The 57,671-nt window shown below is 73.9% G+C and carries 45 protein-coding genes and 1 pseudogene (1 of these 46 running past the window's edge); 16 read left to right on the forward strand and 30 right to left on the reverse strand.

Annotated elements, in window-relative coordinates:
* From ACWDD7_RS00860 to ACWDD7_RS00870, 3 genes are all read right to left on the reverse strand, one after another.
* A partial coding sequence (locus tag ACWDD7_RS00860) for a hypothetical protein (protein ID WP_450455501.1) occupies positions 1-278 on the reverse strand: 278 nt, incomplete at its 3' end.
* Positions 279-501: 223 nt separating this feature from the next.
* Positions 502-885: a hypothetical protein gene (locus ACWDD7_RS00865; RefSeq protein ID WP_351879840.1), complete on the reverse strand. Its 384-nt coding sequence runs from the start codon at positions 883-885 to the stop codon at positions 502-504.
* A gap of 78 nt (positions 886-963) precedes the next feature.
* On the reverse strand, positions 964-1,830 hold the full coding sequence (locus ACWDD7_RS00870; RefSeq protein WP_450455502.1) for a TNT domain-containing protein: 867 nt from the start codon (positions 1,828-1,830) through the stop codon (positions 964-966).
* A gap of 380 nt (positions 1,831-2,210) precedes the next feature.
* Here ACWDD7_RS00870 and ACWDD7_RS00875 point away from each other — a divergent pair, with 380 nt between their 5' ends.
* The gene (locus ACWDD7_RS00875) at positions 2,211-3,458 is read left to right on the forward strand and encodes a hypothetical protein (protein ID WP_450455503.1); all 1,248 of its coding nucleotides are present in this window, start codon (positions 2,211-2,213) and stop codon (positions 3,456-3,458) included.
* Between the two features lie 137 nt (positions 3,459-3,595).
* Here the strand turns inward: ACWDD7_RS00875 and ACWDD7_RS00880 are convergent, their stop codons facing one another.
* The 7 genes from ACWDD7_RS00880 to ACWDD7_RS00910 all read right to left on the reverse strand — a co-directional run bounded on the left by ACWDD7_RS00880 (position 3,596) and on the right by ACWDD7_RS00910 (position 13,248).
* Entirely contained in the window at positions 3,596-4,132 is a 537-nt protein-coding gene (locus ACWDD7_RS00880) for a hypothetical protein (protein WP_450455504.1), read from the reverse strand.
* A 96-nt stretch (positions 4,133-4,228) separates the two neighbouring features.
* Positions 4,229-6,781: a YncE family protein gene (locus ACWDD7_RS00885; RefSeq protein ID WP_450455505.1), complete on the reverse strand. Its 2,553-nt coding sequence runs from the start codon at positions 6,779-6,781 to the stop codon at positions 4,229-4,231.
* 129 nt (positions 6,782-6,910) lie between these two features.
* Entirely contained in the window at positions 6,911-8,203 is a 1,293-nt protein-coding gene (locus ACWDD7_RS00890) for a hypothetical protein (RefSeq protein ID WP_450455507.1), read from the reverse strand.
* 81 nt (positions 8,204-8,284) lie between these two features.
* The gene (locus tag ACWDD7_RS00895; protein WP_351879822.1) at positions 8,285-8,782 is read right to left on the reverse strand and encodes a SigE family RNA polymerase sigma factor; all 498 of its coding nucleotides are present in this window, start codon (positions 8,780-8,782) and stop codon (positions 8,285-8,287) included.
* A 150-nt stretch (positions 8,783-8,932) separates the two neighbouring features.
* Entirely contained in the window at positions 8,933-10,264 is a 1,332-nt protein-coding gene (locus ACWDD7_RS00900) for a vWA domain-containing protein (RefSeq protein WP_450455834.1), read from the reverse strand.
* Positions 10,265-10,305: 41 nt separating this feature from the next.
* Positions 10,306-11,637, reverse strand: coding sequence for an AAA family ATPase (locus ACWDD7_RS00905; RefSeq protein WP_351880047.1), 1,332 nt, complete (start codon positions 11,635-11,637; stop codon positions 10,306-10,308).
* A gap of 132 nt (positions 11,638-11,769) precedes the next feature.
* Entirely contained in the window at positions 11,770-13,248 is a 1,479-nt protein-coding gene (locus tag ACWDD7_RS00910) for a hypothetical protein (RefSeq protein ID WP_450455509.1), read from the reverse strand.
* 207 nt (positions 13,249-13,455) lie between these two features.
* On the opposite strand from ACWDD7_RS00910, the gene ACWDD7_RS00915 reads away from it, so the two are divergent.
* On the forward strand, positions 13,456-14,037 hold the full coding sequence (locus tag ACWDD7_RS00915) for a flavodoxin family protein (RefSeq protein WP_392215090.1): 582 nt from the start codon (positions 13,456-13,458) through the stop codon (positions 14,035-14,037).
* A 20-nt stretch (positions 14,038-14,057) separates the two neighbouring features.
* Here ACWDD7_RS00915 and ACWDD7_RS00920 read toward each other — a convergent pair whose 3' ends face one another.
* Positions 14,058-15,185, reverse strand: coding sequence for an alkene reductase (locus ACWDD7_RS00920; protein WP_450455510.1), 1,128 nt, complete (start codon positions 15,183-15,185; stop codon positions 14,058-14,060).
* Positions 15,186-15,249: 64 nt separating this feature from the next.
* Here ACWDD7_RS00920 and ACWDD7_RS00925 point away from each other — a divergent pair.
* Positions 15,250-15,603 (forward strand): annotated as a pseudogene (locus tag ACWDD7_RS00925) (MerR family transcriptional regulator); the annotation flags it as partial.
* A gap of 309 nt (positions 15,604-15,912) precedes the next feature.
* On the opposite strand, the gene ACWDD7_RS00930 reads toward ACWDD7_RS00925, so the two are convergent.
* Entirely contained in the window at positions 15,913-16,701 is a 789-nt protein-coding gene (locus tag ACWDD7_RS00930; RefSeq protein WP_450455511.1) for an Fpg/Nei family DNA glycosylase, read from the reverse strand.
* A gap of 603 nt (positions 16,702-17,304) precedes the next feature.
* On the opposite strand from ACWDD7_RS00930, the gene ACWDD7_RS00935 reads away from it, so the two are divergent.
* The 5 genes from ACWDD7_RS00935 to ACWDD7_RS00955 all read left to right on the forward strand — a co-directional run bounded on the left by ACWDD7_RS00935 (position 17,305) and on the right by ACWDD7_RS00955 (position 24,656).
* Complete coding sequence (locus tag ACWDD7_RS00935; protein WP_351880032.1) at positions 17,305-17,643, forward strand: MerR family transcriptional regulator; 339 nt, start codon at positions 17,305-17,307, stop codon at positions 17,641-17,643.
* Between the two features lie 230 nt (positions 17,644-17,873).
* Positions 17,874-18,077, forward strand: a complete 204-nt coding sequence (locus ACWDD7_RS00940) for a cold-shock protein (protein ID WP_005318814.1) — start codon at positions 17,874-17,876, stop codon at positions 18,075-18,077.
* A 241-nt stretch (positions 18,078-18,318) separates the two neighbouring features.
* On the forward strand, positions 18,319-19,926 hold the full coding sequence (locus ACWDD7_RS00945) for a DEAD/DEAH box helicase (protein WP_450455513.1): 1,608 nt from the start codon (positions 18,319-18,321) through the stop codon (positions 19,924-19,926).
* Positions 19,927-20,137: 211 nt separating this feature from the next.
* Positions 20,138-20,602, forward strand: coding sequence for a hypothetical protein (locus tag ACWDD7_RS00950; protein ID WP_450455515.1), 465 nt, complete (start codon positions 20,138-20,140; stop codon positions 20,600-20,602).
* 85 nt (positions 20,603-20,687) lie between these two features.
* Positions 20,688-24,656: a CHAT domain-containing protein gene (locus ACWDD7_RS00955; protein WP_450455516.1), complete on the forward strand. Its 3,969-nt coding sequence runs from the start codon at positions 20,688-20,690 to the stop codon at positions 24,654-24,656.
* 6 nt (positions 24,657-24,662) lie between these two features.
* Here the strand turns inward: ACWDD7_RS00955 and ACWDD7_RS00960 are convergent, their stop codons facing one another.
* Positions 24,663-25,808, reverse strand: coding sequence for a hypothetical protein (locus ACWDD7_RS00960; RefSeq protein WP_450455517.1), 1,146 nt, complete (start codon positions 25,806-25,808; stop codon positions 24,663-24,665).
* 383 nt (positions 25,809-26,191) lie between these two features.
* On the opposite strand from ACWDD7_RS00960, the gene ACWDD7_RS00965 reads away from it, so the two are divergent.
* Positions 26,192-26,710: a hypothetical protein gene (locus ACWDD7_RS00965; protein ID WP_450455519.1), complete on the forward strand. Its 519-nt coding sequence runs from the start codon at positions 26,192-26,194 to the stop codon at positions 26,708-26,710.
* 20 nt (positions 26,711-26,730) lie between these two features.
* Here the strand turns inward: ACWDD7_RS00965 and ACWDD7_RS00970 are convergent, their stop codons facing one another.
* Entirely contained in the window at positions 26,731-27,168 is a 438-nt protein-coding gene (locus ACWDD7_RS00970) for a PPOX class F420-dependent oxidoreductase (protein WP_450455521.1), read from the reverse strand.
* A gap of 317 nt (positions 27,169-27,485) precedes the next feature.
* Between ACWDD7_RS00970 and ACWDD7_RS00975 the strand changes: the two genes are divergently transcribed.
* Entirely contained in the window at positions 27,486-30,536 is a 3,051-nt protein-coding gene (locus ACWDD7_RS00975) for a tetratricopeptide repeat protein (protein ID WP_450455522.1), read from the forward strand.
* A 277-nt stretch (positions 30,537-30,813) separates the two neighbouring features.
* On the opposite strand, the gene ACWDD7_RS00980 is transcribed toward ACWDD7_RS00975, so the two are convergent.
* The 7 genes from ACWDD7_RS00980 to ACWDD7_RS01010 all read right to left on the reverse strand — a co-directional run bounded on the left by ACWDD7_RS00980 (position 30,814) and on the right by ACWDD7_RS01010 (position 38,380).
* Complete coding sequence (locus ACWDD7_RS00980; protein WP_450455523.1) at positions 30,814-31,539, reverse strand: hypothetical protein; 726 nt, start codon at positions 31,537-31,539, stop codon at positions 30,814-30,816.
* Positions 31,540-31,835: 296 nt separating this feature from the next.
* Positions 31,836-33,035: an NAD(P)/FAD-dependent oxidoreductase gene (locus ACWDD7_RS00985; protein WP_450455525.1), complete on the reverse strand. Its 1,200-nt coding sequence runs from the start codon at positions 33,033-33,035 to the stop codon at positions 31,836-31,838.
* A gap of 96 nt (positions 33,036-33,131) precedes the next feature.
* Complete coding sequence (sigJ, locus tag ACWDD7_RS00990; RefSeq protein ID WP_450455527.1) at positions 33,132-34,088, reverse strand: RNA polymerase sigma factor SigJ; 957 nt, start codon at positions 34,086-34,088, stop codon at positions 33,132-33,134.
* Positions 34,089-34,184: 96 nt separating this feature from the next.
* The gene (locus ACWDD7_RS00995; protein ID WP_450455529.1) at positions 34,185-34,376 is read right to left on the reverse strand and encodes a hypothetical protein; all 192 of its coding nucleotides are present in this window, start codon (positions 34,374-34,376) and stop codon (positions 34,185-34,187) included.
* Positions 34,377-34,830: 454 nt separating this feature from the next.
* On the reverse strand, positions 34,831-36,093 hold the full coding sequence (locus ACWDD7_RS01000) for an MFS transporter (RefSeq protein ID WP_450455531.1): 1,263 nt from the start codon (positions 36,091-36,093) through the stop codon (positions 34,831-34,833).
* Positions 36,094-36,109: 16 nt separating this feature from the next.
* Positions 36,110-36,862, reverse strand: a complete 753-nt coding sequence (locus tag ACWDD7_RS01005) for a GntR family transcriptional regulator (protein ID WP_450455532.1) — start codon at positions 36,860-36,862, stop codon at positions 36,110-36,112.
* A 177-nt stretch (positions 36,863-37,039) separates the two neighbouring features.
* Positions 37,040-38,380, reverse strand: a complete 1,341-nt coding sequence (locus tag ACWDD7_RS01010) for a hypothetical protein (protein WP_450455534.1) — start codon at positions 38,378-38,380, stop codon at positions 37,040-37,042.
* A 237-nt stretch (positions 38,381-38,617) separates the two neighbouring features.
* On the opposite strand from ACWDD7_RS01010, the gene ACWDD7_RS01015 reads away from it, so the two are divergent.
* Together ACWDD7_RS01015 and ACWDD7_RS01020 are read left to right on the forward strand one after the other, a co-directional pair.
* Positions 38,618-39,247 carry a phosphatase PAP2 family protein gene (locus ACWDD7_RS01015; RefSeq protein WP_351878462.1) on the forward strand — a complete coding sequence of 210 codons (630 nt, stop codon included), beginning with the start codon at positions 38,618-38,620 and terminating at the stop codon, positions 39,245-39,247.
* Between the two features lie 31 nt (positions 39,248-39,278).
* Positions 39,279-39,431, forward strand: a complete 153-nt coding sequence (locus ACWDD7_RS01020) for a hypothetical protein (RefSeq protein WP_351878465.1) — start codon at positions 39,279-39,281, stop codon at positions 39,429-39,431.
* Here ACWDD7_RS01020 and ACWDD7_RS01025 read toward each other — a convergent pair.
* Complete coding sequence (locus ACWDD7_RS01025; protein WP_450455537.1) at positions 39,413-39,844, reverse strand: GNAT family N-acetyltransferase; 432 nt, start codon at positions 39,842-39,844, stop codon at positions 39,413-39,415. The genes ACWDD7_RS01020 and ACWDD7_RS01025 overlap by 19 nt on opposite strands.
* A 127-nt stretch (positions 39,845-39,971) precedes the next feature.
* Here ACWDD7_RS01025 and ACWDD7_RS01030 point away from each other — a divergent pair, with 127 nt between their 5' ends.
* On the forward strand, positions 39,972-41,168 hold the full coding sequence (locus ACWDD7_RS01030; RefSeq protein WP_450455539.1) for a permease: 1,197 nt from the start codon (positions 39,972-39,974) through the stop codon (positions 41,166-41,168).
* Positions 41,169-41,178: 10 nt separating this feature from the next.
* Here the strand turns inward: ACWDD7_RS01030 and ACWDD7_RS01035 are convergent, their stop codons facing one another.
* Positions 41,179-46,152 (reverse strand): DNA repair ATPase, encoded by a 4,974-nt coding sequence (locus ACWDD7_RS01035; RefSeq protein ID WP_450455540.1) that lies wholly within the window; start codon positions 46,150-46,152, stop codon positions 41,179-41,181.
* Between the two features lie 172 nt (positions 46,153-46,324).
* Positions 46,325-48,577 (reverse strand): flotillin family protein, encoded by a 2,253-nt coding sequence (locus ACWDD7_RS01040; RefSeq protein WP_450455542.1) that lies wholly within the window; start codon positions 48,575-48,577, stop codon positions 46,325-46,327.
* A gap of 237 nt (positions 48,578-48,814) precedes the next feature.
* Here ACWDD7_RS01040 and ACWDD7_RS01045 point away from each other — a divergent pair, with 237 nt between their 5' ends.
* A complete protein-coding gene (locus tag ACWDD7_RS01045) occupies positions 48,815-49,882 on the forward strand; it encodes a PucR family transcriptional regulator (RefSeq protein ID WP_450455544.1) in 1,068 nt (355 codons plus the stop codon).
* Between the two features lie 67 nt (positions 49,883-49,949).
* Here ACWDD7_RS01045 and ACWDD7_RS01050 read toward each other — a convergent pair whose 3' ends face one another.
* The 5 genes from ACWDD7_RS01050 to ACWDD7_RS01070 all read right to left on the reverse strand — a co-directional run bounded on the left by ACWDD7_RS01050 (position 49,950) and on the right by ACWDD7_RS01070 (position 55,319).
* Entirely contained in the window at positions 49,950-50,888 is a 939-nt protein-coding gene (locus ACWDD7_RS01050) for an MIP/aquaporin family protein (protein WP_450455546.1), read from the reverse strand.
* A 116-nt stretch (positions 50,889-51,004) separates the two neighbouring features.
* Positions 51,005-51,679, reverse strand: a complete 675-nt coding sequence (locus tag ACWDD7_RS01055) for an SDR family NAD(P)-dependent oxidoreductase (RefSeq protein WP_450455547.1) — start codon at positions 51,677-51,679, stop codon at positions 51,005-51,007.
* Between the two features lie 73 nt (positions 51,680-51,752).
* Positions 51,753-52,454, reverse strand: coding sequence for a DUF6445 family protein (locus ACWDD7_RS01060; protein WP_351870747.1), 702 nt, complete (start codon positions 52,452-52,454; stop codon positions 51,753-51,755).
* A gap of 143 nt (positions 52,455-52,597) precedes the next feature.
* Positions 52,598-54,244, reverse strand: a complete 1,647-nt coding sequence (locus ACWDD7_RS01065; RefSeq protein ID WP_351870744.1) for a glycoside hydrolase family 13 protein — start codon at positions 54,242-54,244, stop codon at positions 52,598-52,600.
* Positions 54,245-54,350: 106 nt separating this feature from the next.
* Positions 54,351-55,319: a nucleoside hydrolase gene (locus ACWDD7_RS01070; protein WP_450455549.1), complete on the reverse strand. Its 969-nt coding sequence runs from the start codon at positions 55,317-55,319 to the stop codon at positions 54,351-54,353.
* 94 nt (positions 55,320-55,413) lie between these two features.
* Here ACWDD7_RS01070 and ACWDD7_RS01075 point away from each other — a divergent pair, with 94 nt between their 5' ends.
* Both ACWDD7_RS01075 and ACWDD7_RS01080 read left to right on the forward strand, forming a co-directional pair.
* A complete protein-coding gene (locus tag ACWDD7_RS01075; protein WP_450455551.1) occupies positions 55,414-55,872 on the forward strand; it encodes a hypothetical protein in 459 nt (152 codons plus the stop codon).
* A 197-nt stretch (positions 55,873-56,069) separates the two neighbouring features.
* Complete coding sequence (locus ACWDD7_RS01080; protein WP_351870736.1) at positions 56,070-56,858, forward strand: hypothetical protein; 789 nt, start codon at positions 56,070-56,072, stop codon at positions 56,856-56,858.
* On the opposite strand, the gene ACWDD7_RS01085 is transcribed toward ACWDD7_RS01080, so the two are convergent.
* A protein-coding gene (locus ACWDD7_RS01085) for a tetratricopeptide repeat protein (RefSeq protein ID WP_450455553.1) crosses the window boundary here: on the reverse strand, positions 56,855-57,671 show its 3' portion. It continues 527 nt past the right edge of the window; the window shows 817 of its 1,344 coding nt (coding positions 528-1,344); the start codon falls outside the window, past its right edge; its stop codon occupies positions 56,855-56,857. The two genes, ACWDD7_RS01080 and ACWDD7_RS01085, sit on opposite strands and share 4 nt — an antisense overlap.

The following is a 57,671-nucleotide window of genomic DNA, read 5'->3' on the forward strand; positions in this document are numbered from 1 at the left end:
TCGATGATCGACTCCTCACCGCCCTCCTCGCGGCGGCGACGCATCAGCGCGGCCAGGAGAAGCGGGTGCTGGATGATCGACTCCTCACCGCCCTCCTCACGCCGGCGCGCGAGCGCGGCGAGGAGAAGCGGGTGCTCGATGATCGGTTCCTCACCGCGCTCCTCACGCCGGGACAGCAAGGCTGCCAGCAGAAGCGGGCCGAAGGCGGATTCCTCGCCGAACTCTTCCTGGCCTACACCGGCCTTTTCACGAGTGGGAGTCTCCGTCGCTGCCGTCATGGTTTCCTCTTTCCTTGACGCATGACTCGGCGGAGTGCTGCCGGCACGGGCCGGCCTCGCGCTCCGCCCTTCATCGCCATCGTCAAGGCGCGCGCCGCCGACCGCATTTCGATCATGCTCCGAATGGCCCCGGAATTCATGACACTCGCGCGATCCGGGTGCGAGGTCACGGGTGCGGAAAATGGGGGGATCAGCTAAAGTGCCGCGTCTCTTCGGCTGAGGTTCAGTCGGGCCGGCGTTGCGCGCGCACGGCCCGGCTGCGGGCCTCGGCGAGGGCGCGCTCGAACTCCTCGCGGGCGCGTCGCTGGATGCCGTCGCTGTCGTACAGCAGCGCGTCGGTCTCCTCGGGCGTGGCCGGGACGGGCGGCGGCCCCTCGGCGGTCAGGCGTTCGTGGAGCCACCGGCACGCCCGGTCCTCGGCAGAGAACCGCTCCAGCACCTCGCGGGTGCCGCGCTCGTGGATCCCCACGAGCCACTGGCCGCCGCGCTCTTCGAGGAAGTAGCGATCCGTGACGGGGCGCCGCCCGTGTGTGCAGCCGGGGATCTCGTAGTACGCCTCCGGGACCCCGGCCGCCCGAAGGGCCTGGCAGAGCTGGAAACGGTCCATGAAGCCAGTCTTCCACCGGGGACGGAGCGGGACCCGGTGCCAGGTGAGGCACCGGGCGCCGGGTCCCGCTCCGCGCCGTCACCGGGACGCGGTCCGCGCCCCGGCCGACGACTCCCGCTTCATCGACTTGATGTCCGTGTACGGGACCTTCACCCGCACGAGGGAACCGTTGGAGACGAGTGTGCCCACGTTGGCGAAGGGGAGGGTGGGACAGACGTCACTCGAAGACGTGGCGTACTGAACGGCCCCGCCCGGCTGCTCGAACGCCGGAGCCGCCGGTCCCGCGCACACGGTGACGTCCTTCGCCACCCTGTACAGGTGGTAGTCGTTCGGGTAGCGCGGGTCCTCGGTGTTGAGGTTGGACGGCGGGATCGCCCGCAGCCCGAACTTCGTGCCCGCGGGAGAGAGGAACCGGCCGGTCTCGTTGCCGAACCTGTCGACCAGTTGGCCCGCGTGAAGCGTCAGCGGTGCCGCGATCGGCTGGTGGTGGCTGTCGAGGGCGAAGCCGTCGGGGACCGGGTACTTCCAGTTGCCCTGACCCGCGTCCGCGGTGGGGTCCCACCAGGTGTTCAGGAACCGCACGGCGGTGAGGCCCCCGAGCCGGTCGTAGCCCTTGAGGATGTCGCCCACCAGGCCCCTGTCCGGCAACCGCCGGGGGCCGAGCCGCCAGTCACCGCAGAGGTAGAGCGGGCGGTAGGCCGCCGGGATGGGGTACGGCACCAGCCCCCTGCACACATACGGCGCCCAGGGGTCGCCGTATCCGTCCCCCGGTCGTCCGAGCGGCACCATCTGCCGGGGTGCGGACGGGCGCGACCGGTCATGCCCGAGGGCACCCGCCCGGCCACCGTCCTCGGCCGCGGCCGCGGCGACGGAGGCGCCCGTGACCAGGGAACCGACCATGCCGACCGCGGCCGCGAAGCCGGCACACCTTGCTGACGATCTCAACGAACCTCCCATGGGGCGTATGTCCGGCACCCAGCGCCGAACATGTCGCAAAACGTACGAAAATGGGCAGAACAAGAGATCACTCAAACCGGAGGCTCGGGCGAAGGCGAGCAGACGCGCCGGAGCTGCGGCCGAACGGGACCCACGCCGGAACGGCCCGCCAGGCGGTGCGGGAGCGGTCCAGGACTCGGCCGCCTGCTGTCTACGGGTGAATGTTCACGAGACGTGTCAACCAGACCTGGCCTTCTGTCAAAACTCCCTTCAAACGGATCAGGCCCGGTACTCGCGCACGTCTGCCCGCACGAGGTGGTTGTCCTGCCGCGCACTGATCGGGCAATGCCTCGCGGTCACGACGGCCGCGACGCGGAGAAGGAGCTTTCGTGATTCCCCCTTTGCTGGGCCGGATGGCTGTCGCCGCACTGGCCCTCGTCTTCTGTGCCGCCCCGGTCGGCGCGCACGCGCAGTCCGGGGCGGCACAGCCGTCGCCCGCGCCCCGGCCGATGGTGTCGGACCCGGCGGCCAGGTCCGACTTCCACCTGAGGTGGGAACCCGACCCGCGGGCCTCGGACATCGCCAACTTTCCGTACCCGCGACTCACGCCGGGCCAGCTCATCAGCAACCCCGCCAACACCGACCACCGGGCCGATCGGAGGTGCCCCCGGGCCAACAGCGCGAGCGGGGCGCTGCGCAACGCGGTCGCCGCGGCCGACTGGTACTGCCTGGACACCACGGACTCCAACACGACCAGCTGGTCCCTCCAGGGACTGAGCGGCAGTGAGGACGCGCATCCCGGCGGCACCGTCAACGGCCACCGGGTCTTCCTCACCTCGTGGTACGCGCACGGCCCCAACTCCAGCACGCCCACGCGTTCCCGGGTCAGCTTCCTCGTCGCCGGCACCCCCGGCCGCTACGTGAACGTGGAGCTGGTGCAGCTCGCCCCGGGCGCGGCCCAGTTCAGGGCTCTGCCGACACACGCCGGGGGCGTCGTCTGGCACGACAACTACCTCTATGTCGCGGACCCGCGCAGAGGTCTGCGGGTGTTCGACACGCGGAACATCCTGGACCTGGGCCGGACCACCGACCCGAGGGCTCGCGGATACCGGTTCGTGCTGCCGCAGGTCGGTATCTGGTCCACCGGGTCGAGCCAGTCCTGCAACAGGGGCAGTCGCGCCTGCTACGACTACGTCACGCTCGACCGGTCCGCGTCGAGCTGGCAGTTCATCACGGGTGAGTACTGCAGCGAGCGCCGGGGCGGGGTCCTGGTCTGGTGCGACTCGCGTCTCGCGCGCTGGCGGACAAGCGACATCACCTCCCGGACCCCCGGCCGGACCATCCACGCCCAGGAGGTCTTCCGGCAGCCGGTCACCAACGTGCAGGGCGGCGTCTCGTACACCGACCCGACCAGCAGCGCGCGCCGCTGCTACTACTTCGACAGCAGCAGGGGCGACAGCAGGCTCGGCTGGCTGGTGACGGACCGGCCGAGCCGGCAGCCCACGTACCAGCAGGGCGGCGTCGGACTCCAGGACCTGTACGTCCAGGCGTCGAACCACCAGCTGTGGACGGTCACCGAGTGGCCCGGGGTCGGCAAGCGCATCCTCTACGGCGTCAACCAGCCGAGCTGCCCCTGACCCCGACCCTGACCGGCCGTCCCCGCACCGGGCCCGTGACGCCACGACCGCTGCGGGGACGGGCCGCAGAACCCTCCGCCCCTGTCCTCAACGGCCGGTAGCCGCCGCGTAGTTGCCGGGGCCGGTTCCCGCCGCCGTCACGATCGCTGTGCGCCGGGGTCGTCGTGGTCGTCGTGGTCGTCGAGAAGGGGGCTGTGGCGTTCGGTGAGGGGGCCGACGCCGAGATCCTCGCGCATGAGCTTGCGCATCCTGGCGGCTGCCATGCCGCGTGCCTCCCAGCGGGCGCGGTCCTCCGGACTGCTGACAGCAGTGCCGTCGACGTATCCGGCGCAGATGCGCCGCAGGCAGTGGAACACGCTGTTGGAGGCCTTGACGACGGGTTCGGGCGCGATGAGCCACATCCGTTCCGACGCGACGGCTATGCCCGAATCCCGAAAGGCTTCGCGCAGCGCGCGCGCCCGCTCGCCGTCGGAGGCGTGCTCCTGGCCGGCCAGCGCCCGCAGGTTCTCACCGAGGACCTTCACGGTGGTGGTGTACTGCGTGTAGATGTCGAGCCGCAGCCGAAGGGCCTCTTTCGCGTCCTCGCGCTTCCACCGGTTGCGGTCGGCGATGAGCGTGGCGACGATGCCGATCGCGGCCCCGGCCAGGGTGGAAAGCAGTGGCAACCAATCCATGCGGGCCAGCTTGGGCCATCCCGTGACGGCGGCGCCAGGCCGGCCGGCCCGGACACCGCCCTCGCGTGTGTCCGGGCCGTTCGTCGCCGGGGTGGCTCAGGTCCGGACCGTGAGGTAGAGCCAGCCGCTCCACGTGGTCAGGTTGGTGTCGTCCTTCGCGCTGTGCACGTACTGCGAGCGCACCCGGAATTTCTGGTCGACCGGGTTGGTGAGGGTCAGCTGGGTCGTCGAGGTGCTCTTCGTGTCGAGGGAGAAGCAGCCCGAGGTGGTGAGCGTGTGCCAGGCGCCGCTGTAGTACTCCTGGGCCTGGAACTTCTCGCACTGGCCGGACTTGTCCGGCGTCACCACGGCGGTCACGCGCGGCTTCACGGTGTGGTGGTAGACGCGGTAGGTGGTGCCGCCGTACGTCGTGCTCGTGTAGTAGCCGCCGAGCGACTCCGCGATCCTCACCCGGTCGTACGCGGTGCGGGTGGCCGTGGCCGGGGCGTAGCGGTAGTCGCCCCCGAAGGACGCCGTGAACGTCGTGTTACGGGTGATCTTGTACGTGGCGGCCAGGTTGCCGGACGTGTCCACGGTGCCGGTCTTGACCAGCGTCTTCCCGCCGCCGTAGGGCTGGGCGTAGATCGAGACCGTACGGCCGTTGTACGTCGTGCCCAGGTGGGCGGTGACGGTGGCGGTCGCGCCGTACGCGTACGAGGACGCGTCGGTGGTGACGGACAGGGACGTCGCGGCACGGGACACCTGGACGATCGCGGACGCGGTGGCCGCCTGGTGGGAGGCGTCGCCCGGGTAGCCGACCGTGTAGGTGACGGCCCCGCCGACGGTCGGCTTGTCCGTGACGGTGATCGTGCCGTCGGTGCCCACGGGCACGGTCCACGTCACGGGCGTCGTCGTGTGGGCGGCGTCCGTGCGGGAGACGGTGACCTTCTCGCCGGTGCCGTACGGCGCGTCGCCCAGCGTGCCGCCGAACGTCAGCGTGGTGTCGCGGGCGGCGGTCGCGGGCGCCTTCAGCGTCAGGGCCGGCGCGTACGGGGAGACCTGGACGGTGGCGTCGGAGGACGTCGGCTGGTGTGTGGCGTCGCCCGCGTAGGACAGGTGGTAGGTGAACCGTCCCGCGCTGTCCGGGTCGTCGGTGACGGTGAACTCGGTGGTGGCGGGGTCGACCGTGACGGACGGCAGTTGCGTCGTCAGCTGGGTGTCCTCGTCCGTCCGGGACACCTGGACGGTGGTGCCCTGGGGGAGGCCGCCGAGGTTCGGCTGGGTCATCAGCGAACCGGTGAGGACCACGGACCGGGGCGACGCGGAGCCGATGTGGGGGAACGGGATGGTGGTCGTCAGCCTCGCCACGTGCACCGTCAGGGACGCCGTCGCGGCCCGGTGCGTCGCGTCGCCCGCGTACGCGACCTGGTAGGTGTACGCGCCCTCGTCCTGGCGGGTGTCGTTGACGGCGAAGGAGCCGTCCTCGCCGACGGTGGCGTCGGGCAGGGCCGTACCGTCGCGGGTGACCTTGAGCGACGCGCCGGCCGGTATCAGGCCCCTGGTGCTCAGCGATCCGGTGAGCGTGAACTGCTGGGTGGGGACCGCGTACTGCGGTGCGCCGAGGGACAGTTGGGTGTCGGTGAGCTTGGGGGCGCCGAGCACGTCGAGGGTGTAGGCCCCGGAGGCGTCCTGCGTGACGCCGTAGAGCGCCAGGCCGTCGCCCGCCCACCGCAGGCCGTCCGGGACCAGGGTCCCGGACGGGAAGGCGACGTGGTTCTCGGCGAGGTTGTTCCCGTCGGCGTACAGGTAGACGCCGGCCGCCGAGCCCGAGGGGTTGCCGGCGACGAGGGTCCCGTCGGTGTCGAGGGCGAGCGCGTTCGGGCCGCCGCCGGTGAAGTAGACGGAAGGACTGGCGAAGGCGAGGTCCGCGGTGCGGTAGACCTGCACGGCGGGCTGCTGGGAAGCGGCGAGTAGGACCTCCGTGCCGTCGCCGGTGACCTGGAAGCCGGTTGCCGTGCCGCCGTGGACGAGGGTGTCCGCCTTGGCGGACGCCGTCCCGGAGGAGACGTCGAAGGTGGCCACGTGGCTGAGGCTCTGCTGCGGCTCCTCGGCGGCGAGCACGCCACCGCCCGTCGCGAGCAGCGGTGCGACCGACCAGTGCGACATCGAGGGCTGGGGCGTCGCCGCCGGGTCGGCGGCGGACGGGTCCACCGAGCCGATGGCGCCCCCGCCGCCGGCCGTGTATCCGTACCAGACCCTGCCGCCCGCCACCGCGACGGAGGCCGGGGCGCTGCCGGTGCCGGTCGGGTAGCGGGTGGACTCGGTGAGCGTCGCCGTGTCGATGGCGGCGAGGGCGTCGCCGTCCGCGAGGGCCGCGTAGAGCGTGGTGCCGTCGGCGGACAGCGCCAGACCGGTGGCACCCGGCTCGTTCTCGATGGTGGTGACGGGGGTGCCGGACAGGTCGGTCACCACGATGCCGGTCGAACCGGCGCCCTGGCTGAAGAAGATGTGCTGGTGGGCGGCGTCGACCAGCATGTGCGCGTAGTGGGACAGCGGCAGCGCCGCCGTGCTGTCGGCCCAGGCGGCCGGGCCGGTGAGGCCGACGGTGACCGTGGTCAGTCCGGCGAGGACCGATATCGCCGCGGCGGCGGAGACCTGCTTGAGGCTCATGGAGCTCCTGTGGAAAAGGTGAGCAAGCGAGAGGGACGATAGCTCCTGCCGCTGACGGGGCCGCCTTCGCGCCAAGCCGCCCTGGGCCCGCCTCCCTTCACCACGGCGTCGTCGTGCCCGCCCGGCCCGTCACCTCGTACGCGCCGGTCGGTCGGCGACGAACCGCCCGTCGCGCGCGATGCTCTGGAGTGCGGCCATGTCCAGCGCCGGCCGGGGGCGGGTCACCGGGCCGCTCTCGGCGTAGGAGTTGACCTCCTGGGCCACCACCCGGCGGCCGTCCGGGTACAGGACGTCGACCAGCCACACCTGGGCCGCGCCGCCCTTCTCCGAAGGCCTCTGGACCTTCTTGACCCGCGTGCCGTCGGCCAGTGTCGTGGCCTCGCAGTGGCCGGGGACGCCGGCGCAGCCCATGTGTCCGGTCAGGGGGGCGGTCATGTCGTACTGCGCGTCGGCCTCGACCATGCTCCTGCCGTGGCCGTCGTCGTAGACCAACTGGACCATCCCGTCACCGGCGTTCACGTCGGAGACGGTCCCGGTCCGGGGCAGGTGGGACTTCAGCACCCTGGTCATCCGGGCGCCGGACACCCGCGGCTTCGCGGCGGAGGGAGACCCGTCGTGCGGGGCCGGCAGCGCGGTGGCCGCCTTGTTCCACGCCGGGCTGCGCACGATCGAGGTCAGCTGGTCGATGGACAGCAGCGGATCAGCCCCGCCGGACGAGCCCTTCTCGTCGCCACCGCCGAACTCCTCCACCGTCAGCTGGACCCCGTCGGCCTTCGTGAGGACCACGTACCAGCGCTTCTGCCCGGTGTCGCTGCTCGGGTACGTGAAGGACCTGGTCGTGTTGAGCACCTCGCCCCCGGGGAGCCTCTCGGTCGTGCACGTGTCGTAGGGACGCACCTCCACCGGGAGGCAACCGCCGTCGCCCTGCTGGTCGTCGGGGATGCCGGGGTCCAGCCGGGCGAGGGTGATGTCGATGCCGGAGGAACCCTTCGCGGTGGAGTAGGTGAGCTTGGCCATCGGCGCGACGAACGGCGGACCGGCCTCGGACGCCCTGCCCGAGGCCGCGGAGACGGTGCCGCCGGCGGGCAGCAGACTCTCCAGTGTGCGGACCATCTCCTCGCCGCTGACCGAGGAGGGCGCGTGCGAGGGCGACTGCTCGCCGGAGCGCGCCCCGGCGCCGGGCCGCACCTGGTCGCGGGTGCCGGCGCGGTGACCGCCGAAGGTGTCCGTGGCCATCAGGGTGCCGCCCACGGCGACCACCGCGGCGGCCGTGACGGCGATACGGGCGGTGGCGTACCACCGCATCCGCCGGCCCCGGGCGACGGACCGCTGCACCAGGTCGGCGGAGTGGGGCGGGAACTCGCCGGTGGCGCGGCGCATGGCGCGGGCCACCAGGGTTTCGAGGTCCTTGTCCAGGGACATGAGGGTTCCGTTCGTGTGGTTTTCGGGGCGTACGGGGGAGGTCGTGCGCGGTACCGGTCGTCGTCGGGACGCAATCGCTCGTCACGCGGCCAGATCGGCGTGCTCGGCGCCGAGCAGCGCGCGCAGCCGTTGCAGGGCGCGCATGCTGCGGGCGCGGACGGCTCCCGGCGACAGCCTGAGGATCCGGGAGGTCTCCTCGACCGAGCGGTCCTCCCAGTAGCGGAGCACCAGCACCGCCCGGTCCTTGGCCGCCAGCCGGGCCAGACCGTCGAGCAGCGCCATCCGCAGCTCCGCGTCCGGGGCCGTCCCCGCCGCCTCGGGCAGCCGGTCGCTGGGGCGCTCGGTGGAACTGCGGCGGCGGCGCTGGGAGATGTAGGTGCGGACGAGCACCGTGTTGGCGTACGCCACCGGGGAGCCCGCACGGCTGATCCGCCGCCAGGAGCGGTACATCTTGGCGAGCGTCTCCTGAACCAGGTCCTCGGCGAGGTGCCAGTCGCCCGTGAGCATGCAGGCGGTCCGGAACAGCGGCCCGCTGCGGGCGACGGCGAACTCCAGGTAGTCCGCGGGTGCTTCCCCCACCGTGTCGGTCCTTTCGTGGTCGGACGTCACCTCTTACACGCGGTGGGGCGGGGGCGCGTTACGCCTCGGGGGCGACCGGGCAGGACAGGGCGGCGAAGCAGTCGGGGGCGGGGGCCGGCACCTCCCGGACGGGCCGCCGGCCGCTCGCGCTCAGCCGATGGTGACGACGCGCGCCCAGGACGGCGGGGCGTCCGGGACGTAGTCGGGGTCCTCCTCGTCCACGGCGCGGGCGGGGCGGGGGAAGAGGCCGACGACGGTACGGCAGGGCGGCTGCGCGGAGGGCCACGGTGTCTGGCCGTCGGTCAGGGCGACGATCACGTCCGGGCGGGGCCGGGAGCGCAGGGCCCGCGCGAAGCCGGAGCGCAGATCCGTGCCCCCGCCGCCGACCAGGGCGATGTTCTCGGCGCGGCACAGCGGTACGGCGATCCCGGCCGCCGCGTCGCAGGAGATCACCGAGACCAGGTCGCGCCGCCCGCCCACCGCCCGGGAGATCGCCGCCACCTCCAGCAGCGCGCCGCCCAGCTCGGCGTCGCTCACCGAGCCGGAGGTGTCGATCACGACGCAGACCCGGGGCGGCGTGCGGCGCAGGCTCGGCAGCAGCACCTTCGGGACGCCGGCGGAACGCCGGGACGGGCGCCGGTAGCTGTGGTTCTCGCCCACGCCCGGCGCGCCCGCCGCCGAGCGGACCGCCGCCCCGAGCAACTGCCGCCAGGGCTGCGGCGGATGGAACGCCTCGTCCGCCCACCGGCGCCACCCCTCGGGCGCGTCGCCCGGCCGGCCCTTGATCCCCTCCGCGACCCGGAAGCGGACCGCGTCCCGCTCCTGTCTGCTCAGCCCGTGCGCCCCGTCGGGCCCCAGCTCCCACGGCCGGTGCCGCCCGTCGGCGCCGCTGCCGCAGTCCAGCCAGGCCAGGTCGCCGGTGAGCCCGGACATGGACGCCGTGCGCAGGTACTCCTCCATCAGCAGCCCGGTGGGCAGCCGCAGCAGTGACGGCAGGACCGCGCCGGTGGGCATGGGCAGGCCGGCGCCGTAGATGTCGTCGTTGATCTCGAAGTCGGCGGCGATGTTCCGCCGCAGCCGCTCCCGCCCTTCGGCCGCGGCGCCTCGCTCCCCCGCGCCGGGTTCCTCGTGTTCGCGCGCGTACCGCTCGCTGCGCCCGTGGTGGTCCCGGAGGAGATGGGAGACCTCGTGCACCCACACGCCCGCCAGTTCCTCCACCGGGGTGCGCGCCACGAAGCCGGGCGAGACGTAGCAGCGCCAGTGCGCGTCCACGGCCATCGTCGGGACGGACCCGTCCTCCACGACGTGCAGGGCGAACAGGGCGGCGGCCAGGTAGGGGCGGACCCGCACGGCGTGGAGCCGGGCGGCGAGCAACTTCTCCCGGTCCAGGCGGAGTCCCGGGCGCGCGGCCGGTGCGCCGGGGGCGGTCGGCGGCCTCGGGGCGGTGGTCCGCACCGGGCGCGGGGGCGGGGGCGGGGCCATCGGGCGGGGCAGGGGGCGGCCGGCGGGCCCCGACCCCGTCGTCATCGGCGCGCTCCCGTCGCGGGGACGGGGGTGGCCGGCCGGGTCGGCTGGGCCCGCTGCCCCGGCCGGGCCGGCTCGGACGTGCCTGCCGCCGTCGCCCGTCCCACCGAACGGTCCGCCCGCTGCGCGAGGCCGACCACTTCGGCCAGCCGTTCCACCGCCTCCGGCACCTCCCAGTCGTCGCGGCGCAGCGCGGCCAGCGCCGCCGCCGGGGCGACCAGCAGGTCGGGGGCGCCGGTCTCCAGTGCCCGGACCAGGACCGCCCAGCCCGCCTCCCACCGCTCGCGCCGGGGCCGCGCGCCGACGGCGGCCACCACCGCCTCCAGCGCGGCCTGCCGCAGGTCACCCCGCTCCGGCAGCTCGGCGCGGGCCGGGTCCGCCAGCAGCGACTCCGGGTCCGGCAGGTCCATCCGGTCGAGGTGGGCGAGGAGTTCGAACCCCGGTCCGTCCCCCACCGCGCCCCGCACCAGCAGCGCCAGCACGTCCTGGGAGACGCCGGCCGCCCTGCCGAAGGCCAGCAGCGTCAGCGCGGCCTCCCAGCTGCGCGGCGAGGGCCAGGCGCCGCCGCGCCGGGTCTCGGTGCTCGGCAGCCGGTGGATCAGCGTGGGCCTGGCCTCCAGGAACCCGCACACCGCGCGCCGCGCGAACGCCACCGCCTCCGGCAGCCGCTCGGGCACCAGCCGGGGCAGCTTTGCCCGGGGCCAGACCCCGCCGAGGCCGCGCACCACCACCTCCCGGTCGTGCACCCAGTACAGATGCACGAACCGGTTGGCCAGCGGCGGGCTCAGCTCCCACCCGTCCGCCGCCGACGCGCGCGGATTGGCCGCGGCCACGATCCGTACGCCGGGAGGCAGTTGGAGCGTGCCGACCCTCCGCTCCAGGACGACCCGCAGCAGCGCGGCCTGCACGGCCGGGGTGGCGGTGGAGAGTTCGTCCAGGAAGAGCAGCCCCCGCCCGGCCCGTACCAGCTCCACGGCCCACTGCGGCGGCGCCATCGGCACGCCCCGCACCGCGGGGTCGTCGCCCACGATGGGCAGCCCGGAGAAGTCGGACGGCTCGTGCACGCTCGCGATCACGGTGGTCAGCGGCAGGTCGAGGGAGGCGGCGAGCTGCGTCAGGGCCGCGGTCTTGCCGATGCCCGGCTCGCCCCACAGCAGCACGGGCAGGTCGGCCGCGACGGCCAGGGTGAGGGCTTCGAGCTGCTCGTCGGGGCGGGGTTCGGTGGTGGTCGTACGGAGGAGGGTCAACAGGTCGTCGGCCACGGTGAGTTGGGGTCCGGTGCCGGGTGCGGCGGCCGGGGTGGGGATTCGGGTGAGGGTGCTGGTGGTCATGGGCATCACCTTGAGGTGGGAGAGGGGACGGGGGCGGCCCGTCCCGGAGGTCGGGGTGGCGCGGGGTGCGCGGGCCGGGGGCTCGGCGGGAGCGACGGTCGGGGGCAGGCGCGGGTGAAGGGCAGGGGCGGGTCAGAACAGGCCGGTGCGGGGCCGGGTCCGGCTGTCCCGTTTGCCGCGCAGCGCGGCAGGGGCACGACGGTCCAGCCGGGGGCGGTGGCCCTCCGCGCGCCCCGCTGCCGAGGCGCTCCCCGCCGCACCGGCGGCAGGGTGCACGGCGACCAGCCCCGAGCGGAAGAGCCCGTGGTCGACGCGGCGGGCGGCCGCCGACTCCAGTTCCTCCCTGAGCGGCCCGTCGCGCAGCACCGCGTCGGGACCGAGCAGCCCCTCGACCACGGCCAGCGCTCCGGCGACATCACCGTGGCGGAGCCGCTCCCGGACGGCGGGCAGCGCCTCCGGGTCGCGGTGCACGGCGTCGATCGCCCGCAGGCACGGCAGCGCGGGGCCGCCGAGCGCCACGAGGAGTTCCTCGCGGCGCAGTTCGGCCGGGGGGTGGTCGACCGCCGTGAGCACGCCGTTCCGCAGCGCGATCCGGTGGATCTCGCCGCGGCACTCGACGCGGTGCGGGTCGCGGGGTCCGGGGGCAAAGCGGAGCACCGACGCGGGATCGGCCGCCGCCGATACCGGATCGGCCGCCGTCAGCGCCCCGGCGACGAGCGGATGCAGCCGCCCGGCCGTGACCAGCCCCGCCCGCAGCAGCTCCAGATCGGGCAGGAGCCGGGCCGCGGCCTCCGGGAGCACCGGGAGCGCGGCGACGTCCTGCGGCGGCGGGGTGTCCCGCAGCGGCCGGAGGGTCGGGGCATGGCTGTCGTCGGGAGCGGCGAGTTCGAGTACGACGCGGCTGCGCGCGCCGAGCCGTACCGTGAAGGCCCCGCGAGGGCGCCCCTCGGCGCGCAGGAGCAACTCCGCCTCGGCGGCCCAGTTGGCCACCGCCCACGGCGGGCCGAGGAGGTGGGCGGGCAGCTCGGACCGGTCCGGCGAACCGGGCGGCCGCTCGGTCGGTGTCCCGGCCGCCCCGCTCCGCCGGGCCAGTTCACCGCTGCGCGCGGCGTCCCAGAGATGCCGGTGCAGGTCGAGCCGGAAGCGCCGGTCGGGATGCGGGTGCGGGTGGTGTCCGGGAGTGCCGTCGCCCGGTCCCTCCCACAGGGCCAGGGACATCCGCTGCCCCGCGTCCGCCCGCGCCGGCGGTGTCCGCACCACCAGCCGCACGGGCACGGGGCCGTGACCGCCGTACCGCGCGAGGGTGAGGGTGAGGCCGGGCCGCAGGCGCCCGTCGGGGGCGATCCGGGGCATGTGCCAGCGGAGCAGGTCGGGGGCGAGCCGGCGCAGGTCCGCGCGGAGGCGGGTACCGAGTTCGGTGCCGTGGCGGTCGCGCACGGCGCGCAGATCGAGATCGACGTCGAACCGGGCGGCGGCGCAGGCCCCCGCCCAGTCGCCGACCGCACGGCGCGCGGTCGCGGTCTCGATCATGGACGGTGGCACGGCGTACTCACGCACGCGCTGCCACATCGACAGGTGGGGCGGAATGTCGTTCGCGACGGGTGGTGCCATCAGCACTCACCTTGCGCGAACGATTCCCCCAATCCGCAGAAGGAGAAGGTCTTCATCGCGAGCATCATAAGCACGGCGGTGCCGCGCTGTCAGTCGCGTTGTGCCGTGCGAAGACCGGGACGGCGAATCCGGGACCGGCCGGAAATACCGTGCCACCGGAGGCTGTTGCAGGCGGCGGACCCAGCCGCACCGACACGGGAGCCCCGCGTGGACCGTTCGTTCCTCTTCCTGCTCGCCAGCGCCCGACCGGGCGGCAACAGCGAGCGGTTGGCCCGTCTCGCGGCCGAGCAGTTGCCGGACGCGACCGAGCAGCGCTGGCTGGACCTGGCGGAGCTGCGACTGCCCGACTACGTCGACACGCGGCACGCCGAGGAGCCCTGGCCGGAGCAGGAGAACGAGGAGCCGCTGCGGCGGGCGACGCTCGCCGCCACCGACATCGTGATCGTCTCCCCGCTGTACTGGTACTCCCTCTCGTCGAGCGCCAAGCGCTACCTCGACTACTGGTCGAAGTGGCTGTCCGTCCCGGACCCGGGGTTCAGGGCGGCGATGGCGGGGCGCTCCCTGTGGGGTGTGACGGCGATGGCGCACCGCGAGGAGGCGGTGGCCCGGCCGCTGGTGCTCACCCTGCACCACACCGCCGCCTACATGGGGATGGACTTCGGCGGCGTGCTCCTCGGCAACGGCAGCCGGCCGGGGCAGGTGCTGGACGACGAGCGGGCGGTCGTACGGGCCAAGACCTTCTTCGCGCGGGAGGCCCGGCCGGCCGGGTTCTCGGACGCGGTGGAGTGATCTCCGGCGGGCGGCGCCGGTCAGGTTCGCGCGGGCTCGGGCGAGCGGGCGGCGGCCAGGGTGGGGTAGTCCGTGTAACCGGTCTCGCCGCCGGTGTACATCGCGTACTCGTCCCGCACCTGATTGAGCGGGGCGCCGACGCGCAGTCGTTCGACCAGGTCGGGGTTGGCCAGGAAAGCGCGGCCGAGCGCGATCAGGTCGGCGCCCGCGGCGAGGAGGCGCAGGCCCGCACGCTTGCCGCCGTCGGCGGGGAGCGGTCCGCCGCGGCCCGGCGCGGGGTTGGCGATCAGCGTGCCCGGCCAGGCCGCGCGGAGGTCGTGGAAGAGGGGCCGGCCGGGGTCGGCGAACACGATGTGCAGACAGGCGAGTCGGGCGTCGGCGAGGGCTTCGAGCAGCGCCGGGTAGATGGCGTCCGTGTCCCCCTCCTCGATGCCGTTGACCGTGTTACCGGGGGAGATGCGCAGGCCCACCCGCTCGGGGCCGATCGCGGCGGCGACCGCCCGCACCACTTCCACCACGAACCGGATCCGCCCGGCGAGCGAGCCGCCGTACGCGTCGGTGCGGTGGTTGGTGTTCGCCGCCAGGAACTGGTGCAGCAGATGGCCGTTGGCCGCGTGCACCTCGACCCCCTCGAAGCCCGCCTCGACGGCGTTGCGCGCGGCCGCGGCGAAGTCGGCGACGGTGGACTCGATGTCGGCGGTCGTCATCTCGCGCGGCACGACGGAGGCCTGGCGGCCGCTCGGGGTGTGGATCGTCTCGGGGAGCGCGACGGGCGAGGGGGCGAGGGGGGTCAGCCCGCTGGTGTCGGGGTGGCCGACGCGGCCGCCGTGCTGCAGTTGCAGGAACATCCGGCCGCCCGCGGCACGCACCGCGTCGGTGACCCGGCGCCAGCCGGCCACGTGGTCCCGGCCGTGGATGGCGGGGATGCCGGGGTACGTCTGCCCCACCGCGTTCGGCGTGGTCGCCTCGGCGATGATCAGCCCGGCGGACGCCCGCTGTGCGTAGTAGGTGGCCATGATCGGTCCGGGGACGCCGTCCGCCGCGGCGCGATTGCGGGTCAGGGGCGCCATGACCAGCCGGTTGGGCAGGTCCAGGCGGCCCACGCGGGCGGGCTCGAAGAGGCTGGATTCAGCGGCTGTGTTCGTCATGGCCGTACGGTAGAAGTTGACACCGGTGTCAGGTTCAAGCCCGTTCCGGGACACGGGGTGAGGGATGCGGATCGGTGAACTGGCCCGGCGCAGCGGGGTGAGCGAGCGGTCGCTGCGCTACTACGAGAGCCAGGGGCTGCTGGTCTCCGAGCGCAGTCCCGGGGGCCACCGGAACTTCGGGGACTGGGCCGTCGACCGCGTCGTCCGCATCCAGGCGCTGTACGCCGCCGGCCTGAACAGCGCGACCATCGGGCGGCTGCTCCCCTGCATGCGGGACGCGGACGGCGGCCCGAACGAGTTCGCCACCGGGCGACTGGTCGACGAACTCACCGCGGAACGCGCCCGCATCGACCGTCTGATCGCCGACCTGGCCCTCTCCCGGGAGATCCTGGACGAGACGATCGCGGCGGCGTCGGCCGGCGTGCGGGACCCCGCGCCGCACGTGCCTGATGGCCCGGCTCCCGGGCCTGACCACCTGGGCGGACCGGACGGACCGGACGGACCGGACAGGCGGGGTGGACCGGATCGACGAGGTGGACGCGGGCGGGGTGGACCGGGTGGAGCGGGCGGCTCGGTCTCCGAGTCGGCCGGGGAGAGCTGAAGAGCGTGGTGCCGGGGTGCCGGCCCGTCCGACGCCGGCCGGGGCGGGCCGACGGACGGCCCGCGTGCGGCTGCCGACGGCGGTCGTAGGGCAGGGTGTTCCGGGCCGGGGACGTGGTGGCCCGGGTCAGTCGCCATCCGGCTGGCACCGCGGGCACCACACCGTCCCCCGGCCCCCCATGCGCGTCCGGCACAGCCGCGTCCCGCAGCGGGGGCACGCCGGGTCGGGGTCGCCCCGGTGGCCGGTGAGCCAGGAGGGGCGGGACGGGACGCGGCCGGCGGTCACGGCGGGGCGCAGGGTGCGGCCCAACTGGGTGTAGAGGCGGCGCAGTTCGGCCGGGGTGAGGTCGCGGGCCCGGCGGTCGGGGCGCAGTCCGGCGCGCCACAGGATCTCGTCGGCGAGCAGGTTGCCGAGGCCGGCGAGGACGGACTGGTCGGTGAGGGCGGTCTTGAGGTGGCCGCGGCGGGCGCGAAGGGCGGCCTCGAAGTCGTCGCGGGTGACGGTCAGCGCGTCGGGGCCCAGGCGGGCGAGCAGCCGGTCGACGTCGACGTCGTCGTGCGCCAGCCAGAGACCGCGGAGTTTGCGCTGGTCGCGGTAGCGCAGCTGACGGCCGTCGTCCAGGGTGAACAGGACCCGGTCATGGGCCTCGACCGCGTCGCCGGGGTCGGCGGGGAGCAGGAGGCCGGTCATGCCGAAGTGCAGCAGCACGGTGGGGCCGTCGGTGCGGGCCAGCAGCCACTTGCCGTGCCGCTCCGGCTCGGCGAACCGCCGCCCCTCCAGCGCGTCCCGCAGCCCGCGCGCGCCGACGCCGTGCAGGACGCCCGTGTCGCGCACGTCGACGCGGCGTACGACCCGTCCCTTCGCGCAGGACGCGAGGACCCGGCGGAACCCCTCGACGTCCGGCAGCTCAGGCATGGCAGAGATCCGCGCGCGCGGCGGGAACGCCGAGGTCCACGGCAGCCTCCTCGATACCGGCCGGCCCCGGCTCACCCCTTCCCGCCGATGCCGCCGGCACCACCGCCGCACGGTTCTCCTCCACCCGTTCGGCGATGTCCGCGCGGTCGTCGAGGAGCCGGGAACGTGTGCGGGGCGCCGGGGAGACCGAGGGAGGAGGCGGGCGGTGGCCCCGGGACGGTCGGGCGGGCCCCGGGACGGTCGGGCGGGCCCCGGGACGGTCGGGCGGGCCCCGGGACGGTCGGGCGGGCCCCGGGACGGTCGGGCGGGCCCCGGGACGGTCGGGCGGGCTCCGGGACGGTCGGGCGGGCTCCGGGACGGAGACTTCTCGGCGACGTCACGGCTACGGGCGGAAGACGCCGAGGTGACGGCGGTCATCGGGCCGGGGCCGCTCCGCGGTCGGGGGCCCTCACCAACCCTCCGCGCGCCACGCGCGGAAATCTCCCATGGCCGGGACACATGTCCGCGTCCGGCGGCATTAGTGTGGTCACACGAGGTGGACGGCGCCGGATCCGCGGACGCGGGCGCCGGGCTCCTCGCCGCAGTCCCCGGAACGAAGGTGTCATGCCCGCTGAGAACGCCCCTGGCGCCGGCAACCTCGACGACGACGACTACCCCGCCTACACGATGGGGCGGGCCGCCGCCGTCCTCGGTATCACCCCCGCCTTCCTCCGGGCCGTGGGCGGGACGGGGCTGATCACGCCCCTGCGTGCGGAGGGCGGCCACCGTCGGTACTCCCGCCGCCAGCTGCGCATCGCCGCCCGCGCCCGTGAGCTGGTCGACCAGGGCACCCCGGTCGAGGCCGCGTGCCGCATAGTCGCCCTGGAGGACCAGCTCCAGGACGCCCTGCGGCTGAACCGGGAGATGCGCCGGAAGCTGGACGGGGGCGACACGGATACCTAGTTCCGTCGGTGCAGAATTACAGAGCGTCGCGGGTGAGAATTGGCCGCACGGCCGGAAAAGCGCATGGGCGCGGCCAACCGACGTGTGTTAGCGTGATAGGCGTTGCAGTTTTGGTTGCCAGAGAATTTTTTCTTTGCAGAGCTTTCCGGATCTTTCCGGAGGGGTGATCACAGCGGCGACTCGACTTCGCGGAGCGCGGAGTTTGGCACTGCCCCCCAAGGGAGATTCACATGGCAACTGGCACCGTGAAGTGGTTCAACTCGGAAAAGGGTTTCGGCTTCATCGAGCAGGACGGCGGCGGCGCTGACGTCTTCGCCCACTACTCGAACATCGCCACCTCCGGCTTCCGTGAGCTTCAGGAAGGCCAGAAGGTCACCTTCGACGTCACGCAGGGCCAGAAGGGCCCGCAGGCCGAGAACATCCTTCCCGCCTGACGCTGACGCGCATCGTCGCGAACCGCGTGGTTCGCGCATCATGAGGCTGGGGCCCGCGCTCTCGGGGTGCGGGTCCCAGCTCATTGCTTTTTTCCGGGTCTCCCATATTTCCCTGGACCGCTCCAGCGCCGAGAGGGACCCGACTCTTCACCATTTCTTCGGCTCATTCTTGCGAATCCTCACGCGGTCGGCACCGCCGGACGGAATTCCTCGATACGCCGCATCGAGGAGGGTTCCCCCCATGAACCGCACCCGTCGTACCGGGTCCGCTTCCACTGATCCGCGCGCCGCCCGGAGGTACACGCGCTCCCGTCCGGGCGCCGGCCGCAAGACCGGCCAGGGCGCCCGGCCCGCCGCGCGCCGGCAGGAGTTCGCCCTGCCGGCCACCGTCACCGAACCGCTGCCCGCGGTCGAGTCGTTCGCCGAACTCGACATGCCCGAACGGCTGTTGACCGCGCTCGTCAACGAGGGCATGACCGTGCCCTTCCCCATCCAGGCGGCCACCCTGCCGAACACGCTCGCGGGCCGGGACGTCCTGGGACGGGGCCGTACCGGCTCGGGCAAGACGCTCGCCTTCGGCCTGCCGGTGCTGGCCCGGCTGGAGGGCCAGCGGGCCCAGCCCAAGCAGCCGCTCGCCCTGGTCCTCGTACCGACCCGGGAGCTGGCCCAGCAGGTCACCGACTCGCTCGCGCCGTACGCCCGCGCCCTGCAGTTGCGCTTCGCCACCGTCGTGGGCGGTGTGTCGATCGGCCGCCAGACGAGCGCGCTGCGTGGCGGCGCCGAGGTCGTCGTCGCGACGCCCGGCCGTCTCAAGGACCTGATCGACCGCGGCGCCTGCCGCCTCGACCATGTCGCCGTCACGGTCCTGGACGAGGCCGACCAGATGGCCGACATGGGCTTCATGCCGCAGGTGACCGCGCTGCTCGACCAGGTCCCGGCCCGCGGGCAGCGATTGCTGTTCTCGGCCACCCTGGACCGCAACATCGACCTCCTGGTACGGCGTTACCTGCACGACCCCGTCGTGCACTCGGTCGACCCGTCCGCCGGGGCGGTCACCACGATGGAGCACCACCTGCTGCACGTGCGGGACACGGAGAAGCACACCGCCGCGACCGAGATCGCCGCCCGCGACGGACGCGTGATCATGTTCCTGGACACCAAGCACGCGGTGGACCGGCTGGCCAAGCACCTGCTGTCCGTCGGGGTGCGCGCCGCGGCCCTGCACGGCGGCAAGACCCAGCCGCAGCGCGACCGGACGCTGGCACAGTTCAAGAACGGGCAGGTCACGGCCTTGGTGGCGACCAACGTCGCCGCGCGCGGGATCCACGTCGAGGGCCTCGACCTCGTCGTGAACGTCGATCCGCCGGCCGACCACAAGGACTACCTGCACCGCGGCGGCCGCACCGCGCGCGCGGGCGAGTCCGGCACCGTCGTCACCCTCGTGCTGCCGCACCAGCGGCGCGCGATGGACCAGCTGATGGCCGACGCCGCCATCACCCCGCTCACCGCACGGGTGCGCCCCGGCGAGGAGGAGCTCCGGCGCATCACCGGCGCCAGGACGCCCTCCGGCACGCCGGTCGTCCTCGCGGCCCCGGCCGAGGAAGGACGCGGGTCCGGCGAGAGGCCCACCGGTCGGCGCCGCAGGGGGCGGGGCGGGCGCGGTGGCGCGGGCGGGCAGGGCGCCGGCCGCAGCGGGGTGAGCGGTCAGGGCACGGGCCGGGGCAAGAGCGGTCAGGGCGCCGCCGCAAGTCGCGGCGCCGGCGGTGGCGGTCAGGGTGCCGCCGTCCGTGGTGGGAGCGGCCGGGCGGGCACCCAGGTCCGCCGGGCCCCCCGGAGGGACAACCCGTAGCCCGGACACGAGGACGCGCTTCTCACGGCCGGTACGAGCCCCGCTCGTACCGGCCGTCCGTGTCGCCGTGTCCGTCCCGGACCCCACGGCCCGGCGAGACCGGGGTCGGCAACGGGCCCGCGCCGTACGAGAACCGGACACTCCGGCATCCGGGACGGCGAGTCGTTCGCACCCGGCCCCGCGCCGCGCCGTGGAGGGGCAGACTTGGGTCATGTCGCAGCGAGATGAGTTGGTACGGGAGATTCGTGCGCTCTCCGACGCGGAGGCCGCGCGGGCGCTGACGGTGCTGATGGAGGACCGGGGGCTGCTGCACTCGGCCGGTGAACTGGGCCCGCTGGACGGGCAGTTGGCGGACGCCCTGGAGGCGGCCGGGGTCGAGCCCGGCGCCGCGGGGGGCGACGGGGAACTCGCGCGGGCGGCGCTGGAGTACGCCGCGCTGCGGGGGGACGGTGTCGTCGGGGAGGCCGTGGAGTACGCGCGGTCGCCGATGGAGCGGTTCGATCCGGTGTCCGTCTCCGTGGGGGTGCTGGCCGTCACGCTGCTGCAGACCGAGGTGGTGGTCAAGCGGGACCCACGGGGGCGGTGGAGCGTGACCGTGCACAAGCGGGCGCTGAAGGACGCGGCGCTCGGGCGGCTGCTGACGGCGTTGCTGTCCCATCTCACCGACGGCAAGTAGGCCGGCGGTGGCCGTCTCCACGAGGGCGCCGTACGCGTGGCGCTGCGAGCGGTGTGAACGGCGTTGCCAGGCGCCGGTGTGGCGCGTGGTGGACAGCCGTGAGCGGGGCGACGTCCTCGAAAGCCCCGGCGGGCCGGACGGGTTCGGGAACGGGCTGAGCTGGGTGGACTGCCCCGGCTGCGGGACACGGGCGCACATCGAGGCGCCGGTGCTGGTGCTGCGGGCCGGAGCGGTCGTGCCGTCGCTGTTCGCCACCTCCGTCGCGGAGCTGCGCCAGGATGCCACGGCGAGCGCGGCCGCCCTGGTGGAGGAGGCGCGGCTCGCCGGGGCCTTCGCCGGTGGGCGGTTCGGCGGGAACGTGGTCGCACTGCCGCGCAGGCTGCTGCCGTTCGCGCTGAGCCGTGACGTCGAGAGGGATCTGGCCGACCCCGAGGCGGCGTGCGCGCAGTTGACGTCGTACGGGGCACCCACGGTGGACAACTACCGGGTCTTCCTGGCGAACGTGGCCGCCGAACTGGCGGACAACGGTGTCGGGGAACTGCTGTACGCCGTCACCGTGACCATGCCGGACCGGCTCGCCGACCTGGTCCGGGCGCATCCCCGGCTCACCGACGGCACCCTGGTGCGCGACGCGGCGGCCGAGGAGCTGCGCGAGGCCGCCGGCACCCCGCTGGAGGCGCCGCTGCGGCTGCGGCAGCGGTTGCTGGAGGACCTGTGCGGCGGACGGGTGCCCGTGGGTACGGCCGTCGAGCGGTACGCGGCGTCGCTGGCCGCCTTCGGGGAGGGGCTGCGGGCCCGGTTGCACGCGATGTACGACCAGGTACGGGTCGCGCGGGACCCGGAGACCATCCCGCTCGCGCGGGAAGCGCTCGAACTCGCCGGGCAGGTCGGCGAGACGGCCATGGAGACGGAACTCGCCGCCCGGCTCGGCAGGTTGCTGGCCGAGACCCTGCACACGGCGCACCCGGCCGATCCCGCCGAAGCGGTGCGCGTGCTCCGACTCGCCCTGGACCGGCTGCCGGAGGGGTCCCTCCAGTGGGCCGAGGTCGCCGCCAACCTCGCCTCCGTTCAGCACTCCCGCGGCGACGGCGACCGCGTCGAACGCTGGGAAGAGGCCCGCGACCTGCTCGCCCGCGCCGCCGCCGTGGTGGACCGCCGCGCCCACCGCGAGTTCTGGGCCCGGGTGCAGACCAACTACGGGCTGGTGCTCGGCGAGCGTCCGGGCGGCGGCCCCGACGACCTCACCCTCGGCATCGCACACATCCGGGCCGGACTGGACGAGCGCTCCCCCGGGCGGAATCGTGTCGACTGGTCCTTCTCGCTGCTCAACCTCGGGCTCCTCCTCTTCCGGCGCGGCGGGCCGGACGACCTGCGGCAGGCCGAACGGTGCTACCGCGACGCCCTCGGCCGACTCCGTCCGGACGACGACCCGGTCCTGTGGTCGCAGCTCCAGTGCAACCTGGCCGACCTGCTGCTCCGCTCCGAGCGCGACGCGTTCGACCCGCGGGGCGCCCGTGCCGCGGCGAACGCCGTCGTCGCCTTCGACGCCGCGCACCCGGGGCTCCTCGACACCAGCCGCGCCGTCTGGCTCCTGGCCCACGCCGCCGATCTGCTCGACGGTCCGGGGAGCGCCGAGGGTGTACGGCTGCGGCGCTCGGCGCTGGCCGCCGTACCGCCGCGCGTCTCCCCGTTCCTGCATCTGTCCATCGCCCGGGAGACGGTCGGCGTGCTCGCCGACGCCGGGGACTGGGACGGCGCGGCCGACGTGGCGGCGGACATGCTGACCGCCGTCCACGCGCTCTACGACGCCCAGGTCACCGCCGCCGCCCGCCGCAGCGTGCTCCTGACCACCCGCGGTACCGCCCGCCAGGCCGCCTTCCTGCTGGCCCGCGCGGGGCGCCCGGAACGCGCGGTCGAGGCGATCGAACGAGGGCTCGCCCGCGAGTTGTCGGTGCTGACCGGGCGGGACACGGTGGATCTGGAGGCGCTGGAGCGCGTCGACCCGCTGATGACCCGCCGGTATCGGGAGGCGCGGGAGCGGTACCGACTGGTGGTCGGCGAGGTGGAGGGGGTGGCCGGCGACTCCGGGGGCGGGGTCGGCGGCTCGGCGGGGGCGGGCGTCGACCCGGCGCGGGCGGGAGTCCCCGCCAAAGGGCCCGATGCCCTGCCGGGGGCAGGAGGCGCCCCCCGCGGGGGGCCCGGTGGCTCGGCGGAGACGGGTGCCGCTCCCGGCGGAAGGGCCGACGCCCCGACAGGGACAGGTGCCACCCGCGACGGAGAGGCCAACGCCACGACGGGGACGGGGGCCGTCCTCGGCGCGGGGTTCAACGCCCGGACAGGAGCGGGCGGCGCCACCGGCGGAGGATTCGACGTCCCGAGGGGGACGGGTGCCACGCCCGGCGAAGGACTCGACGCCCCGACGGGGACAGGTCCCACACCCGGCGAAAGACTCAACACCCCAACGGGGACAGGTCCCACACCCGGCCAAAGACTCAACACCCCGAGGGAGACGGGTCCCACACCCGGCGAAAGACTCAACACCCCAACGGGGACAGGTCCCACACCCGGCGAAAGACTCAACACCCCAACGGGGACAGGTCCCACACCCGGCCAAAGACTCAACACCCCAACGGGGACAGGTCCCACACCCGGCCAAAGACTCAACACCCCAACGGGGACAGGTCCCACACCCGGCGAAAGACAAAACACCCCGACGGGGGCGGGTGCCGCACCTGGCGAAAGACTCAACACCCCAACGGGGCCGGGTGCCCTCCCCGGGGGAGGGCTCCACGCGTCGGCGGGGGCCCAGGCCGCGGCCGAGCGGGAAGTGCGGGCCGTGGTCGAGGAGATCCGGGCGATCCCCGGGTTCGAGGGGTTCTTGCGGACGACCGAGGTGGCGGATGTCGTCCGGGCCGCCCGCGGGATGCCGCTCGCCTACCTGGTGAACTCCCCCTGGGGCAGCTGCGTCCTCGTGGTTCCGCGGGACCCGCAGGCCGGCGTGCGTGCCGTCCTCGTCCCCGAGGTGACCAGCACCTCGATCGTCCAGCTCCTGGCGCTGGACGTGGAGGCCCGCGAGGCGGGGCTCTTCGTGGTCCAGCAGGCCGGTGCGCTCAAGCGGCGCCGTGAGCTGCCGAGGGCGGTGGACCGGTTGCAAAGGCTCGCTCCGTTGCTGCGTCCCCTCGCCGGGCTGCTGGCGGAGGACCCCGGGCACGAGGCGGTCGTCGTACCGACCGGGCTGCTGGGGCACGTGCCGTTGCAGGCCGTGCCGGTGGGGCCGGAGGGTGAACCGCTCGATGACCTGGGTACGTTGACGCTCGCGCCGTCGGCCGGTGTGTACGCCGCCTCGCGTGCCGCCGCCGCGCGACCGGTGCCGCCCGTGCCGCGGCTGGTGGCCGTCTCGGACCCCGATGGCTCGTTGCCCGGCGCGCGGAGTGAACTCGCCGAGATCCGGGAGCTGTTCGAGCCGGGCGGGGAGACCGTGTCCGCGGTGGGGGCCGACGCCACGGTCGGGTGGCTGCTGGCGCACCTCGCCGAGGCGTCGTACCTGCATCTGAGCTGCCACGGGAGCGCGGAACGCATCGGCAAGGGGGCCTCGTTGGCACTCGCCGACGGCACGCTGGACCTGGACACACTCGTACGGAACCGACTCCCGTGCTGCCGGCTGGTGGTGGCGGGCGCCTGTCAGTCCGGGCGGTACGAGATCGTCGACGCGCCCGACGAGTTCACCGGGCTGCCGGGCGGCTTCCTCCAGGCCGGGGCCGCGTGCGTGATCACCAGCCTCTGGCAGGTGAACGACCTCGCGACCGCGCTGCTCATGACCCGTCTGTACGAGCTGCTCGCCCCCGGCACGCCCGGCGAACCGCCCGTGTCCGCGCTGCGCCGGGCCCGGACCTGGCTGCGGCGGCTGACGTGGGACGGCCTCGCGCGGTACGCCGCGGCCCATCCGCACCTGGCGGCCCTGGCCGGACGGTACGCCCGGCCGGGGAGCGACGCCGACGCGTGCCCCTTCGCCTCGCCCGTCCACTGGGCGGCGTTCACGGCGTGGGGGGTGTGAGCGGGGTCAGCCCTGGTAGACCGGGCCGAGCCGGTCGAGCGTGAAGTGGGCGTCGGGGGTGACGGGCGCCTGCGGAGCCCTGACCTCCATGAGGGTGTAGCGGCCGCCGACCAGACCGGAGACGATGACCGTGGCGGCCGAGGTGACCTCCCGGCCCTCGGCGCAGCTGGGCTGGCAGACCACCTCGGAGACGACGCCCTGCGCGGTGGCCGTGGCGCTGCCCCAGTCGGTCCAGATCAGGTCGTGCAGCATGCCCTTTCCGTCCCCGCAGAACAGCAGGAGCGAGACGGGCTCGGACAGGGGCTTGCCCTCGCAGTCGTTGATCGTGCCGGTCCGCCTGGTCCGCTGCGGAGTGGGAGGGGGCGGTGCCTGGCTGGTGGGCGTCGCGGGTTCCGGGGAGGGGTCCTGCTCCTCGCTCGGGTCCTCCTGCGGGGTCGTCTGCTGCTGCGGTGTGTCGTCCCGCGTCGGCTCCAGCCGGGTCGGCGCGCTGGTCAGAGGGGCGTCCGCGGTACGGGTGCCGCCACCGCGGCCCGGCACCAGGAGCATCAGCGCCGTGACGACCACGCCGACGAGCACCGCGGCCACGACCACGAGGGCGAGCCGGGCGCCAAAGAGGCCGCGCGGCGGCGCCTCGACCGGGGTGTCCGAGGGCGCAGCGGTGTCGCCGGGAGCCTCCCCGGGGGTGGACAGCTCGTCCACCTCGACCGTCCAGACGGGCGGCTCGGGCGTCAACGATCCGACGAGCGCGAGGAGTTGGGCGGGCGTCGCCCGCTTCTGCGGGTCCTCGGCCAGGCACACGGCGACCACCTGCCGCAGTCGCACCGGCAGCTTGCCGATGTCGGGCCGCAGGCTGCTGACCCCGGTGTACGCCGTGACCAGCAGCATCCCCAGGGCGACCATGTCGGCCGAGGGCGCGTACGACCCGCCGCCGCGCTCCGGCGCGTCCCCGGTCAGCCGGGGCCCGCTCCGCGTCAGCAGCACGTTCCCGGCCCGCACGTCCCCGTGCACCCGCCCGGCCCGGTGCAGCACCGACAGCGCCCCGGCCAGCCCCGCCGCGATCCACAGCACCGCGTCCTCCGGCAGCCCGCCGGCCGTGCCGACGACCTGCGCGAGCGAGGGCGCGGGTCCGGCGGCGGCGTCCTTCCGCGCCAACTCCCCGCCGCTGCGCGCGCCCGCCCGCCCGGGCCCGTCCCCTACCGGATCACTGCCCGGACCGCTCCCTGCCGAAGGCCTCATCCCGTCCCCCATGACCAGAAAGAAGTTTCAGGACGAGTCTGACCAAAACCGACCCGGGCTACAAGGACTTGGACACCCATGGGTACCGCCCTTCGATGCGGCGGGCCCGCAACCACCACTCCTCCGGCCGATGCCATGGAGGCCTTCGCCGTCGGAGACTCCAAGCCCAGGAGTCAGGGCCGCGCGCCGCGCACGAGGGGCGCGGGGGCCGCAGCCGCGGCCTCGCCCCCTGGTCCGAACGCCCGCCCCGCACATCGGGCCGTCCCGCTCCGCCGGGCGGCCCGCCCTGGAGGAGCCCGATGGCCATCACCGCCGCCGCACAGCCGAAGCTCAGCAGCCAGGGCTGGCAGGGGCACTGGCACGGCTTCGTCTGGATCGGCGCCCCGCAGCGGTACGCCCGGGAGGGTGACCGGCGACCGGCGCACGCCGTCCAGCCCGCTCCCGAGGCGGACCACGCCGACCGCTACCGGGAGGCCGCCGGCGAGTTCGTCGGCGGCGGCCTGCCCCCGCTCATGTCCGGTCACTGGCTGATGAAGCGCGGGCAGCTCGCCCGTGAGCGCACCTGGACCGACGTAGGTGACGCGGTCGCATGGCTGAAGCGGCACTACACCGGCAACCCGCCGTACGAACGGCCGGACGGGGCACGGACGTACGTCGAACTGGACGCCAAGGTCGGCTACGCCGTGGACGTCCTTCCGCGCGGCGTCGATGTCAGCTGGGTCCACTACACCCCGTCACGCACCCTGCTCTCCGCCTCGGTCGTGTGCTGCCCCAACCTCTTCCACCCGGCTCTGGCCTGCCCGCTTCCGCCGTCATGAGCCACAGGCCGCCCACCGGTTCACGAGGGAATGACCCCCGCCCGGAACGGCTCCACCCCGAGGATGTGCCGCACCTTCTCGGGCTCCACCAGCACATGCACCCGCCGCTCCCCCTCGACCAGCCACGGGTAGCTGTCCAGGCCCAGGTACTTGCGGGCCAGCCGGTCCATGCCGCGTTCGGCCTCGTCGCCCTCCACGAGGCGTACCACGCGTCCGGAGATCTGGACGCGGTCGTAGGGGTTCTCGGCGTCGGCGTGGGACAGGTGGACGCGGGGATCGTGGCGGAGGTTCTCCTCCTTGATCCGGCCGACCGAGGTGTTGAAGACGATCAGTCCGTCCTCCAGGCCCACCCACATCGGCGTCACATGCGGTGCCCCGTCCGGCGTCACCGTGGCCACGAACCAGAAGTTCGTCCCCGCCAGGCGCTCCCGTACCCGCTCGGTCAGCTCCGCCCCCACGGCCGTCCCTTCCTTGATCGTCTCTGCTCGACCACTGTGGCACGGCGGCCGTCCGGCCGGACCTCGGGTTCCGGGAAGGTCGTGTGAAGACCGCCGGCGGGCCGCGCGCGTCCGATTCCCGCCACGCCGCGCGGCCCGGGAGGCCGTCCGCCGGCCCGATCCCCCCGGAAAGCCCAGCCCCGGGCCGTGGGCCGGTGAAAATATCTTGTTTATCGGTCAAATTCAGGATCGCGCGGTGTACGCGTAGCCAGTGTCGCCGGGATCGTGACACCCTCGTAGGCCCGGCCCGTACAGGTCCTACCGGCGGGAGGACTCTGGTGGAGTTCGAGATACGGCTCTCAGGTTCGGTCGAGGTGCGCGTCGACGGGCGGGCCGGAACGTTGGGGCCCACCAAGACGAGGCTCGCCCTCGCCTCGCTGGCCTGGGACGCGGGGCGGCCCGTGAGCGTCGACAGCCTGGTCCACCGGATCTGGGACGACCATCCGCCGGCCACGGCCCGGGAGACGCTGCACGCCCATGTCTCGCGGGTGCGCCGGGCCCTGCGCGCCGCCGACCCGGACGCGCCCGCCCTCACCAGCCGGACGAACTCGTACGTGCTGCACGCCGACCCCGACCGCGTGGACCTGCGGGCCCACACCAGCTGCGTCGAGCAGGCCCGAGCGCTCAAGGGGAGCGACGACGGCGCGGCCCTGCGGCTGCTGGAGCGGGCGGACGCCCACTGGCACGGCGAGCCGCTCGCCGGGATCTCCGGGTCCTGGCCCGATCACCTGCGCGCCACGGTGGGCGAGACGAGTCTCATCGCCGCCATGACGCGCGCCGAACTCCTCATGAACGCGGGTCGGTTCGCCGAGGCGGTGCCTGTCCTCGTGCCCCTGGTGGACGAACACCCCGTGGACGAGGCGCTGGTCGGGCTGCTGGCCGTCGCGCTGCACGGCGGCGGTCGTACGGCAGAGGCGACCAAGCTGCTGCAACGCACCCGGCAGCGCGTCATCCGGGACATCGGCCTGGACGGCGGGCGGCGGCTCCACCGCATCCAGGAGGGAATCCTCGCCGGTGCGCCGGCCGGCGCGCTCCACGGGCACGGCCCCCGCGCCACGCCCGCCGCCCGGCCGGCCCGGCCCGTGCCGGACAACCTGCCGCGGGACGTGCCCTGGATCGGCCGCCGCGAGGAGTTGCGGCGGCTCACCTCGGCGCTGTGCGAGGGCGGGGACGAGGCCGGTGCCGTGGTGACCGTCGAGGGGATGGGGGGCGTCGGCAAGAGCAGCATCGCCGTGCACATCGCGCACCGGCTGGCGGACCGGTACCCGGACGGCCGGTGCTTCGTAAGGCTCGCCGGCCAGGCGCCGGGGCGGGCGCTGACCACGCTGCTGCGGGTGCTCGGTCCGGAGGGCAGGGAACTGCCCCAGGACACCGAGGAACTCATCGCCATGTGGCGGTCGTCGGCACGGGACCGGCGGATGCTGGTGATCCTCGACGACGCCCGGTCCTCGGAGCAGGTACGGCAGCTGCTCCCCGGGGCCTCGCCGACCGCCGTCCTCGTGACCAGCCGCCACCGGCTCACCGGGTTGCCCGGCGCGCGGTCGGTGCCGCTCGATGTGCTGCCCCCTGACGACGCGGTCGCCCTCTTCGTACGGCGGCTCGGCGCGGGCGGGCGGGCCGGCCAGGGCGACGGGAGCGACAAAGGCGACAGGGCCGATATCGTGGACATCGTGCGGGTCTGCGGGTATCTGCCGCTCGCCATCGAGATCGCGGCGAGCCGGCTGCTCGCCAGGTCGTCGTGGACCGCCGCCGATCTGCTGCGGCAGCTGACCGCCGGAGCCGGTGGACTGGACGAACTGCGCGACGGCGAAAGGTCATTGGAGCATGTGTTCGCTCTCTCCTATCGCGCGCTGAACGCCGAACAACAGCTGGTCTTCCGGCGGATCAGCCTGCACGCCGGAATGGAGTTCGGGTCGCACGCGGTGGCGGCGCTGACGGGTCTCCCCCTCGCCGCGACGGAACGGGCCCTGGAGCAGCTTCACACCCGGCATTTGATCGCCGAACCGACTCCGCACCGGTTCACCATGCACGATCTTCTGCGCAGGTACGCGCGTTCGCTCAGCGATCCCGAACACACGGAGTCGCGGGCCGCGATGTCCCGGCTGGCGAAGTTCTATATGGGTGCGGCGGATCGCGCGGACCGTCTCGTACATCCCTACCGATCCCGTATGAGCCTGGACTCCGACGATTTCATCATGCTGCCGGAGATCGACGACGTACACGCGGCCGAACAATGGCTGACCACGGAAAGCGGCAACCTCTCGGACACCCTGGAGTGGATCAGCCGACACGGATCGGAACGGCAACTCGCCCTGTCGGTAAACGTGTTGACTGGCCTCCTCGACATGCGCGGCCATCTGGCCACGGCCGAACCGCTGCTGCAACGGGCCGTCGACCACTGGGCCGCCGCCCAGGACCGGGAGGCGCGGGCGCGGGCGCTGCTCGACCTCGGCGTGGCGCGCGGCCATCACTCCCGCTACGAAGAGGCGATCTCGGCCGCACGGGAGGCGCTGGAGTTGGCGCGGGCCCTCGGGGACACCGAGCTGGAGATCGAATGCGTCAACCAGATGTGCATCCCGTTATGGCAGACCGGCCAGTACAGAATGATGCAGTCGCTGCAAGAACAGATCCTTGATTCCCTGTTGCAAACAGGTGACTCCCTTCAGATCGCCCGCAGCTACAACGTCCTGGGAGTCACCCACCTCCATCTGTCGGAAATCGACGCGGCGCGCCATCACTTCAACTCCGCACTGGCCGAATTCACCGCCATAAACCACGAGCGGGGGATATTCAGCACACTGAACAACATGGCCGAGCTGGCCACGAGAACGGGAGATCCGAAGGCCGCCGAGCAGGCTTACCGAAAAGCCATTTCCCTGGCGTCGCGAAGGTCCGACAGAAGGGAGCTGGCAACGCTCCGGATGAACCTGGCCAACGCACTCATCAGCCTGGGGAACACGGCCGAGGCACTCACGCTCGCACACCACAGCCTGGACTATTTCCGCACCGTCGGCGACCGGCGCAGAGAGGCCATCGCCCTCAACCGGATCGGCCGGGCACACCGCGCCGCCGGCCGCAGCGAGCAGGCCATACCGTTGCACGTCGCCGCGCTCACCCTGGCTCGGGGCATCAACGCCGCGGGCGAGGTGGTCGACGCGGCCCACGACGCGGCCCTGGCCCACCAGGACACCGGACGCACGGCCCAGGCTTTGGCATATGCCAGTGAAAGTTTCAAAATGAGTATGCGAATTGGCGCCCACGCCGAAGCGGCCCGCGCCTCGCAGACCCTTGCCGCCTTGCGCACCACTCCGCGGACATCGACCGGGTGACCAGCCCTTTCACTCATTACGCAGGAGCATTTGGAGTTGGGGCCACAGTGGCGCTATGAATAGCGCATACGCGATCTTGGGCGGTCGGCACCCGATACCCATGCGCGTGAATCACACTGCCCCAAGCGCAAGGAAGAAAGTCCGTGAGCAAGACTCCCCTTTACGTGGTCATGACATGCATGCTCTTTCTGATAGCGAATCACTTGCCTTCGATGCTGCCCTATTCCTGAGCACCGGTACGGACACGCAGGCCGCCCGCCCCCACCAGGGCGGCCCCTCACACCCGCACCAACTCCAGCCGCCCCGGATCCACTTCCATCCGCAGCGGCGCCCGCACCTCCCGTACCGGGATGCCGTCCACGTCCAGGCGGTGCGCTCCCCACGCCCGTTCGAAGCGCAGTCGCCGTACCCGCCGTACGCCGAAGGACTCTCCCCGCACCTCCAGCAGCCCCGAGCCCGTCACCGTGACGCTGAGGCGCCGGCCCCCCGGCATGGTGATCTTCTCGTTGTCGAGGATGAGGCGGATGGGGCCGGGGTCCGTGTTGAGGGAGACCAACTCCACGCGGTCCAGGGCGAGTTCATAGCCACGACCGGCGAGGTGGATGCCGATGACGTCCTTGCGGCGGGCCGTCCCCGGCACCCCCTCAAGACGGTCGGTCAGCAGCGGGAGGCGCCATAACGCCGCCGCCCGCATCGCCTGCTCCGGCCGCACCCCGGGCGTGTGCGCCAGCAGGCCCACCGTCCGAGGGGGCAGGCCGTGGCGGGCGCCGCCGCGCTCGCCGGGTTCCGGGACCGGACTCAACTCGGCACTGGAGATGCCCCGTTCGGCCAGCCGGGACCGGAGTGTGCCCGCGCGTTCACGGTCGGACTGGTGGCGGCCGCGGACGACGCCGAGGGTGGAACGCGTCACGGGGAGGGTCGCGACCACCCGTACGGCGGCGGTCAGCAGACGCTCGACGCCCGGCGGATGGCGGTGGGTCGGAGGCGAGGTCGAGGGCAGCATGCGGCTCCTTGCGCGCTCGGGACGGAACGCACGCGGCCTGCTCCACGGCTCGGCCCACGGCGGCACCCGGTCGTTCAACCTCTAACGTAGTGCGAGAGCGCGGCCGGTGTGAAGCCGCGCCAAGAGCGGGTGAACCCGGGCCGACTCCCCTGTGTCGGCGCTGTGTCGAGGGACTTTCCAGGCCCTCCTCGGTCGCGAACGCCTCCGCGATCGCCCGCCCGGGACACCGGGATCGAGCATCTGCGCACGGCCACCGACCGGAGCCGACCGACCTGGCGGAACGGGCGGTACGGCGCTCAGGCCGCCGTCCCCACCACCGCGTCCCCCACCCGCTCCTGGCGCGGCACGACCCGGCGCGCCCGGCTCGGCACCAGCAGGGGGTGCGCGACGCCCCACGTGGCGGCCTTGCAGATCGCCTCCTTGTAGCGGGCGGCGAGGCGGCCGGTCAGGGCCCGGTCGACGGCGCGGTCGTCGGCGGTGACGAACTGGATCAGTCCGTCACTTCGGCCCAGGGAGACGCACTGCTGGAAGTACCGCACGGCCGTCACCGGCACCTTCCCGCCGCTGAGCCGCGCCGCGATCGCGTCGGCCGCCTGCCAGGCCGCCGGTACGCCCGAGGCGCACGACATCCGCAGCGGCTTGTCGCCGGGGCCCATGGCGAGGGCGGCGTCGCCGACGGCGTACACCTCCGGGTGCGAGACCGAGCGCATCGAACGGTCGACCACGATCTGCCCGTTGTCGCCCGTCTCAAGGGTGGTGTCCCGCGCGATCGGGTGGACGGCGAAGCCCGCGGTCCACACGGTGGCCTCGGACGGGAGCGACACGCCGTCGGCGGTGGTGACGTGGCCGGCCGCCACCGCGTCGACGGCGGTGTGTTCGTGCACGGTGATGCCGAGCCGGTCGCAGACCTCGCGCAGATGGCGGCGGCCCTTGGGCGAGAGCCCGTCGCCGAGGCCGCCGCGCACGGCGAGGGCGATGTCGAGGTCCGGGCGGGCCTCGGCGAGTTCGGTCGCGGCCTCCAGGCCGGTGAGCCCGCCGCCGACCACCACCACCGGCGCGCCGGCGCCGAGTTCGGCCAGGCGGGCGCGCAGTCGCAGCGCGCCGGGGCGGCTCGCGATGTCGTGGGCGTGCTCGGCGACGCCCGGGACGCCCTGGTCGTGCCACCCGCTGCCGAGGGCGTAGACGAGGGTGTCGTACCGCAGTTCCTCCCGGGTGCCCCGCTCGCCGGTGACGGTCACGGCCCTGCGCTCGGCGTCCACGGCGGTGACCCGGGCGAGCTTCAGGGTGACGCCGGTGCCGGTGAACATCGCGTCGAGAGGCCGGGGCGGCAGGTCCTGACCGGTCGCGAGCTGGTGCATCCGGACGCGCTCGACGAAGTCGGCCTCGGCGTTGACGAGGGTGATGGCGACGTCCTCACGGCGCAGCCGGCGGGCGAGGCGGCCGGCGGCGATGGCTCCGGTGTATCCGGCCCCGAGGACGATGATGCGGTGCTGCATGGCCTGCTCCTGTCGGTCGTGCGGGGTTCCGCGAGCGGTTCGCCCCTTGAACCGGGCGGCCCGCCGTTCCCTGACAGGAGCAGGCCGTGAGCCGCGTCACAACGAGGTCAGAAAGGCCCTCATCGCGGGTTCGCCGTGCTCGCCGGCCGCCCACCGACGGGTGGCGCGCTCCAGCTTGTCCGGGTTGACCTGGCTGCGGAAGGCGGCGATGCCCTGCTCGGTGATCTCCGGGCAGGTGATGCCGATGACCCGCCCGTCGAGCACCGCCACGAGGGCGGGGGCGCCGTTGACCACGGAGACGTACACGTCGGGCGAGCCGCCGACCAGGTTGCGCTTGGCCTTGCCGGGCTTGAACAGGCCCCGCATGAACGTCGCGACCGCGCGGGCGCCCTCGAACGCCCGGGCGCGGGCCGGCACCTTGCCGCCGCCGTCGCCGATCGCGATGGCGTTCTCGGTGAGCAGCCGTACCAGCGGTTCGGTCCGGCCGCTGGTGGCCGCGGCGAGGAACTCGTCCACGATCCGCCGCGCGGCCGCCTCGTCGATCTCGGCGCGCGCCCGGCCGGCGGCGACATGCTTCCTGGCGCGGTGGTGGATCTGCTGGCTGGCGGACTCGGTGAGGTCGAGGATGCGGGCGATCTCCCGGTGCGGGTAGTCGAAGGCCTCGCGCAGCACGTACACCGCGCGCTCGTTCGGGGTGAGGCGCTCCAGCAGGGTGAGGACGGCGTACGACACCGACTCGCGCTGCTCCGCGGTGTCGGCGGGGCCCAGCATCGGGTCCCCGGCGAGCAGCGGCTCGGGCAGCCACGCCCCGACGTAGGTCTCGCGGCGGGCGCGCGCGGAGGTGAGCTGGTTGAGGCACAGGTTCGTGAGCACCTTGGTCAGCCAGGCCTCGGGGACCTCGATGCGCCCGGTGTCGGCACCCTGCCAGCGCAGGAACGTCTCCTGCACGGCGTCCTCCGCCTCGCTCGCCGAACCGAGCAGGCGGTAGGCGATGGCCTCCAGACGGTGTCTGGACGCCTCGAACCGGTCCACGTCGTCCACGGTCAGGGCCATGACCGGGATCCTAGCCCGCACCCGGTGAACTCGTCCTCGGGAAAAAGCCGGTGGCCCACCGGCCCGCGGTGGGCCACCGGTTCCCGCGGTGCTCGGTCAGCGGCCGGTGCGGCCGTCCGGCGCGGGCAGGTGGGTGCGGTCGGGACCCGCGCCGGGGCCGGCCGCCGGGCGCCCGGCGGGTGTCTCCCCGCCCGTGGTGCCGCCGTACAGGCTGAGCAGGCCGGGCGAGACGTCCGGCGCGGCTGCCGAGGTGAGCGTCGCGAGGTGGCGACGCGTACGAGAGTTCAACGAGCCCCCCAGGAGTGAGTGTCGTCCGCCGCGGGCGTCCGGGCCCGGCGTGCGGCCGTCTCGGGACGGATGGTGTCCGGCGCGCGCGGAGGACCGCGCGGCATGTCCGGCGATCGTGATCGCCCGTCGGCAGCAGGACGGTAGGTGAAGGGCGCGGGCGAGACCGGTGAGGCCGCCCGCACAACGGGTGAACGGCGTGCGGTACGACGCGGGGCACTCGGCAGCCCCCGGGGGGGGACTCGACGCCGAACGGGCGGGGTCGGTCGCGGGGGTGCCGAGGACCCCGTGCACGGCGGTCCGCGCGTCGGCGTGGTCGCCGCGGGACCGGCCGCCGCGGTACTCCACGTTCAGGTCGCCGCCGATCGGCACCGGGCCGTCGGCGCCATGTCGGCCTCCGGAGGCCTTGATCCGGCTTGTGGCGCCGTCGCGTTCACCCGCCGGCTGTGCGCACCGCTCATGCGTCGACCCGCAGCGGCCCCGGCACGTGCCGCAGGACCCGCAGCGGGGACAGGAAGGCGGGGAGGAAGCTCAGGGTCATGCCGGTCGCGGCGATCAGCAGGGTGGCCGGCGCCCCGAACGCCGTGCCCGCGGCACCGCCCAGCAGACCGCCGAGCGGGAGGCCGCCCCAGGAGACGAAACGGGCGGTGGCGTTCATCCGGCCGAGCAACCCGTCCGGGGTGAGGGCCTGTTGGAGGCTGGACTGGGCGACGACGCGTACCACGCCGCCGAAGGACAGCGCCGACAGACCGGCCGCCGCCGCGTAGAGGCCGGCCCCGGGGTGCGCGAGGGGCATCAGCGCGGTCAGCGGGCAGGTGGCCAGCGGTGCGAGCCAGATGACCGTTCCCCGCCCGATCCGCCGCGCGATCCAGGTCGCCGAGAGGGCGCCGAGGAGCGCGCCGCAGCCCATCCCGGAGAGGACCAGGCCGACGCCGGTCGCGTCGAGCCCCACCGTCCTCCGCAGGAACAGCAGAAGCATGGTCTGGTACATGGCCAGGGAGAGGTTGAAGAGCGCGTCGCCGAGGACGGTCGCGCGCAGGGCCGGGTGGGCGAGCACGAAGCGCAGGCCCTCCAGGACCTCACGGCGCAGCCGGCGGCGGGTGCCGGCTCCTGCCGGCTTCCGCTCGCGGCCGCGGATGGCGAGCGCCAGCAGCGCCGACAGGGCCATCCCGGCGGAGCTCGCCACGAGCGTCGTGGCCGGTCCGAAGCCGCCCACCAGGGGGCCCGCGAGCGCCGGGCCGCCGATGCCGGTCGCCGAACGGACGGCGGAGAGAGTGGAGTTGCCCTCCAGGAGCTTCGCGCGGCCGACCAGATGGGGCAGGTAACTGGCGTAGGAGACGTCGAAGAAGACGGTGAGCAGGCCGTGGACCAGGGCGACGCCGTACAGCCACTCGACGGTCAGCAGGCCCGACCACCGGGCCGCCGGGACCGAGAAGAGGACCAGGGCCCGCGCGAGGTCGGCGCCGATCAGTACCTCGCGTTTGCGCACGCGGTCCACCCACGCGCCCGCCGGGAGGCCGACGAGGAGCGAGCCGGCCGTGGTGGCCGCGGTCAGCAGGCCGACCTGGAACGCGTCGGCGTGCAGGGTGGCGAGGGCGACCAGGGGGAGCGCCAGGAAGACCACGCGGTCGCCGAGTTGGCCGAGGGCGGTGGCGGCGAAGAGGAGGCGGAAGTCACGGTCGCGCAGGAGGCCGGTCCGGTGACCGGCGTGGGGGGACAAGGGAGTTGGTCTCCGGTCATCTCCGGTCGATCCCGAACTCGTAGACGACTTCTCGTCGTACGTCCGGGATGACGATGTCGGCGGTCTCCACCGGGCGGCCGTCGCCGTCGTACAGCGTCCGCTCGATCAGGAGGACCAGGTCGCCGAGGCCGATGCCGAGCAGGTTGGCCTGCTCCCGGGTGGCGCGGGCCGGGCGGGGCAGCTCGGCCACCGTCTCGACGGTGATCCCGATGGACCGCATCCGCTCGACCACGCCCTTCCCGGCGAGCGGCCCCTTCTCGGGCAGCACGATCGGGGTGCCGCCGGTGATCGCCAACGGCTCCCAGGAATGGGAGAGCTGGACGGGCTGTCCGTCGGCGAGGAACTCGTAGTGCGTACTGACGCACGGCTCGCCGGGCGCGATGGCGAGCCGCTCGGCGATCGCCGCGGGCGCCGGGAAGCGCACCCGGGTGTGGGCGTCCCACGTGCCGGCCCGGCCGCGCTCCGCCAGGCCGGTGGCCGGGTGTCCGGGGCGCCCGTGACGGCGCGCCCGGATCATCGGCAGCCGCTCGCGCGGCGCCCGTACGTACGTCCCCGACCCCGCGCGCCCTTCGAGCAGGCCCTCGGCGATCAGCCGGTCCACGGCGCGCTGTACGACGTTGCGCCCGACGGCGTACTCGACGGCGAGCCGCGCCCGGGACGGCAGGCGCCCGCCGATCGCCCACTCCCCCGCGCGGATCCGCGCGCGCAGCGCGTCGGCCACGGCGAGGTAGGGCGCTTCTCGGGGCATGGGCGGCTCTCCGGTTCGCTGGGGTTCGGGCAGCGTCGGAAAGCTACTGCACGGGCGAAAAGCTGCTGGAGCAGCAATGCGCTCCGTGGCTGTGGCGGGGGGCGCGGGAGGCGGGGCGGCTTTCTTCCCGGCCGTCCGTCCGGCCGTCGTCCCCCGGTCACGGCCCGGGAGCTGCCCTCATCCGTGCTCGACAGGCTTCGACGTCCGGGGCCCGGGCTCCTGCGAGGGTTCGGCCGCCAGGAACTCGACCACCGCCAGCGCGAACAGCAGGCACAGGGCGATCCCGAGCACCACCCAGCCCGTGGGGTACGGCCACAGCAGGCAGACCAGCACCGCGACGCCGACCAGGACCCAGGTGAACCAGGCGCGGTACCGGCGCACGAACGGGCCGACGGGACCGGTGCGCAGGCCCGCGTGCTCGGCGGTGCCGCGGGCCGCGCCGATGCCGTCGGTCCACAGGCCCCGCACCACACCGGCCCGCGGCCCTGCGCCGGTGAGCCAGGCGCCGAGGGCGATGACGACGGCGAGCACGATCACCGTCCGGACGGCGGTCCCCAGGAAGCGGGTCAGGGTGTCGTAGACCGCGCCGGCCGCGTCCTGGGAGACGTCGGCGGGCAGCCGGTCGAGGTAGAACACGCGGAAGACGCGCAGCCCGATGCCGAGCACGGCGGTGGCGACGGCGGCGCCGAGACAGCCCGCGACGAGGGCGCGGCGGCGGCGCAGCGACAGCAGGACGCCGGCGGCGATCAGGAGGACGGCGAGCACGGGCAGCCAGTTGCCGGCGATGCGCAGCAGCCGCAGGTACGTCCGTACCTTGCCGACCTGCTGGGACTCCACGAGCGTGAACTGGGTGTGGACCGTGGGCAGACGGCTCGCGAAGGTCAGGCCCGCCTGGACCATCCGCTTCTTCACGTCCTCGATGAGCGGCGCGAGATCGAGGGTCACGGTGTCGCCCTTCAGCTGCACCGCGCCGCCGCCGGCGCCGGTCAGGGCCTTGTCCAGCGAGGCGTGGACCCTGCGGTTGGCGTCGGTCCAGACCGTGGCGAAGGTCTTCGACGCGACGGCCTTGCGGGCCTGGTCGTGCACGAACCCCCGCATCGCGTTCTCCAGTCCTCCTCCCAGCCCGCCCAACGCCTTCTCCAGCAGCGGCCGGTCCTTCGGCGCCACGTCCGCGAGCAGCGTGGGCAGATGGATCCGGTCCATCAACGCGTCGGTCACCCGGTTGGCCGCGGCGTCCTGCACGGCGGGTTCGGAGGCGAGCGGGGCGACGGTGGCGACGTAGCGGTCGGTGTCGCCCACCAGATCGGCGGCCCAGGTGGCGACGACGGCGAGCGGTGCGAGGAGACAGCCGAGGACGAGGAGGACGGCGGCAAGGGCGGAGGCGGGACGGCGCCGGGCCCGGGAGCCGGTGGCGCGACGCCCGTTCCGCTCCGCTTCGAGGGCGGCGAGACGGGCACGCAGATCGTCCAGTTCGGACCGGTCAGGGCGGTCCGGGCTCGCACCGTTCGTCACTGGCATCTCCTCGCCGTACAGACCACCAGCGCACCCTCCTGCGCCCGCGGGCGCGAGCAGGGCGGGGCCATTCGGGTCAGAGGGGTGTCGGGCGGGCGCGGCGCCCGGCGTAACCTGATATCGTCTACACCCCTGTAGACGTTTACCTTGGGGACGTCCCCGCTTCATCCGTACGTCCGATCGGTGCCCGCGCCCGTATACCGGAGGCCGCGGCACATGCAGCACGGCCCGGAGACCCACCTGATGACGACTTCCTCCCCGACCGCCCAGGCGCTCGACGGCGCGGCCATAGACGGCGGTCTGTACACCGACGTCACCGACTTCGCCCGGCACACGCACTGGATGAACGAGCCGGTGTCGGTGTTCAGCGCCCTCGGCATCGGCCTGTTCGCGGTGTATCTGCTGGTGGCCTGGTGGCGGGCCAGAGGCCAGGGCAGCACCGCGATGGCCGCGGTGCTCGCGACGCCGTTCGCGGTCGTCCTCGCCTACGTGGTCAACAGCGGGATCAAGACGTTCTTCGAGGAACCCCGCCCGTGCCGCGCGCTCCCCCACGACTTCCTGCTGGAGGCGTGCCCCGCGCCGGACGACTACGCGTTCCCCAGCAACCACACCACCGTCGCCTTCGCCTTCGCGGTGGCGCTCCTGCTGATCAGCCGCCGACTCGGCGCCCTCGCCCTGGTCACCGCGATCGCAATGGGCGCCTCCCGGGTGTACGTCGGCGCGCACTACCCCCACGACGTCGCCGTGGGCGCCCTGGTCGGCAGCGTCGTCTCCCTCGTCGTGGTGCTCGTGCTCCGCCGCACCGCGCCGCCACTGGTCGAGCGCCTTCGCGCGGGTGCCCTGCGCCCGCTGCTGACGTCGCAGCCCTCCTGACGTACGACGCGGGCGGCTACGGTCGCCCCGCATGGGCACCACGGGCACCGGGATCACGGCGGACCTGGTCCGCGACCTCCCGCGCGCCCAGCACCCGGACCTCGCCGAGCGGCCCGCCGCAAGACCCCGGCGGCTCGCCGCAAGACCCCGGCACGCCCCGGGGCTCTACCCCTCGAACCGGTAGACCGTCGACCCGCGCCGCCGGAACCCGGCACGCTCGTAGAGCCGGTTCGCGGCGGTGCGGTCCGGGCGGGAGGTGAGGTCGATCGTGCGGGCACCCGCCTCCCGGGCGATGCGCAGGGCCTCCTCGGTGAGCAGGGCGGCGACGCCGTGGCCGCGCGCGGCGGCGTCGACCACCACGTCCTCGATCCGGGCGCGCAGACCGGAGGGGAGGGGCAGCAGGACGAGGACGAGGGTGCCGACGATCGCGTCGGGGGTGCGGGCGACGAGCAGGGTGTTGGCGTCGCAGGCCACGAGGCGTTCGACCGCGGCGCGGTCCAGCGGCGCGGCGGTGGAGGACAGCTGCGGGAGCAGCCGGCCGAAGGCGTCGACGAGCTCCTGGCCCGCCTCCCGGACGACCTCTGCACGGATATCCATGCGGGGAGGATAGCGATCACCGCGGGGGGCCGCGTTCCGGGTTTTCGGATACCCCACCCGGGTACTCTCGGTCAGGTGGTCGAGCGGTCGGGTGCCGGGACCACCTCTCGGCGAAGGGAGTGCGCTCATGCATGCGATCGGGCACGCGTTGTTCATCGCCGGCTCGATGACCTGGGAGATCACCTGGGCGCTGATCCTCGGCTTCGCCCTCTCGGCCGTCGTCCAGGCGGTGGTGCGCCGCCAGACGGTCGTACGGCTGCTCGGCGACGACCGCCCGCGCACCCTCGCCCTGTCCGCGGGCCTCGGCGCGGCCTCGTCGTCCTGCTCCTACGCCGCCGTCGCCCTCGCCCGCTCCCTGTTCCGCAAGGGCGCCGACTTCACCGCGGCGATGGCCTTCGAGATCGCCTCGACCAACCTCGTCATCGAACTCGGCGTGATCCTGGCCCTGCTGATGGGCTGGCAGTTCACCGCGGCGGAGTTCGTCGGCGGCCCGATCATGATCGTCGTCCTCGCGGCGCTGTTCCGCGTCCTCCTGCGCGAACGCCTGCTGCGTCAGGCGCGCGAGCAGGCCGAACGCGGGGTCGCCGGGTCGATGGAGGGGCACGCGGCGATGGACATGTCGGTCCAGGGCGAGGGCGGCTTCCTGCGCCGGCTCCTCTCCCGCGACGGTCTCACGTCCGTGTCGCACATCTTCGTGATGGAGTGGGCCGCGATCCTGCGCGACCTGGTGGCCGGGCTGCTGATCGCCGGGGCCATCGCCGCCTGGGTCCCGGGCGACTTCTGGCACACCTTCTTCCTCGCCGGCCACCCCCTCGCCGCCAAGCTGGTCGGCCCGCTGATCGGCCCCCTCGTGGCCATCGCCACCTTCGTCTGCTCCATCGGCAACGTCCCCCTGGCCGTCGTCCTGTGGAAGGGCGGCATCAGCTTCGGCGGCGTCATCGCCTTCATCTACGCCGACCTGCTGATCCTGCCGATCCTCAACATCTACCGGAAGTACTACGGCCCCCGCATGGCCGCCTTCCTCCTCGGCACCTTCTTCGCCGCCATCGCCGTGGCCGGCTACCTCGTGGAGTTCCTCTTCGGCGGCCTCGGCCTCGTCCCCGACCAGGCCGTCGCCAGGCTCCCCGAGGAGGGCGTCCGCTGGAACTACACGACCTGGCTCGACATCGCCTTCCTGCTCCTCGCCGCCGCCCTGGTCGTCCGCTTCCTGCGCACGGGCGGCCCGGCGATGCTGCGGATGATGGGCGGTTCCCCGGAGGACGCCGCGGGCCACGAACACGGGGAGCACGCCGGGCACGCGCACGGACACGACGGGCAGGGCTGAGGCGCGGTCCTCACGGGGCGGTGCCGCCGGTGGTGGCGCGGGTGATGGCGGACTCCACGGCCGCCACGCGGTCGGCGAGGAGGGTGAGGGCGGCGACGGCGCGGGTGAGGGGGTCGTCGGCGGGGGTGCCGAGGGCGAGGGTGCGGGTGTGGGCCGACTTGATCTCGGCCCAGCGGGCGGCCTCGGCGGGGGTCGACGTGCCCCGCAGCTCCGCGAGCTTGAGCAGGTTGGCCTCCGCGCCCGTGGTCAGGGTCTGGGCCTCGGCCGTGTAGTGGTCGTGGAGGACCGCCTCGCGTTCGGCGGTGTTCATGACCGGGCGCAGCCGTCCGGCGATCTTGTTCATGTCGCGGTAGGAGCCCTGGAGACGGAACGGCGGCTCGGTGCGGGCGTCGGCCGACTGGGCGGCGGAGGCGATGTAGGCCGCGTTGACCGTCAGGATGGTGTCACGGACGGCGAGGACATGGCGCAACAGCGCGAGCACGGCGTCGAGTTCGGCGGGCGGCAGCGCGGCGGACAGCCGGTCGGCGCGGGCCGTCGGATCGCCCGCGGCCAGCCGGACCAGCAGTTCCAGGTCCGCGTGCTCGCGGGCGGCCAGGGGGGCGAGGACCGGGTTGGCGGTGAGGGCGTTCTCCACGAAGCTCAGCGCGAAGACGTCCTCCTTGCCGGTCAGGACGTCGCCCAGGTTCCACACGTCGGCGCGGTTCGCCAGCATGTCGGGGACGCGGAAGCGCTCGCCCGACTCCGTGTACGGGTTGCCCGCCATGCACACCGCGAACCGCTTGCCCCGCAGGTCGTAGGTGCGCGGCTCGCCGTCCCACACGCCGTCCACGCGCCTCGTCGCGTCGCACAGCGGGATGAACTTCTGGAGGAGTTCGGGCGAGGTGTGCTGGATGTCGTCCAGGTAGAGCAGGGTGTTGTTGCCGGCCGCCAGCGCGAAGTTGATCTTCTCGATCTCGCGGCGCGCGGTGGCGTTCGGGGCGTCGGCCGGGTCCAGCGAGGTGACGGTGTGGCCGAGCGCCGGGCCGCTGATCTTGACCAGCATCAGGCCGAGCCGGTCGGCGACGTACTCCATGAGCGTCGTCTTGCCGTATCCGGGCGGGGAGACCAGCAGGAGCAGGCCGCCGGTGTCGGTGCGCTTGGCGGCTCCCGTGGTGCCGAGCTGGCGGGCGAGGCTGTCGCCGATCAGCGGGAGGTAGACCTCGTCCACGAGCCGGCCGCGGACGAACGCCGGCATCACGCGGGGGCGGTGGTCGTCCAGGCGCAGCCGCTCGCGCTCGGTGGCCAAGAGAGCGGTGCGGCGGCGCTGGTAGGCGCGGAAGCCGGGCACCTCGTGCGCGGTGTGCCGGGCGGTACGGGCCAGGAACTCGTCCAGGCGCAGCGTGAGGCGGCCGCCGAAGACCCGGGGGTGCGCGCCGAGGAGACCCTCGACGGTCACGGTGAGCCGGGCGTCGCCGTCGTAGCGGGGCAGCTCGGGGCACAGCTCGGCGGCCACCGCCTCCGCCAGCTCGCCGGCGGCGGCGTCGCTGCCGCTCGCGGTGGCGTAGGCGGTGAGCCAGGCCTCGACCACCTGGCGGCGGGCACGGAGTCCGGTCAGCCCTTCCAGGTCGCGGCCGTAGTGCGAACCCGCCAGCGCCTGACGGAACTTGTCCAGCAGGGCGCGGGCCGCTGCGCCGAGGACGAAACCCTCGGGGCCGCCGCCGGTCAGCTCGTCGAAGAGGTAGGCGGCGGCCGCGGTGCTCCCACGGTCCGCGCCGCCCGGGACGGAGGGCTCGGCACCGGGCACGGCCCACGGGCCGGTGTCGCGGGTGTCCGACGGGCCGGCGCCGTGGCTGTCCGGCAGACCGGCGTCGTGGGTGCCCGAGGGCTCCGTGCCGCCCCCGCCCGCCTCCCACGCGCCGATCGCCCCCGCCAGCTCCGCCACCAGGTCCGCCACCGCCGCCGTGGGCCCGAAGGCGTCCCGGGCGCGGGCCAGGGACACGGCGCGGCGGGTCCAGGCGGTCCGGGCGGCCTCGGTCGTGCCGTGGGTCCAGAACAGCTGCGCGGTGGCGCGGGCCGCGGGCTCGTGGCGCAGGGGGCCCGCGGCGTCGTACAGGGGGAGGAGCGCGGTGAGGATCAGCGTCGCGTCGTGGTCGTGGACCCCGCGCTCGTACCCCTCGTCGTACGACTCCTGCGCCACCCGGCGGACCAGGCCGGGCAGGTCGTCCGTGGCGGCGAGGGCGGCCGGGCCGTGCTCGGCGAGGAGGCGGGCGGCGAGGTACTCGGCGCGGTAGAGGGCGGGGGACTCGGACGGCAGGTGCCGGTCCCAGTAGGGGCGGGTGGCGGCGAAGCCGGGGTCGGTGACCGGGGCGCGGTAGTCGGTGCCGGTGACCGCGAGGGCCAGGCCGTCCCCGTGCGGGACGAGGACGAGGTCGAGCGGCTGGGTGTTGACGGCGAAGCGGTGCCCGCCGAGCAGCAGGGTGCGGCCGTCGTCGGCGTACAGGTCGCCCCGGTCGCGCAGGGCGCGCGCGGCCTCCTGGCGGGCGGCCTTGAGGCGGCCGTCCAGTTCCTCGGCGCGCACGCTGTCACCGAGGGCGCGCAGTTCACCGGCGGTGCGGACGATCTTGGCGACCAGCGGGTCGGAGGCGAAGTACGCGGTGACCGCGTCGGTGTCGGGCAGAGTCGCCGCGCGCCGGGCCACCGTCTCCAGCATCCGGCCCGCCGAGACGGCGAGTTGCTCGGCACGGCGGGCACGGGCGTCGGCGAGGGACTGCTTGCGGGCGGCGAACGCCTCGTAGATCTCGGAGCGTCTGCCGGCGAGTTCGGCCAGGAAGTCGTCGAACTCCGCGAACCGGCCGTCCAGGTCCTCCAACCGGGCGAGGACCGACGCGAGTTGGTCGTCGCAGGCCTCGGGGGTGGTGGCGACGGCGAGCGCGGCGGTGACGGCCTGGGCGAGCAGGGCGGTCTCGGCGGCGAACTCGGCGCGGCCCTCCTGGTCCTGGAGGGAGCGGCGGCGGGCGTCCAGGGTGGCGCGGGCCCGGTTGACGCCGCCGAGGACGTCGGCGATCCGCTCCAGTACGGCCGTGCGCACGGTGGCGTCGGCGATGTCGAGGCCGGTGACCACCTCGGTGACCGTGCGCAGCCCGTCGGCCAGGTCGTCCAGGCGCTCTGCCACGGGCACGGCGTCGGCGACCGTGCCGATCGTGTCCGCCTCGGCCACCAGCCGTTCCACGTCGGCGCGCTGGGCGGTGAAGGCGTCCTCGCGGGACAGGAAGGTCACCGCGCGCCTGCCGAACGCGGCCAGGTCGGACTCCGCCTCGGCGGCCAGCGCGGCCACCCGGTCCGTGTCGACGTACCGCAGCTCGCGCAGGGTGAGCAGGTGGCCGTGCGCGTGCCGGAGTTCGGTCAGTCCGCGCACCCAGGCGGCGGCCTCGCGCGGGGCCTCGCCGCGCAGCCGGCGCACCACGGCCGCGATCCGCTCCGCGGCCTCCTCCAGCGCGTCGGCGGCCTGCCGGGTCAGCTCCCGTACGGTCTCGAACTCGGCCAGCACCTGCTCGGCGGTCTCGCGTACGGCCACCAACGGTGCCCGGATGTCGCCGAGTCCGGGATCGGCCAGCCAGTGGTGGGTGTCGGCCGCGCGGACGCACGCGGCGGTCAGCGCGCGGTATCCCTCGCCGGTCGTGATGCCGTCGGCCACCAGCCGGGCCACGGAGAGACAGTCGGCGAGGCCGCGCACGAGGTCCGCGTTGCCGACGCGCGCGAGCGGGCCGGTGCCGGTGCGCAGCGCGGCGGCGTGGGTGTCGGAGACGTACGGCGAGGTCCACCACTGCAGGGGATGGGTGTGCGCGGGCTCGTCGCCCCCGGCGCGCAGCACGGCCAGCGCGCCGTCCTCGAACAGCGCCCAGCCCTGGCAGGGCAGCGGGGTCGCGACCTCCTTGCGCAGGGTGTTGTACGACAGCAGGAGCGTGCCGCCGCCGGACCGGTCCCGGAACGCGTACAGCACGTCCTCGCCGTTGGGCGCGCGGACCTCCTGCTCGAACTCCAGCCCCGTCACGTCGAGTTCGTACGTCTTGTGCTGCCCGCTCGCCAGGCAGTAGCCGCCGGGGAAGACGACGCCCTGCTCCTCCGGCAGCCGGCGGCACGCCTGGCCGAGGCCGTCGAGGCGGACGACCGCGCGGGTCAGGGCGTTGAAGACGAGGTAGCGGTCGGTGTCCTCCTTGTACGGCCGCACGCGCAGCAGCGTCAGCGGGCCGACCCGCGCGTGCGCCACGGCGGCGTCGGCGAGGGACTGGAGGGGTTCGGCGACCGGCTCGGCGTACAGTTCCTCGCCGTCCTCGGTGCGGACGGTGAGGGTGCCGCCGAGGGCCGCGACGCCGAGCCCGCCGGGTACGGCGACGTACGGCTCCCTGCCCAGCACGTGGTCGGCGCGGCCGGTGTCGGTCCAGGTGACGTCCTGGGCCGGCGGCACGACGTCGTCGCGGTCGCCGCGCGCGTCCAGGAACTCGGCGCGGCCGTCCTCGGTCAGGTTCCAGCGCAGGGCGCGGATGTCGTCGGCCTTCTCGCCGGTGCGGAACACGGCGAGGAGCCGGCCCTCGGTCCGGCGCAGGCGCAGGAGGTGGGCGTCGCGGTAGTAGCGGTGCAGGGCGGTGAACTCGCGCACGAACGCCGGGTCGTCGAGCAGGCCGGTGTTCCCCGGGAGGCGGTTGCCCTCCCGGTCGTGGAGGGCGAGTACGTCCGCGACCTCCGCGTTCTCGCCGCCGCGTCCCGTGCTGCCGAACAGGAGGGTGTCGCCCACCGCGACGATGTCCTGCCGGACGCAGGCGTGGGGGGTCTTCAGGTGGGTGGTGGCGGCGAGGTCGAGCCGGGTCGAGCCGAACTCCTCCGCGCGGCAAGTGTTGAGGGTCTCGGCCCGCCGTGCCAGCTCGGCCGCGTGGCCGGCCAGCCGGTCGCGCAGGACGTCGTAGGTGCCGGCGTCGACGGATGCCTCCGGCTCGGGGGCGGTGGACATGCGGGTCCCTTTCGTGTGCGGGCTGCTCGCCGTAGGGGTGCGGATCGATGGCCGGGTGCGGATGCGTCGTGGTCGGTCGCGCGGTTCCCCGTGCCCCGGGGGAACCGCCGCCCCGTCGGCCGGCGGGGCGCGGGTGGGCGCGAGACCCACCCCCGCCCCGGCCCGGCCGGCCTCAGCTCCGGTCAGCCCCGTTCAGCGCGCCCACCGGAACCTCCGCCAACCCCAGCTCCCCCGCCTTCTCCAGCAGCTGGCGGAACTGGCCCGCGTCCGCGCCGCCCCCGTTCATGAGCTTCATCAGCAGGGCGGAGACCGTCAGGTTCTGGACATCCGCCGTGCCCACGGAACCGAGCACCCGGCTCAGGTCCTCCGTGAAGCTCCCCGACCCGTCCAGCCACGGCTTCGCCAGGGCCTGCGCCGTACGGGAGTTGGCCACGAAACCGTCGATGCCCTTGCCGAGGGAGACCGCCGAGACCAGCCGGTCGAAGAAGACGGACTCCCCGCCGACGATGTCGATGTCGGCGTTCTCCAGCCCCGTCGCGAGGACCGTCGCCTGCGCCTCGGCCACCTGCCGCTGCGTCTCCAGCCCGGCCAGCCGGATCTCCTTCTCGGCCTGGAGCCGCAGCCGGTACTCCTCGTGCCCGCGCGAGGCCTCGTCCAGCGCGGCCATCGCGGCGGCCTTCTCGGTGAGACCCGCGGCCTCGGCCTTCAGCTTCTCGCCGATGCCGGTGGCCTCCGCGAGCGCCGCGGCCTTCGTGCCCTCGGCCTCCGCGAGCGCCTTCGCCCGAGCGCCCTCCGCCTCGGCCCGCAGCCGCGCCTCCGTCGCCGCGGCCGCCGCCTGGGCGCCCTCGGCTTCCGCGAGACCCCTGGCCCGCGCGCCCTCGGCCTCCGCGAGACCCCTCGCCCGAGCGCCCTCGGCCTCCGCGAGACCCCTCGCCCGCGCGCCCTCGGCCTCCGCGAGCGCCTTGGCCTGGGTGCCCTCGGCCTCCGCCCGCAGCCGCGCCTCCGTCGCCTCCGCCTCCGCGCGCCCGGCCTTGACGGTGACCTCGGCCTCCTTGTCGCGGACCTGCACCGCGGCGAGCCCCTCGGCCGCGGACTCGGCCTGGACACCCTCCGCGAGCCGGAGCTTGGCCCGCGCGTCGAGGTCGGCGGTCTTCAACCGGGCCTCGGCGAGGGTGAGTTCCTCGGCGGCCCGGTGCGTCGCGGCCTGCTCGGCGGCCTCCGCGGCCTTGATGTCCTTGACCAGCTTCTCCTGCGCCTCCGCCTCGGCGGCGATGACGAGGGCCTGCCGCTCGCGCTCGGCCTCCTCGACCACGCGCAGCTTCTTGATGGACTCCTCCTGCTCGGCGACCGTACGGTCCACCGCGACGCGCTCCCGGATGACCTCGGCGATCTCCCGCTTCTCCGCCTCGACCTCCTTCTCCGCGGAGATCCGGGTCAGCTGGGTCTCCCGCTCCCGGGCGATGACCTCCAGCAGGCGGTCCTTCTCGATCCGCTCGTTCTCGACGGCGATGACCCGCTCGCGGTTCTTCGCGGCGACCGCGATCTCCCGCGCCTGGTTCTCCCGCTGCACGCCCAACTGCTCCTCGGTGCGCAGGAAGGCGGTCTGCGCGCGCAGCCGCTCCTCCTCCATCACCCGGGCGGTCTCCGCCTCCTCGCGGGCGCGGGACGTCTCGATCTCCCGCCGCTGCTTGATCTCGGCGTCCGCCTGCCGGCGCTCCAGCTCCAGGATGGCCTCGCGGGCGTCGACGTCCTGCCGGGTGATCTCCTTCTGCTCCGTGCGCTTGGCCTCGTTGGTGCGCACGTGCTCCACCGCGGTCAGCTCGGTGATCTTGCGGATGCCCTGGGCGTCGAGGACGTTGGCCGGGTCCAGCTGGGTCAGCGGCGTCTGCTCCAGGTAGTCGATCGCCGCGTCCTCAAGGTGGTAGCCGTTGAGGTCGACGCCGATCAACTCGATGATGTGGTAACGCAGTTCCTCGCGCTTGGTGTACAGGTCGGTGAAGTCCATCTGCTTGCCGACGGTCTTCAGCGCCTCGGAGAACTTGGCGTGGAACAGCTCCTGGAGCGTGTCCTGGTGGCTGGCGCGCTCGGTGCCCACGGACTGGGCGACCTTGATGACGTCCTGGACGGTCTTGTTGACCTTGACGAAGAACAGGATCCGGATGTCGGCACGGATGTTGTCCCGGCAGATCAGCCCGTCCCGGCCGGAGCGGCTGATCTCGATGGTCTTCACCGAGATGTCCATGACCTCGGCCTTGTGCAGGATCGGCAGCACGACCTGTCCGGTGAAGGACACGTCCACGCGGCGCGTCTTGGAGACGATCAGCGCCTGGCTCTGGTCGACCTTGCGGTACAGCCGGGAGAATCCGAGCAGCAACAGCACGGCGAGGATCACACAGGCGGCGGCGAGCACGCCGAGGGCTTCCATGGCATACGTCCTTGCGTCAGACGGTGGGTCGGAGCTCCCCCGAGGCCCCGGTGCCGGGCATCCCCCCGCGATGCCCGGCACCGGAGCCCTCCGTAGTGCTCCCCGCAGAGGATGGTGCGGCCGGCGCGACCGTTTCCGCATTGCCGGTTTCCGGCAGTGTTCACTACTGTCTGCATGCCGGAAATGCGCCAGGAAAGCGTCACCGGAGCGTCAAGATCACGGGGGAGACGGGGCAGGGTGGCCGAGCACGAGATATCGGAGCGCTATCTGGACGGGTTCGCCCATGTGCTGACCGAGGTCGCGACCACCGGCCGCCGGCTGACCCGGGAGGAGCTGAAGTCCCGCCGGGCGCTGGGGGAACAGGCCGCCGAGGCCGGTCTCGGGCTGCGCGCGCTGGTCGTCGCGCACCTGGCCGCCGCCCGCGCCGCCTGGCCGGTCGGACCGGGTTCGACCGAAAGCACCCTGGCCGCGCTGGCCGCCGTGGAACAGGCCGTCGACGTGTTCGCGGAGGGCTACGAGCGCGCCCAGCGGCTGACCGTGCGCCGGGAGGAGGCGGCGCGGCGGGAGTTCATCGACGATCTGCTCTACGGCCGCAGCGACCTGGGCCGACTGGCCGAGCGCGCCGAGCGGTTCGGGCTGCGGCTCTCGCGCGCGCACGCGGTCGCGGTCGCCGAGGGGCCGCGGTCCTACGCCGAGGGCGGTGCCGTGGCCCGGCGGGTGGAGGCCGAGGTGCTCGCCCGTTTCGACTCCCACAGCATCCTGCTCACCACCAAGAACGGCCGGCTGCTGTGCATCGCGCCCGGCGACACCGACGAGGTCCTCGCCTACTTCGCCCGGCAGGCGTACACCGCCACCGAGGGCTGCCGGGTGGCCATCGGGCGCCCGCAGTCCGGTCCCGGCGGCGTCGTGCAGTCGTACGAGGAGGCCCTCGCCACCCTGGAGATGGCCGAGCGGCTCGATCTGCCCGGGACGGTGCTGTGCGCCGCCGACCTGCTGGTCTACCCGGTGCTCGCGCGCGACCGGCAGGCGCTGGCCGACCTGGTGCTGCACACTCTGGGTCCGCTGAGCGCGGCCCGGGGCGGCCCGGGGCCCCTGCTGGACACCCTGGTCGCCTACTTCGACTCGGGCTGCGTGGCCGCCGAGGCCGCCCGCCGGCTCTCCCTCAGCGTGCGCGCGCTCACCTACCGCCTGGAGCGCATCCACCACCTCACCGCCGCCGACCCGGCCGACCCGGCCCACCGCTACAAGCTCCAGACCGCGGTCATCGGGGCCCGGCTCCTGGGCTGGCCCGGCCAGGCGCTCTGAGTCCGCCTCAGCCGCTCCGAGTCCGCCTCACCCCACGGCCGGGAGCCCTCCGACGGCCCCGGCCGGGCTACCGCGGCGGCTCCGGGCGCGCCCGGCCCGGTTCCGGCAGCTGGTTCCGGGCGGCGCGGGCCACGAGGACGTCGCCGATGAAGAGGTCGTACACCAGGACCCCGATGACGCCGCCGACCAGCGGTCCCACGATGGGGATCCACCAGTAGCCGCTGAACGCCCCGGCCACGCTGCCCGGGAAGGCCAGACTCCCCCAGCCCTCCGCGTAGGTGAGCAGGCGGGGGCCGAAGTCGCGGGCCGGGTTGATGGCGTAGCCCGCGTTGGCGCCGAAGGACATGCCGATGGCGGCCACGATGAAGCCGATGACCAGCGGCGCGAGGTTGGACTGCACGGCCTGGTTGCGCAGGTCGATGACGGCCACGATGAACATCACCAGGAACGCCGTGCCCACGATCTGGTCGATCAGGGGGCCCCAGACCCCGCCGTGGAAGTACGGGGCCGGGAAGGTCGCGAAGATGGAGAGCGTGGCGTTCGTGTGCCCGTTCACCTTGGGGCCGGGGGCGGCGGCGTCGTACGCGCCGATCGCCTGGTGGTAGACCAGGTACACCAGCGCGGCGCCGACGAAGGCGCCGACCAGCTGCGCGAACCAGTACGGCAGCACCTTGACCCAGGGGAAGCCGCGGCGCACCGCCATCGCGAGGGTCACCGCGGGGTTGATGTGGGCGCCGCTGACGCCGCCGGCCACGTACACGCCGAAGACGACGGCCATCGCCCAGCCCCATGTGATCAGCAGCCAGTCGCCCGCGGCGAGGAAGATAGTGGTGGGGGTCGCGGCGCGGCCCGAGCCGGGCAGCGCGGCGACGGCCATCGCGACCACGCCGCAGCCGAAGCAGACGAGGACGAACGTCCCGAGGAACTCCGCCAGGCACTCGCCGAGCAGGCCACCCCTGGCCCGCAGCTTGGAGGGTTTGATCAGCGACGGAATTTCGACAGCCATGAAAGGCCCCCTTGGAGAGGAGCAAAACGGCCAACGTCCCCATATTGGCCTACAAATGCTCTTCATGCAGGGTAAGTCGAAGGGCCGTCACCCCTTCGCGTGAGCCGGGCCCGTCATCAGCTGTCGAGATCATCCGCGAAGTGCCGGAACCCGTGCCGCTCCCGGTGCATGCCCCAGAGCATCTCGGCGAGCACGGCGGGGTCCTTGCGGGCGTGTCCGGGCGTGATGGCGCCGGGGACGACGAGTTGCGCGACGTGGATGCCCTCGGCGGCGAGCCGTTCGTGCAGCAGATGCCCGTACGCGCTCTGCGCGGCGAACGCCACGGACGTACCGGCGCGCTCGACATGCGGCACGACGGCGGTACCCCCGTTCACGAACAGTATGGTTCCGCGCCCCAGCCGCCGCATCCCGGGCAGCACCTGCTGTACGGCGGCCACGGGGCCGTACACCGAGAACTCGATGGGGCCGGTCAGCTGCCGGTGCCCGGTCTCCAGGACGGGCCGCATGAAGTCGCGGTGCGGCACCGGACTGTACTGGAGCACCTCGACGGTGCCCAGTTCCCGCGCGGCGTCGGCGAGCGCCCCGGTCAGCCGCTCCGGTTCGCGCACGTCGGCGGGGAAGGCGCGCGCACGCACGCCGCCCTCGGCCAGCTCCCGGACCAGCCCGTCCAGCCGGTCGCGGTCGCGGGCGACGAGGGCGATGTCGTACCCCTCGCGCCCGAACCGCCGGGCGACGGCGGCGCCGAGGCCCGGCCCGGCGCCCACGATGGCGACAACGCTCACGCCCACCATCCGTACCGCATGGCGGCACTCCTCGCATTCCGGCCGGTCGGGGCACCCGCCGGCCCGTCCGCCGGACCCTCCGTCAGGCCATCCAGAAGAAGACGGCCGTCATGCGCTTCTCCTCCAGCGTGCTGCCGGTGTAACCGGTCGCGCTGTGCACGAGGTTGGCGTTGTAGAGCAGGAGGCGGTTGTACTTGTGCGGGACGCGGACGTCCTCCTCGAAGGCGTCCGGGGCGACGAAGCGGGTACCCAGGGCCTCGACCAGGTTGTTGTGCGGGGCCTGCACGACGTTGCCGCCGAGCCGGCCGCCGGGCAGGTGCTGACGGTAGAAGCTGGTGCCGCAGTCCTTGGGCACGCCCGGGTTGAGGTAGAGCACGGCCGCGTACCGGCACAGCGCGCGGGAGTCGGTGTGCGGGCGGGGCTCGCTCTCGCCGGCTCCGACGACCTGGACGCAGTTGTGGTTGAGCGTGCCGCCGCCGGGCGCCTTCTGCACCCACAGCTCCTTGGCGCCGGTCGCCTTCTTCACCAGCTTCTCGACGACGGCGAGTTCGGCCGGCTCCAGGCCCGGCATGGCGCGCAGGCCCGGCCAGGTCTCGGAGGTGTACGGGTGGCCCTCGACCCAGTCGTCCTTGGCCAGGCAGCGCGCGCGCACGCCGTCCACGTCGGGCAGCACGTCGTCCAGGACCCAGTAGTCACGGCCCTTGGTGGGCTTGCGGTAGGGCAGCACGGGCAGCGCGCCCGCGGCGCGGGCCACGGGCGTCCTGGGTGGTGGCGGTGGGGGCATGCGGCGAATCTAGGCGCGCGTTCCCCCCGCCTCTCCCGGACACCGGTCAACGTTTCCTCAACCATGTGTCATGTACACCAAGCCGTGGCAATGGAACCGGCCCCGGGGGGCCGGTTCCCTCACGGATTCCCCAAAAACGCTGGTCAGCCGAGCCAGACCGTGGTGTCCGGCGGCAGCCCGCCGTCCCCCGGCAACGGCCCGCTGCTCAACAGCACCTCCCCCGCCGGCATCGCCACCGCCTCCGCGCCCAGGTTGACGACGCACCGCCACTCCTCGGAGCGGCGGAAGTCCAACACGTCCTCGGGTGAGTCGGGCGCCCACGCCAGCGTCTCCCCGTCGAGCAGTTTGCGGCGCAGCCGCAGCGCGGTGCGGTACAGCTCCAGCGTCGAGCCCTCGACGCCGCGCTGTGCCTCGACGGCGTACGCCGCGAAGACCGGCGGCTGCGGCAACCAGGCGCCGCCGGGCCCGAAGCCGTACGACGCCCCGTCCACCGTCCACGGCAGCGGCACCCGGCATCCGTCGCGGCCCTTGCGGACGTGCCCGGTCTGCTCCCAGATCGGGTCCTGGAGCACCTCGGCGGGCAGGTCGGCGACCTCGGGCAGCCCGAGCTCCTCCCCCTGGTAGAGGTACGACGCCCCGGGCAGCGCCAGCATCAGCAGCGTGGCGGCGCGCCCCCGGCGCAGACCCGCCGCCGCGTCGATCGCGGGCGCGCGACCGTCGGACAACAGCCAGGCGGCGGGGTCGGTGCCGGGCGGGAGCATCAGCCGGGAGTGGTGCCGTACGACGTCGTGGTTGGACAGCACCCAGGTGGCGGAGGCACCGGCGGCCCGCGCGGTGGCCAGCTCCTCGGTGATGACCCGGCGCAGCTCCGCGGCGTCCCAACGCGCCTCCAGATACTCGAAGTTGAACGCCTGGCCGAGTTCGTCGGGGCGGGCGTACAGGGCACGGCGGGCGCCCGGCACCCAGGCCTCGGCGACGGCGCTGCGCGGCGGCCGGTAGGCGTCGAAGACCTTGCGCCAGTCGCGGTAGATCTCGTGCACCTCGTCGCGGTCCCAGTGGGGATGGTCGCCGGAGGGAAAGCAGAGCAGAGCCGTCTCCGCGGCGGCACCGATGTCCCCGACGTCCCGCAGCGGCTCGGTCAGTTCCTTGGCCAGGCCGTGCGCCACGTCCACGCGGAAGCCGTCCACGCCCCGGTCGGACCAGAACCGCAGGGTGGTGCGGAAGTCGGCGCGGACCTCCTCGTTGTCCCAGTTGAGGTCGGGCTGTTCGGCGGCGAACAGATGCAGGTACCACTCGCCGTCGGGCACCCGGCCCCAGGCGCTGCCGCCGAAGACGGACTGCCAGTCGGAGGGCGGGAGTTCGCCGCGCGCGCCGCGTCCGGGCCGGAAGACGTAGCGCTCGCGGGCCGCGGACCCGGGGCCCGCCCGCAGCGCCTCCTGGAACCAGGGGTGCTGATGGGAGGTGTGGTTGGGCACCAGGTCCACCACGACCTTCAGGGCCAGTCGGTGGGCCTCGGCGACCAGCGCGTCGAAGTCGTCCAGGCTGCCCAGGCGCGGATCGACGTCCCGGTGGTCGGCGACGTCGTAGCCGCCGTCGGCGAGTTCGGAGGGGTAGAAGGGGCTCAGCCACAGCGCGTCCACGCCGAGCGTGGCGAGATGGTCCAGGCGCCGGGTGATGCCCCTGAGGTCCCCGAGCCCGTCCCCGTCGGCGTCGGCGAAGCTGCGCGGATACACCTGGTAGATGACGGCCTGCCGCCACCAGTCGGGGTTCCTGGAGGAGAGGTCTGCCATACGGGCTCCCTTCGGGAAGACGGATGCCGCCCGCGCGAGACACGGACAAGACGTAGAGAATCTGTCCACATTGCCCGGAAAGGGAACCTTGGAAACCGGGCCGGCGTCAGAGCCGCCCGACCGTCTCCACGTACAGCCGCGCGTACCGCTCCGCGTCGACCTCCAACGCCACGTCGACCAGGGGGCGTTCGCGCTCGCCGTGGTGGATCTCCGCCTCACCCGGCCGGGTCCGCCGGTCGACGACCGTCTGCCCGCGCGCCGGTCCGGGCGCGAGGCAGACCTCGACGGGCAGCGGCCGCGTGGTCAGCCCCTCGGGATCGGCGACCGCGCACACCGCCCCCGCGTCCCCGAGCCCGCCCGCCTCCTCGGCCCCGGGCGGCTGCCCCTGGGCGGCCGGCCGGTACGCGAGCAGCTCACCGGCCAGCCGCGCCCCGGGATCACCGCTCGCCCTGAGCCTGCGCACCTCCCCCGCGTCCACGACCACCTGCCGGAAGACGTCCAGTCCGTACATCGTGATCGGCACCCCGGCGGTGAGCAGGACGGCCGCCGCCTCCGGGTCGTGCCAGACGTTGAACTCGGCGACGGGCGTGGCGTTCCCGACCTCGACCGCGCCGCCCATGAAGACGATCCGCTCGATGTTGCGGGTCACCTCGGGGTGGGTGCGCAGCAGCAGCGCGATGTTGGTCAGCGGCGCGGTGGGGACCAGGGTGACCGGGCGGTGCGACGCGAGGATCTCGCGCCGCAGCAGGGTCACCGCGTCCACCTCGGCGGGCCGACGGTGAGGAGCCGGCAGCCCCAGGTCGCCCATGCCGTCCGCACCGTGCGCGTGCGTGGCCGGCCGGGCGGGCTCCAGCAACGGCCGCTCGGCCCCGCGCCCCACGGGTATCTCGGGCGCCCCGGCCCGCTCCAGCACGGTGAGCGTGTTGCGCACCACCCCGTCCACATCGGTGTTCCCCGCGACACAGGTCACGGCCCTCAGCTCGATCCCCGGATGCCGCACGGCGAGCAGCAACGCGAGGGCGTCGTCGACCCCGGTGTCACAATCCATGATCACGGGCACGGGCCGGCGGGCCATGGCGGGCTCCTTCGTCGAGGGGGCTCACACACTAGTGCCGCATCGGACGGTGTCGCCTTCCGCAGGCTCCGTCCGCCGACCGGGAGGTTTCGCCATGGGCGCTCGTCCACGCACGGCCTGGCCGGCCGCCGTACTCGTCCCGGGACTTCTGTGTGCCTGCGATCCGGCGACCGTGGATCCCACGGACCCTGCCGGCTTCAGCGCCGTCGTCTTCGTCAACGACACCGGCTCCCCGGCCGTCCTGTTCGAGTGCGGTGACCGCCGTGGACACGACTGTCACGACATGAGCGGCCCGCTCGCACCCGGAGAACGCTGCGAGCAGCGGGTGTACTGGGGGGCCGGCCCCGATCCCTGGCAGGTCCGGGACACGCGCGGCCGGACCCTGGGCCGGCTGGTCGTGGACACCCCCCGCCGTGAGGCCGGAGCCGTGTACCACCTCGGCGACGCACAGCCCCGGGCCGACAGGCCGACGGCTCCACGCACCTCGCCGCACCCCGTGCACGCCGCCGCGCCACGCCCGCGCCAGGTCGTCGGCAGGGCGGACGTCGCCTGACGCGGCGCTGGTCCAGGCACGCGGAAGGCTCCCGGTCCCCGGCCCGGTCCCGTGGGCCGGGGACCGCCGGGGCACCGGCCCCGGTCCACCGCATGCCCTCACCCGGGCGTCCGTCCCTCACCCGTGCGGCCCCCCGCGCTGGTGGGGCGGCCCGGGTGGTGGTGCCGTGGGAGCAGGGACGAGGACCGGGAGGCAGCGTGAGGTACGACGGCATACGCCCGCGCGGACGCCTTCTGACGTTCCTGACCGGTCTCGGACTGCTCGGGGTCGGCGGGTGTGCGGCGCTGACGCTGAAGCACCCGGAGACGGCGCCGCAGCCGCTGCCGACGATCGACCGTCCGGCGCAGAGCCCCAGGACGTCCGCCCGGCCCGACGGCTCCACGCTCACCGACGCGCAGGCGCAGGCCGCGCTCATCGGGCAGAGCGACCTCGGCGCCCCGTGGACCGCGACGCGCGGCGCGGCGACCTGGCGGGACGGGATGCTGAAGGCGAGCACGTCGGCCGGTGAGTGCCAGAAACTCCTCGACGCCCTCTACACCGACCGGCTCCTCGGCGGCCCGGCCCGCGTCGCCGTCGGCCTGGACGACGCCGACACCGACGCCCAGCTGCGCTACCAGATCGGCGCCCGTCGCCCGTCCGACGTGGACGCCGCGCTGGACTGGCTGCGCACCATGCCGGCGAACTGCGCCCGCTTCACCGCCACCACCCAGCAGGACCTCCAGGAGGACGTCCAGGTCACGGAACTCGCCCTCCCCGAGGTCGGCGACGCCCGCCAGGGCCTGCACATCACCGTCTCCGCCACCACCGACGACGACCAGGACATCCGCCTCACCCTCGACGTCGCCACCGTCCGCGTCGGCGACGACGCCTTCGCCTTCACCAACGGCGGCCTGGGCGGCGTCGCGGGCGACGCGACCCAGGCGGCCGTCCAGGTGGGCGCGCTGCGACTGGCGGACGTGCGGAGGCAGGGGCGGGTGGACGTCTAGAGCGGTGGCTGGGCCGGGGCCGGGCCCAGTGTCGTCGTGCCCGGGGTCGTGCGGTGGCCCAGTCCCGTGCGGTAGGCGTCGAGGGCGGCCTCGGTCCGGCCGGTGCGGCGCAGCAGGTCGCCCAGGAGGCGGCAGAGGTCGGCCAGGTCGCCGACGGCGCCCGCGCGTTCCAGGAGGCTGAGGGCGCGCACGTAGTGCTCCTCGGCGGACTCGGTGTCGCGGGCGTCCTCGGCGATGATGCCGAGGAGGCGGTGCGCGGCGGCGGCGTGCACGGCGCCGCGCTCGGAGGAGAAGTCCCCGAGCACGCCCTCCAGCAGGGCGGCGGCCTCGGTGGAGCGGCCGCGGCGGTGCAGGACGTCGGCCAGTTCCACCGCCGCCTGGCTGCGGTAGAGGGCGGCGCTGGTCTCGGACAGCATGGCGAGTGCCTGCCGCAGCTCGGCCTCCGCCGCGTCCAGATGGCCGTTCTGCGCGTGGACGTAGCCGCGCATCCAGTGGCAGTTGGCCAGCTCGGTGCGCAGCCGGAGCTGGCGGTACAGCTCGGCCGCCTTGGCGAGCGAGGCGTCGGCCTCGGCGGTGCGGCCCTCGGCGAGCAGGGTCCGGGCGACCGAGCGGTGCATCCGGGCGATCAGCGCGGGGTCCCCGGCGCGCGGGGCGAGCGCGAGCGCGAACTCGGCGGCCTGGGCGGCTCGCGCGTGCGCGCCCATGTCCATGTAGGGGCCGATGACGCTGGCGTACAGGAGCAGCAGCGCGTCCGGGTCGGGCAGGCCGCCCCGGTTGAGTTCGTCGAGGGTGGACTCCAGCAGATAGACGGCG

This window comes from Streptomyces sp. NPDC001056 (assembly GCF_053598955.1).

Bases quoted from the DNA above. Each gene is read 5' to 3' on its own strand.
- ACWDD7_RS01035 (WP_450455540.1), bottom strand. From the start codon at position 46,152: ATGTCCACCGCCCCCGAGCCGGAGGCATCCGTCGACGCCGGCACCTAC.
- ACWDD7_RS01020 (WP_351878465.1), top strand. From the start codon at position 39,279: ATGGGCACCACGGGCACCGGGATCACGGCGGACCTGGTCCGCGACCTC.
- sigJ (WP_450455527.1), bottom strand. From the start codon at position 34,088: ATGGCCCTGACCGTGGACGACGTGGACCGGTTCGAGGCGTCCAGACAC.
- ACWDD7_RS00950 (WP_450455515.1), top strand. From the start codon at position 20,138: ATGTCGCAGCGAGATGAGTTGGTACGGGAGATTCGTGCGCTCTCCGAC.
- ACWDD7_RS00980 (WP_450455523.1), bottom strand. From the start codon at position 31,539: ATGCTGCCCTCGACCTCGCCTCCGACCCACCGCCATCCGCCGGGCGTC.
- ACWDD7_RS01065 (WP_351870744.1), bottom strand. From the start codon at position 54,244: ATGGCAGACCTCTCCTCCAGGAACCCCGACTGGTGGCGGCAGGCCGTC.
- ACWDD7_RS01055 (WP_450455547.1), bottom strand. From the start codon at position 51,679: ATGGTGGGCGTGAGCGTTGTCGCCATCGTGGGCGCCGGGCCGGGCCTC.
- ACWDD7_RS01070 (WP_450455549.1), bottom strand. From the start codon at position 55,319: ATGGCCCGCCGGCCCGTGCCCGTGATCATGGATTGTGACACCGGGGTC.
- ACWDD7_RS00935 (WP_351880032.1), top strand. From the start codon at position 17,305: ATGCCCGCTGAGAACGCCCCTGGCGCCGGCAACCTCGACGACGACGAC.
- ACWDD7_RS00900 (WP_450455834.1), bottom strand. From the start codon at position 10,264: ATGGCCCCGCCCCCGCCCCCGCGCCCGGTGCGGACCACCGCCCCGAGG.
- ACWDD7_RS00945 (WP_450455513.1), top strand. From the start codon at position 18,319: ATGAACCGCACCCGTCGTACCGGGTCCGCTTCCACTGATCCGCGCGCC.
- ACWDD7_RS01015 (WP_351878462.1), top strand. From the start codon at position 38,618: ATGACGACTTCCTCCCCGACCGCCCAGGCGCTCGACGGCGCGGCCATA.
- ACWDD7_RS01075 (WP_450455551.1), top strand. From the start codon at position 55,414: ATGGGCGCTCGTCCACGCACGGCCTGGCCGGCCGCCGTACTCGTCCCG.
- ACWDD7_RS01030 (WP_450455539.1), top strand. From the start codon at position 39,972: ATGCATGCGATCGGGCACGCGTTGTTCATCGCCGGCTCGATGACCTGG.
- ACWDD7_RS01040 (WP_450455542.1), bottom strand. From the start codon at position 48,577: ATGGAAGCCCTCGGCGTGCTCGCCGCCGCCTGTGTGATCCTCGCCGTG.
- ACWDD7_RS01060 (WP_351870747.1), bottom strand. From the start codon at position 52,454: ATGCCCCCACCGCCACCACCCAGGACGCCCGTGGCCCGCGCCGCGGGC.
- ACWDD7_RS00910 (WP_450455509.1), bottom strand. From the start codon at position 13,248: ATGGCACCACCCGTCGCGAACGACATTCCGCCCCACCTGTCGATGTGG.
- ACWDD7_RS00880 (WP_450455504.1), bottom strand. From the start codon at position 4,132: ATGGATTGGTTGCCACTGCTTTCCACCCTGGCCGGGGCCGCGATCGGC.
- ACWDD7_RS00865 (WP_351879840.1), bottom strand. From the start codon at position 885: ATGGACCGTTTCCAGCTCTGCCAGGCCCTTCGGGCGGCCGGGGTCCCG.
- ACWDD7_RS00965 (WP_450455519.1), top strand. From the start codon at position 26,192: ATGGCCATCACCGCCGCCGCACAGCCGAAGCTCAGCAGCCAGGGCTGG.
- ACWDD7_RS01025 (WP_450455537.1), bottom strand. From the start codon at position 39,844: ATGGATATCCGTGCAGAGGTCGTCCGGGAGGCGGGCCAGGAGCTCGTC.
- ACWDD7_RS00885 (WP_450455505.1), bottom strand. From the start codon at position 6,781: ATGAGCCTCAAGCAGGTCTCCGCCGCCGCGGCGATATCGGTCCTCGCC.
- ACWDD7_RS00905 (WP_351880047.1), bottom strand. From the start codon at position 11,637: ATGACCACCAGCACCCTCACCCGAATCCCCACCCCGGCCGCCGCACCC.
- ACWDD7_RS00890 (WP_450455507.1), bottom strand. From the start codon at position 8,203: ATGTCCCTGGACAAGGACCTCGAAACCCTGGTGGCCCGCGCCATGCGC.
- ACWDD7_RS00930 (WP_450455511.1), bottom strand. From the start codon at position 16,701: ATGCCTGAGCTGCCGGACGTCGAGGGGTTCCGCCGGGTCCTCGCGTCC.
- ACWDD7_RS00985 (WP_450455525.1), bottom strand. From the start codon at position 33,035: ATGCAGCACCGCATCATCGTCCTCGGGGCCGGATACACCGGAGCCATC.
- ACWDD7_RS00920 (WP_450455510.1), bottom strand. From the start codon at position 15,185: ATGACGAACACAGCCGCTGAATCCAGCCTCTTCGAGCCCGCCCGCGTG.
- ACWDD7_RS01005 (WP_450455532.1), bottom strand. From the start codon at position 36,862: ATGCCCCGAGAAGCGCCCTACCTCGCCGTGGCCGACGCGCTGCGCGCG.
- ACWDD7_RS01050 (WP_450455546.1), bottom strand. From the start codon at position 50,888: ATGGCTGTCGAAATTCCGTCGCTGATCAAACCCTCCAAGCTGCGGGCC.
- ACWDD7_RS01010 (WP_450455534.1), bottom strand. From the start codon at position 38,380: ATGCCAGTGACGAACGGTGCGAGCCCGGACCGCCCTGACCGGTCCGAA.
- ACWDD7_RS00940 (WP_005318814.1), top strand. From the start codon at position 17,874: ATGGCAACTGGCACCGTGAAGTGGTTCAACTCGGAAAAGGGTTTCGGC.